This is a genomic window from Microbulbifer sp., assembly GCF_036563125.1.
Taxonomy (GTDB): Bacteria; Pseudomonadota; Gammaproteobacteria; order Pseudomonadales; family Cellvibrionaceae; genus Microbulbifer.
In genome coordinates, this window is record NZ_DATCMV010000135.1 from 1 (window position 1) to 57671 (window position 57671).

General features: G+C 57.1%; 50 protein-coding genes and 1 tRNA gene (1 of these 51 running past the window's edge). 18 read left to right on the forward strand and 33 right to left on the reverse strand.

Annotation, left to right across the window (positions count from 1 at the left end):
• Position 1: 1 nt before the first annotated feature.
• Together VIL80_RS11110 and VIL80_RS11115 are read left to right on the forward strand one after the other, a co-directional pair.
• Positions 2 to 547, forward strand: a complete 546-nt coding sequence (locus tag VIL80_RS11110) for a DUF2058 domain-containing protein (protein ID WP_332036180.1) — start codon at positions 2 to 4, stop codon at positions 545 to 547.
• A gap of 19 nt (positions 548 to 566) precedes the next feature.
• A complete protein-coding gene (locus VIL80_RS11115; RefSeq protein ID WP_332036181.1) occupies positions 567 to 1127 on the forward strand; it encodes a DUF1415 domain-containing protein in 561 nt (186 codons plus the stop codon).
• Positions 1128 to 1180: 53 nt separating this feature from the next.
• Here VIL80_RS11115 and sulP (VIL80_RS11120) read toward each other — a convergent pair whose 3' ends face one another.
• The 3 genes from sulP (VIL80_RS11120) to VIL80_RS11130 are packed head-to-tail and all read right to left on the reverse strand — an operon-like array spanning position 1181 to position 4301.
• Complete coding sequence (gene sulP, locus VIL80_RS11120) at positions 1181 to 2941, reverse strand: SulP family inorganic anion transporter (RefSeq protein WP_332036263.1); 1761 nt, start codon at positions 2939 to 2941, stop codon at positions 1181 to 1183.
• 44 nt (positions 2942 to 2985) lie between these two features.
• Entirely contained in the window at positions 2986 to 3393 is a 408-nt protein-coding gene (locus VIL80_RS11125) for a protein tyrosine phosphatase family protein (RefSeq protein WP_332036182.1), read from the reverse strand.
• A 29-nt stretch (positions 3394 to 3422) separates the two neighbouring features.
• Complete coding sequence (locus tag VIL80_RS11130) at positions 3423 to 4301, reverse strand: MBL fold metallo-hydrolase (protein ID WP_332036183.1); 879 nt, start codon at positions 4299 to 4301, stop codon at positions 3423 to 3425.
• A gap of 104 nt (positions 4302 to 4405) precedes the next feature.
• Between VIL80_RS11130 and VIL80_RS11135 the strand changes: the two genes are divergently transcribed.
• The 5 genes from VIL80_RS11135 (at position 4406) to VIL80_RS11155 (ending at position 9748) form a co-directional block, all read left to right on the forward strand.
• On the forward strand, positions 4406 to 4720 hold the full coding sequence (locus VIL80_RS11135; protein WP_332036184.1) for an ArsR/SmtB family transcription factor: 315 nt from the start codon (positions 4406 to 4408) through the stop codon (positions 4718 to 4720).
• Positions 4721 to 4729: 9 nt separating this feature from the next.
• Positions 4730 to 5164: a YeeE/YedE family protein gene (locus VIL80_RS11140; RefSeq protein ID WP_332036185.1), complete on the forward strand. Its 435-nt coding sequence runs from the start codon at positions 4730 to 4732 to the stop codon at positions 5162 to 5164.
• 3 nt (positions 5165 to 5167) lie between these two features.
• Positions 5168 to 5590, forward strand: a complete 423-nt coding sequence (locus VIL80_RS11145; RefSeq protein ID WP_332036186.1) for a DUF6691 family protein — start codon at positions 5168 to 5170, stop codon at positions 5588 to 5590.
• 100 nt (positions 5591 to 5690) lie between these two features.
• The gene (sulP, locus tag VIL80_RS11150; RefSeq protein WP_332036187.1) at positions 5691 to 7424 is read left to right on the forward strand and encodes a SulP family inorganic anion transporter; all 1734 of its coding nucleotides are present in this window, start codon (positions 5691 to 5693) and stop codon (positions 7422 to 7424) included.
• Positions 7425 to 7489: 65 nt separating this feature from the next.
• Positions 7490 to 9748 carry an ATP-dependent helicase gene (locus VIL80_RS11155; RefSeq protein WP_332036188.1) on the forward strand — a complete coding sequence of 753 codons (2259 nt, stop codon included), beginning with the start codon at positions 7490 to 7492 and terminating at the stop codon, positions 9746 to 9748.
• 30 nt (positions 9749 to 9778) lie between these two features.
• Here the strand turns inward: VIL80_RS11155 and VIL80_RS11160 are convergent, their stop codons facing one another.
• The 7 genes from VIL80_RS11160 to VIL80_RS11190 all read right to left on the reverse strand — a co-directional run bounded on the left by VIL80_RS11160 (position 9779) and on the right by VIL80_RS11190 (position 17486).
• A complete protein-coding gene (locus VIL80_RS11160; protein ID WP_332036189.1) occupies positions 9779 to 10474 on the reverse strand; it encodes a DUF4919 domain-containing protein in 696 nt (231 codons plus the stop codon).
• Entirely contained in the window at positions 10455 to 11726 is a 1272-nt protein-coding gene (locus VIL80_RS11165) for a patatin-like phospholipase family protein (RefSeq protein ID WP_332036190.1), read from the reverse strand. Before VIL80_RS11165 ends, VIL80_RS11160 begins: the two co-directional genes overlap by 20 nt.
• A gap of 187 nt (positions 11727 to 11913) precedes the next feature.
• Entirely contained in the window at positions 11914 to 12918 is a 1005-nt protein-coding gene (locus tag VIL80_RS11170; protein ID WP_332036191.1) for a YhdH/YhfP family quinone oxidoreductase, read from the reverse strand.
• A gap of 41 nt (positions 12919 to 12959) precedes the next feature.
• Positions 12960 to 14159 carry a protease SohB gene (sohB, locus tag VIL80_RS11175; RefSeq protein ID WP_332036192.1) on the reverse strand — a complete coding sequence of 400 codons (1200 nt, stop codon included), beginning with the start codon at positions 14157 to 14159 and terminating at the stop codon, positions 12960 to 12962.
• Between the two features lie 44 nt (positions 14160 to 14203).
• Positions 14204 to 14854, reverse strand: coding sequence for a cation/multidrug efflux pump (locus tag VIL80_RS11180; protein WP_332036193.1), 651 nt, complete (start codon positions 14852 to 14854; stop codon positions 14204 to 14206).
• A 43-nt stretch (positions 14855 to 14897) separates the two neighbouring features.
• Positions 14898 to 15707: an NAD(+) diphosphatase gene (nudC, locus tag VIL80_RS11185; protein WP_332036194.1), complete on the reverse strand. Its 810-nt coding sequence runs from the start codon at positions 15705 to 15707 to the stop codon at positions 14898 to 14900.
• 81 nt (positions 15708 to 15788) lie between these two features.
• Positions 15789 to 17486 carry a FimL-related protein gene (locus VIL80_RS11190; protein ID WP_332036195.1) on the reverse strand — a complete coding sequence of 566 codons (1698 nt, stop codon included), beginning with the start codon at positions 17484 to 17486 and terminating at the stop codon, positions 15789 to 15791.
• 345 nt (positions 17487 to 17831) lie between these two features.
• On the opposite strand from VIL80_RS11190, the gene nhaB reads away from it, so the two are divergent.
• Positions 17832 to 19364, forward strand: coding sequence for a sodium/proton antiporter NhaB (nhaB, locus tag VIL80_RS11195; protein WP_332036196.1), 1533 nt, complete (start codon positions 17832 to 17834; stop codon positions 19362 to 19364).
• 78 nt (positions 19365 to 19442) lie between these two features.
• Here nhaB and dnaQ read toward each other — a convergent pair whose 3' ends face one another.
• From dnaQ to VIL80_RS11210, 3 genes are all read right to left on the reverse strand, one after another.
• Positions 19443 to 20168, reverse strand: a complete 726-nt coding sequence (gene dnaQ / locus VIL80_RS11200; RefSeq protein ID WP_332036197.1) for a DNA polymerase III subunit epsilon — start codon at positions 20166 to 20168, stop codon at positions 19443 to 19445.
• Positions 20169 to 20172: 4 nt separating this feature from the next.
• Complete coding sequence (gene rnhA, locus VIL80_RS11205; protein WP_332036198.1) at positions 20173 to 20610, reverse strand: ribonuclease HI; 438 nt, start codon at positions 20608 to 20610, stop codon at positions 20173 to 20175.
• A gap of 79 nt (positions 20611 to 20689) precedes the next feature.
• Positions 20690 to 21493 (reverse strand): class I SAM-dependent methyltransferase, encoded by an 804-nt coding sequence (locus tag VIL80_RS11210; protein ID WP_332036199.1) that lies wholly within the window; start codon positions 21491 to 21493, stop codon positions 20690 to 20692.
• Between the two features lie 190 nt (positions 21494 to 21683).
• Between VIL80_RS11210 and gloB the strand changes: the two genes are divergently transcribed.
• Together gloB and VIL80_RS11220 are read left to right on the forward strand one after the other, a co-directional pair.
• Positions 21684 to 22442: a hydroxyacylglutathione hydrolase gene (gloB, locus tag VIL80_RS11215; protein WP_332036200.1), complete on the forward strand. Its 759-nt coding sequence runs from the start codon at positions 21684 to 21686 to the stop codon at positions 22440 to 22442.
• A 156-nt stretch (positions 22443 to 22598) separates the two neighbouring features.
• Positions 22599 to 24176 carry a LysM peptidoglycan-binding domain-containing protein gene (locus VIL80_RS11220; RefSeq protein WP_332036201.1) on the forward strand — a complete coding sequence of 526 codons (1578 nt, stop codon included), beginning with the start codon at positions 22599 to 22601 and terminating at the stop codon, positions 24174 to 24176.
• A gap of 88 nt (positions 24177 to 24264) precedes the next feature.
• Here VIL80_RS11220 and VIL80_RS11225 read toward each other — a convergent pair whose 3' ends face one another.
• The 10 genes from VIL80_RS11225 to VIL80_RS11270 form a co-directional block, all read right to left on the reverse strand.
• Positions 24265 to 26154 carry a SurA N-terminal domain-containing protein gene (locus VIL80_RS11225; protein ID WP_332036202.1) on the reverse strand — a complete coding sequence of 630 codons (1890 nt, stop codon included), beginning with the start codon at positions 26152 to 26154 and terminating at the stop codon, positions 24265 to 24267.
• A gap of 234 nt (positions 26155 to 26388) precedes the next feature.
• A complete protein-coding gene (hbs, locus tag VIL80_RS11230) occupies positions 26389 to 26661 on the reverse strand; it encodes a non-specific DNA-binding protein Hbs (RefSeq protein WP_105104404.1) in 273 nt (90 codons plus the stop codon).
• Between the two features lie 511 nt (positions 26662 to 27172).
• Positions 27173 to 29578 (reverse strand): endopeptidase La, encoded by a 2406-nt coding sequence (lon, locus tag VIL80_RS11235; protein ID WP_318953848.1) that lies wholly within the window; start codon positions 29576 to 29578, stop codon positions 27173 to 27175.
• Between the two features lie 345 nt (positions 29579 to 29923).
• The gene (clpX, locus tag VIL80_RS11240) at positions 29924 to 31207 is read right to left on the reverse strand and encodes an ATP-dependent Clp protease ATP-binding subunit ClpX (protein ID WP_332036203.1); all 1284 of its coding nucleotides are present in this window, start codon (positions 31205 to 31207) and stop codon (positions 29924 to 29926) included.
• Between the two features lie 223 nt (positions 31208 to 31430).
• Positions 31431 to 32075: an ATP-dependent Clp endopeptidase proteolytic subunit ClpP gene (gene clpP / locus VIL80_RS11245; RefSeq protein ID WP_332036204.1), complete on the reverse strand. Its 645-nt coding sequence runs from the start codon at positions 32073 to 32075 to the stop codon at positions 31431 to 31433.
• Positions 32076 to 32362: 287 nt separating this feature from the next.
• On the reverse strand, positions 32363 to 33676 hold the full coding sequence (gene tig / locus VIL80_RS11250) for a trigger factor (RefSeq protein ID WP_332036205.1): 1314 nt from the start codon (positions 33674 to 33676) through the stop codon (positions 32363 to 32365).
• Positions 33677 to 33854: 178 nt separating this feature from the next.
• A tRNA-Leu gene (locus tag VIL80_RS11255) sits at positions 33855 to 33939 on the reverse strand.
• Between the two features lie 267 nt (positions 33940 to 34206).
• On the reverse strand, positions 34207 to 35382 hold the full coding sequence (fadA, locus tag VIL80_RS11260; protein WP_332036206.1) for an acetyl-CoA C-acyltransferase FadA: 1176 nt from the start codon (positions 35380 to 35382) through the stop codon (positions 34207 to 34209).
• A gap of 11 nt (positions 35383 to 35393) precedes the next feature.
• Positions 35394 to 37550 (reverse strand): fatty acid oxidation complex subunit alpha FadB, encoded by a 2157-nt coding sequence (fadB, locus tag VIL80_RS11265; protein WP_332036207.1) that lies wholly within the window; start codon positions 37548 to 37550, stop codon positions 35394 to 35396.
• A gap of 403 nt (positions 37551 to 37953) precedes the next feature.
• Entirely contained in the window at positions 37954 to 39813 is a 1860-nt protein-coding gene (locus VIL80_RS11270) for a beta-ketoacyl synthase (protein WP_332036208.1), read from the reverse strand.
• 202 nt (positions 39814 to 40015) lie between these two features.
• Here VIL80_RS11270 and VIL80_RS11275 point away from each other — a divergent pair, with 202 nt between their 5' ends.
• Positions 40016 to 41002 carry a GlxA family transcriptional regulator gene (locus VIL80_RS11275; protein WP_332036209.1) on the forward strand — a complete coding sequence of 329 codons (987 nt, stop codon included), beginning with the start codon at positions 40016 to 40018 and terminating at the stop codon, positions 41000 to 41002.
• Between the two features lie 24 nt (positions 41003 to 41026).
• Here VIL80_RS11275 and VIL80_RS11280 read toward each other — a convergent pair whose 3' ends face one another.
• On the reverse strand, positions 41027 to 41704 hold the full coding sequence (locus VIL80_RS11280) for a class I SAM-dependent methyltransferase (protein WP_332036210.1): 678 nt from the start codon (positions 41702 to 41704) through the stop codon (positions 41027 to 41029).
• A gap of 2 nt (positions 41705 to 41706) precedes the next feature.
• Positions 41707 to 42216: an Hsp20 family protein gene (locus VIL80_RS11285; RefSeq protein WP_332036211.1), complete on the reverse strand. Its 510-nt coding sequence runs from the start codon at positions 42214 to 42216 to the stop codon at positions 41707 to 41709.
• Between the two features lie 246 nt (positions 42217 to 42462).
• On the opposite strand from VIL80_RS11285, the gene thpR reads away from it, so the two are divergent.
• The gene (gene thpR / locus VIL80_RS11290) at positions 42463 to 43071 is read left to right on the forward strand and encodes an RNA 2',3'-cyclic phosphodiesterase (RefSeq protein ID WP_332036212.1); all 609 of its coding nucleotides are present in this window, start codon (positions 42463 to 42465) and stop codon (positions 43069 to 43071) included.
• Positions 43072 to 43162: 91 nt separating this feature from the next.
• Here the strand turns inward: thpR and VIL80_RS11295 are convergent, their stop codons facing one another.
• On the reverse strand, positions 43163 to 44221 hold the full coding sequence (locus tag VIL80_RS11295) for a superantigen-like protein SSL4 (RefSeq protein WP_332036213.1): 1059 nt from the start codon (positions 44219 to 44221) through the stop codon (positions 43163 to 43165).
• 528 nt (positions 44222 to 44749) lie between these two features.
• On the opposite strand from VIL80_RS11295, the gene VIL80_RS11300 reads away from it, so the two are divergent.
• A complete protein-coding gene (locus VIL80_RS11300) occupies positions 44750 to 45109 on the forward strand; it encodes an HPF/RaiA family ribosome-associated protein (RefSeq protein ID WP_332036214.1) in 360 nt (119 codons plus the stop codon).
• 271 nt (positions 45110 to 45380) lie between these two features.
• Here VIL80_RS11300 and gorA read toward each other — a convergent pair whose 3' ends face one another.
• On the reverse strand, positions 45381 to 46742 hold the full coding sequence (gorA, locus tag VIL80_RS11305) for a glutathione-disulfide reductase (RefSeq protein WP_332036215.1): 1362 nt from the start codon (positions 46740 to 46742) through the stop codon (positions 45381 to 45383).
• Between the two features lie 241 nt (positions 46743 to 46983).
• Between gorA and VIL80_RS11310 the strand changes: the two genes are divergently transcribed.
• Positions 46984 to 47529 carry a hypothetical protein gene (locus tag VIL80_RS11310; RefSeq protein ID WP_332036216.1) on the forward strand — a complete coding sequence of 182 codons (546 nt, stop codon included), beginning with the start codon at positions 46984 to 46986 and terminating at the stop codon, positions 47527 to 47529.
• 136 nt (positions 47530 to 47665) lie between these two features.
• On the opposite strand, the gene VIL80_RS11315 is transcribed toward VIL80_RS11310, so the two are convergent.
• From VIL80_RS11315 to VIL80_RS11330, 4 genes are all read right to left on the reverse strand, one after another.
• Positions 47666 to 48895 (reverse strand): TIGR01620 family protein, encoded by a 1230-nt coding sequence (locus VIL80_RS11315; protein WP_332036217.1) that lies wholly within the window; start codon positions 48893 to 48895, stop codon positions 47666 to 47668.
• Positions 48895 to 50334, reverse strand: coding sequence for a YcjX family protein (locus VIL80_RS11320; protein WP_332036218.1), 1440 nt, complete (start codon positions 50332 to 50334; stop codon positions 48895 to 48897). Before VIL80_RS11320 ends, VIL80_RS11315 begins: the two co-directional genes overlap by 1 nt.
• Positions 50335 to 50497: 163 nt before the next feature.
• Positions 50498 to 51274 (reverse strand): GIN domain-containing protein, encoded by a 777-nt coding sequence (locus VIL80_RS11325; RefSeq protein ID WP_332036219.1) that lies wholly within the window; start codon positions 51272 to 51274, stop codon positions 50498 to 50500.
• Between the two features lie 122 nt (positions 51275 to 51396).
• The gene (locus VIL80_RS11330) at positions 51397 to 51816 is read right to left on the reverse strand and encodes an HIT family protein (RefSeq protein ID WP_332036220.1); all 420 of its coding nucleotides are present in this window, start codon (positions 51814 to 51816) and stop codon (positions 51397 to 51399) included.
• A 571-nt stretch (positions 51817 to 52387) separates the two neighbouring features.
• Between VIL80_RS11330 and VIL80_RS11335 the strand changes: the two genes are divergently transcribed.
• The 4 genes from VIL80_RS11335 (at position 52388) to VIL80_RS11350 (ending at position 55153) form a co-directional block, all read left to right on the forward strand.
• Complete coding sequence (locus VIL80_RS11335) at positions 52388 to 52777, forward strand: hypothetical protein (protein ID WP_332036221.1); 390 nt, start codon at positions 52388 to 52390, stop codon at positions 52775 to 52777.
• 228 nt (positions 52778 to 53005) lie between these two features.
• Complete coding sequence (locus tag VIL80_RS11340; protein ID WP_318953828.1) at positions 53006 to 53470, forward strand: FKBP-type peptidyl-prolyl cis-trans isomerase; 465 nt, start codon at positions 53006 to 53008, stop codon at positions 53468 to 53470.
• Positions 53471 to 53625: 155 nt separating this feature from the next.
• Positions 53626 to 54432 carry a tRNA cyclic N6-threonylcarbamoyladenosine(37) synthase TcdA gene (tcdA, locus tag VIL80_RS11345; protein ID WP_332036222.1) on the forward strand — a complete coding sequence of 269 codons (807 nt, stop codon included), beginning with the start codon at positions 53626 to 53628 and terminating at the stop codon, positions 54430 to 54432.
• 16 nt (positions 54433 to 54448) lie between these two features.
• Entirely contained in the window at positions 54449 to 55153 is a 705-nt protein-coding gene (locus VIL80_RS11350; RefSeq protein ID WP_332036223.1) for an alpha/beta fold hydrolase, read from the forward strand.
• Between the two features lie 61 nt (positions 55154 to 55214).
• On the opposite strand, the gene VIL80_RS11355 is transcribed toward VIL80_RS11350, so the two are convergent.
• Positions 55215 to 56882: an aminotransferase class V-fold PLP-dependent enzyme gene (locus tag VIL80_RS11355; protein ID WP_332036224.1), complete on the reverse strand. Its 1668-nt coding sequence runs from the start codon at positions 56880 to 56882 to the stop codon at positions 55215 to 55217.
• Positions 56883 to 56906: 24 nt separating this feature from the next.
• On the reverse strand, positions 56907 to 57671 hold the 3' portion of the coding sequence (locus VIL80_RS11360) for a TatD family hydrolase (RefSeq protein ID WP_332036225.1). 21 nt of this gene lie beyond the right edge of the window; 765 of the gene's 786 nt are visible here — the last part of the coding sequence; its start codon lies beyond the right edge, outside the window; the stop codon is at positions 56907 to 56909.

A 57671-nucleotide genomic window follows, 5' to 3' on the forward strand; every position in this document is an offset into this window, starting at 1 on the left:
CATGGCATCACTACAGGACCAACTGCTGAAAGCAGGCCTGGTAGATGGCAAGAAAGCCAAGCAGATCAGCAAGGAAAAGCGCAAGCAGAATAAAGTGGCCAAGAAGTCAGGCGATGTGCAGGTGGATGAAACCAAGCTCGCCGCCGAACAGGCCCGCGCCGCAAAGATCGCCCGCGACCGCGAGCTGAATGCTCAGCGTGAGGCGGCGGCACAGCAGAAAGCCATTGCCGCCCAGATCAAACAGCTGATCGAGCGCAACAAACAGCCCAAGGGTGCCAACGGCCAGAGCGATATCGCCTACCACTTCACCTTCGACAAGAAAGTGAAAAAACTCTACGTCTCCGCCGCCGTGCAGGACCACCTGATTGCCGGGCGTCTGGTCATTGTTGGCGAGGGTGAACACTTCGAGCTGGTGCCGCGGGTAATCGCCGACAAGATCGCCGAGCGTAATCCGCAGATGGTGGTGCAGCCACCGGAGAAAGCCACGCCGGTGGACGAAGACGACCCCTACGCGGGCTACGAAATCCCCGACGACCTGATGTGGTAATCCCGCGGGCGGTGTTGCAATGACAGATTCTGATCCGGTAATCGCCCAGGTCGAGAAATGGCTGCAGGATGTGGTGGTGGGGCTCAACCTGTGCCCCTTCGCCCGCAAACCGCTGCGTGCGGGGCAAATCCGCTACGTAGTGAGCGATGCCGCCGGTGACAAGAGCAATGAAGTATTGCTGGAAGAACTGCTGCAGGAGTTCCAGGTACTGGATCGTTGCAGCGAAGAAGAAGTGGAAACCACCCTGCTGATTCTGCCCACGCAGCTGCGGGATTTTCACGACTACAACTACTTTCTCGACGATGCCGAATGGCTGTTGCAACGCCAGGGGTACGAGGGGGTTTACCAGATTGCCAGCTTCCACCCTCACTACCAGTTCGCGGGCACCAATCCCGAAGATGCAGAAAACCTGACCAACCGCGCTCCCTACCCCATCCTGCACCTGTTGCGGGAAGCAAGCCTGGAGCGCGGCCTTAAAAATTACCCGGATCCGGAAAGCATCCCCCACAACAATATATTGCGGGTGGAATCGCTGACTGAGGATGAGCTCAAGGCGTTGTTCCCCTACCTGTTTTCCTGACTTCCTGTTTTGCTGGCTTCACCGCCGCTACCAATCCGGTAACAGCGGTGGGATCAGGAATGGGCGCAGCCGGAAAAGTTTTCCCGCAATTCCGTAAACGCCTGGTACTGGGTAAAGAAAATCTTTCCGGAAATTTCCTCAAGGAAGCCACAGCGCTGCAGCGCATCCATCACCGGTCCTTTCACTTCGGAAAGATGTAGACAGATCCCGGCTTCTTTCAGCTGCTCGTTAATGGACTCCAGCGTCTCCAGCGCACTCCAGTCGATCTCATTGATGGCACTGCACATCAGAATCACGTGACGCAACTCCGGCGTGGCCGCCACATCGCGATATATACGCTCTTCCAGGAACGCGGCGTTGGAGAACATCAGGCTCTCGTCTACCCGAATGCTCAGAATCTGCGGCATCGTCAAAACCTGATGGCGCTCGACGTTGCGGAAGTGTTCGGTTCCCTCCACCAGCCCGACCTCGGCAATGTGCGGTTTGGAGGTGCGGTAGAGGAACAATACGATCGACGCCAGTACCCCACAGGTCACTCCGATCTCCACCCCGAACAACAGGGTGACGACGATGGTTACCAGCACCGCAAAGAAATCGCTCGGCGAGTAACGCCAGGTTTTCTTCAGGATGGAAAAATCCACCAGCGAGAGCACCGCAACGATAATTGTCGCCGCCAGTGTCGCCTTCGGCAGGTAGTAGAGAAACGGCGTCAGGAACATGGCCGCAAGCGCGATACCAATGGCAGTGAATACACTCGCCAGCTGTGTTTCCGCGCCGGCATCAAAGTTGACCACGGAGCGAGAGAATCCGCCGGTCACCGGAAATCCACCGGAGATACCCGAAGCGAGGTTGGCACTACCGAGACCAATCAATTCCTGGTTCATATCGATTTTCTGGCGGCGCTTGGCCCCCAGCGTCTTACCCACGGATACGGATTCGACGTAGCCAATGACCGAGATCATCACTGCCGGCAATGCCAGCTGCTCCACCAGAGACCAGCTGAAGTGTGGCCACTGCAACTGCGGCAGGCCACTGGGAATAGCACCGACCAGTTGCACGCCCTTCCCTTCCAGGTCGAGACCCGAAGCCAGCACGATGGTCGCCAGCACCCCCACAACCGGGGCGGCCTTCACGATAAGAGAGGCGGTGTCCTTCGGCAGGGAAAATCGCTGCAACAGTTTCACCGCACCGGAACGTGCCCACACCAGGAACAACACCACCGCCGTACCGAGCGCGAGGGTGATCGGATTCCAGCTCGCCAGATTTTGCGTCATTCCATGCATCAGCTCCGGCAGGCTCTCGCCACTGGCGGAGATACCCAGCAGGTGCTTGAGCTGACTGAAAGCAATCAGAATTCCGGAAGCCGTGATAAAGCCGGAAATAACCGGATGCGACAGGAAGTTGGCGAGAAAACCGAGGCGCAAAACACCGAGCAGCGCGAGAAAACCACCGGATAGCAGTGCCAGCACTGCGGCTGCCAGCAGATAGTCCTCAGTGCCCTGTGCAGCAACCTGTCCCAGTGCCGCCGCGCTCATCAGCGAGGCGACGGCCACCGGACCCACCGACAGCGTCCGACTACTGCCAAATACGGCGTAGGCAATCAGCGGTGCAATGCTCGCATACAGACCGACCTCTGCGGGCAGGCCCGCGAGCAACGCATAGGCGAGCGACTGCGGAATCAGCATTACCGTAACTACCACAGCGGCCAGTAGGTCCCGCCGCAGGGCCCCCCCGGTGTAGGATGGAAGCCATGATGAGATGGGAAGATACCGACGTATCAGCCCTCCCAGCGTTACGCCTGCATTGCCTGTCATCACCCGCTGTCTAGTCGCCACGTCTGTTTACCACCGCTTTTCGATCAATAGGTCACAAGTACACCGGAAATATCGTAACCAGCCTGCTGCGCCGCTGCCTGCAATTCGCCCTTGTCTGCGCCCTGAACACAGCGAGACGCTGCCCACAGGTTGCAGGAGCGATTACCGGTACGACAGAAGGCGTGAATGCGCTTGCCGCTATCCAGCAGTTCGGCAAATGCCTGACTGTGGGCGGGCTGCATCTGACCGCGGGAAAACGGTATCGCAGAAAACGCCATGCCGGCCTCAGCAGCAGCGGACGCAAGCTCTTCAAACGTCGCGAGATTTTCCGATTCATGCTCCGGGCGATTGCAAACCAGCACTTCCACTCCAGCATCGGCCAGCGCTTGAATTGCCCCGGGCGCCAGTTCTTCCGAAACACTTACCTGCGGATCCAGTATTTTGAATTCCATACTCACCTCACACCTAGTTGATCAGGGGTTCAAAGCTTATTGACCGGCACTTTCAGATACACGGTGCCGTTGTCTTCGGCAGGCGGCATCTGGCCCGCACGGATGTTGACCTGAATTGAGGGGATAATCAGGCGCGGCATCGCCAGCGTCGCATCGCGTTCGGTACGCATTTTTACGAACTGATCTTCGCTGATGTCATCTTTCAGGTGGATGTTGCTGCGCTTCTGCTCACCGACCGTGGTCTCGCACAGGTGCGGACGACTGCCATTTGGCGGGTAGTCGTGACACATGAACATGCGGGTCTCTTCCGGCAGCTCCAACAGCCTGCGTACGGAACGGTAGAGGGAACGGGCATCACCGCCGGGGAAGTCGCAGCGCGCACTGCCCACATCCGGCAGAAACAGGGTATCGCCCACAAACAAGGCATCACCGATCAGCCACGCCATATCCGCGGGCGTGTGTCCGGGTACATAGATAACGCGACCTTCGAGATCACCAATATTGAATGTCTCTTCTTCCGAAAACAGGTGATCGAACTGGGAACCATCCACCAGGAATTCTTTTTCCAGGTTGAACACACTGCGGAAGATACCCTGGACCTGGGTAATGTGGTCACCAATGGCGATCTTGCCACCCAGCTGCTCGCGTATGAACGGTGCCGCCGACAGATGATCCGCGTGGGCGTGGGTTTCAAGTACCCACTCGACCGTGAGGTCTTTTTCCCGCACAAAGGCGACGATTTTTTCCGCACCGCCCGTGGACGTGCGCCCGGAAGCCTGATCGAAATCCAGCACAGGGTCGATTACGGCGGCACTGCCACCTTCACGGTCGTAGACAACGTAGCTCCAGGTTTCTGTCATCTCATCCAGAAACGGCTGAACTTGAGGGAAAACTTTGGTCTGGCTCATGGAAAACTTCCCGTAGGCATTAGATCTGCAAACAATATACTTGCTGATATTATATCTTTCAATATATTATTTTCACACAGAGTGATAGACCCACGGATCAGTCCATGCCCGAGACAACCGACATCAGCCTCGACAAGATGCGCGCTTCTGCCGGTGGCGCTTCCCTAATGCTGCGCTCACTGGGAAACCCGGATCGACTGCTGCTGCTTTGCCTGCTTGGCCAGGAAGAGTTGTGCGTCAGCGACCTGGAGGAGCGACTGGATATTCGCCAACCCAGCCTGTCGCAACAGCTGGGCGTACTCCGCCGGGAGGGACTTGTGGCCACCCGCAAGGAGGGCAAACGGGTCTACTATCGGGTAGCTGACCCGAAGGTTCTAACTCTGTTACAAACGCTCTATCAACTTTATTGCGCGGAGTAAGCTGCCACCATGACGATCGACTGGAATGCTTTTACCCCCTTTACCGCCCTCGGTGGTGGTGTGCTTATCGGCCTGGCAAGCGCCTGGCTGATTCTTATGAATGGCAGAATTGCTGGGATCTCCGGGATCCTCGGAGGCCTTTTTGACTGGACCAAGGGCGACCGCGGCTGGCGACTGGCATTCACTCTGGGTTTGCTGGCAGGACCGGCAATCTGGGGTCTGTTCCACGCCCTGCCCAGTATCGAAATTCACGCGAGTACGCCAATGCTGGTCGCTGCCGGGCTAATGGTGGGCGTTGGCACCCGCTACGCGGCCGGCTGCACCAGCGGTCACGGTGTCTGCGGCCTGTCGCGCCTGTCACCGCGCTCTCTCGCCGCCACACTGACATTTATGGGCGGCGGCTTCGCCACCGTGTACGTCATCCGCCACCTGCTGGGAGCCTGATCCATGAGCAAGTACTCGATTTCTGCTTTTATTGCCGGCCTGATTTTCAGTTTTGGATTGCTGCTTTCGGGCATGGCCAACCCGGAAAAGGTTCTGGGCTTTCTCGACCTGTTCGGCGCCTGGGACCCCTCCCTGGCACTGGTGATGGGCGGCGCCATCGCTGTGGGATTACCGCTGTTTACCGTCGCCAAGAAACGCGCGACTTCGGTGCTCGGCACGCCAATTCAGCTACCTGCCAAACGGGATATTGACCGCCGCCTGATTCTCGGCAGCCTGGCGTTCGGCATTGGCTGGGGACTGGCGGGCTTCTGCCCGGGCCCCGGTATCGTTGCTGCGGGCGCGCTAAAGTCCGGTGCGATCGTGTTTGCCCTGTCCATGATTGGCGGCATGTGGGTTTTTCACTTGCTTGAAAAGCGCAAAGCCTGATTCGTTGAGGACGGCCATCCTGTAACTGCGCTGGCGCCCTGTGGGCGCCAGCGGCTATCCTGTTGGAATCCTATTGCCTCCGGTTTCCAATGACGCTGCGATGCGGGTAAACAAACTCATACCCAACTGGCTGAAAAATTATCGCCGCCAGAACCTGCCCGCCGATCTTACCGCCGCCCTGGTATCCGGCATGTTGCTGGTTCCCCAGGGGCTCGCCTATGCCCTGCTCGCAGGCCTCCCGCCACACATCGGCCTGTACGCCAGCCTGCTCCCCCTGATCGCCTACGCCATCTTTGGCAGCAGCAGCGCCATGTCCGTCGGCCCCGCAGCGGTATTGTCGCTGATGACACTTTCTGCGCTGTCATCTCATGCTGCAGTGGGCAGCGCGGAATATGTGTCCGCAGCCATCATACTCACCCTGCTGAGTGGCCTGTTTCTGTTTGTTATGGGGCTACTCAAGCTCGGCACCCTTTCCAACCTGCTCAGCCATCCAGTGATCAGCGGCTTTGTTTCCGGCGCCGCCGCGCTGATCATTGTCGGCCAGCTCCCCGCCCTCCTCGGGATCAAGGCGGATGGCGACACCGCATCCATCAAATTACTGCACGTGATCCAGCATTTGCCCGAGGCACACCTGCCCACCATGCTGTTTGGCGTTGTCACCGCCGCATTGCTCGTCGCCAGCAGGATCTGGCTGCCCATGCTGCTGTTCCGCCTCGGTGCGCCAAAGCAGATCGCGCGACTGGGGGCGAGACTGATGCCGATGTTTCTGGTGCTCTGCGCGATCGCGCTGGTGCACCAGCTGGGGCTGGCAGACAAACTGGATATCGTGGGTGACATCCCCGCAGGCCTGCCGGAGATCACTGTCCCCGACTTTAACTGGAACATGATCTATCGCCTGATGCTGCCGGCGCTGATTATTTCGTTACTCGGCTTTGTCGAAAGCCTGTCCATCGCACAGGCGCTCGCCACGCGCAGAGGGGAACGCCTGAATGCCGATGGCGAGCTGCTGGGGCTCGGGGCTGCCAATATCGCCAGTGCCTTCTCCGGTGGCCTTCCGGTGGCCGGCAGCTTCTCGCGCACGGCAGTCAATGCCGAGGCCGGTGCGGCATCCCCGCTGGCGGGCGTGCTCTCCGCGCTGCTCATGATCCCGATACTGCTGTTTTTCACCGGCGTATTCAGCGAACTGCCACTAACGGTGCTGGCAGCCATTATCATCGTTGCCGCCGCCGGGCTGTTTGACTTCGCCGGCTTCATCCACAATTGGCGCTACGACCGCACCGACGGTCTGGCCATGCTGTTCACCTTCCTGGGCGTATTACTATTCGGCGTAGAGGTAGGGATTGCGCTCGGCATCGGCCTCTCTTTTGCCACATTGATCTGGCGCAGCAGTCGGCCACATATCGCCGTGGTCGGGCGGGTGCCGGGTACCGAACATTTTCGCAACGTGTTGCGCCACGACGTAGAGACGCAGAAGGAGCTGCTGTTCCTGCGTATCGACGAGAGCCTGTTTTTCAGCAACATCAGCGCGGTGGAAGACCGGCTGCTGAGCGAGCTGAAAAGACATCCGGATACACGTCACCTGATACTCATCCTCTCCTCCGTGAGCCGTATCGACGGCACAGCGCTGGAGCGACTTCAGCAGATCAACAAGGATCTGAAGAGTCGCGACATCCACCTGCATCTTTCGGAGGTAAAAGGCCCGGTCCTCGACCGCCTTAGCCGTTCCAAGCTACTGGAACACCTCACGGGAAGGATCTTCCTGTCGTCCTACATCGCAGAGCTCGCCTTGCAAAAAGACAGCGAACAGCCACCCCCTGCCGAAGCCGCCACATAACTGCTGTACCCCCGCGGCACATACTGGCAATATATCCAGTATTTTTCCAGTAGTGCAGAGTTTCCATGTCAGGCGAAGAACCCAACCTCACGGAAGAGCAGCGAGCCATAGCCAATCACCCCGGTGGTCATGCAAAAATCATCGCGGTCGCCGGCTCCGGAAAAACCACCGCACTTCTGCATTACATCCAGAATCGATTGCAGGCGGGTTCGGACCCCCAACGCATGCTGGTACTGATGTACAACCGCAGTGCGCGCGACGACTTCCACAATCGTCTGCAAAAACTTCGCGGCCAGCACCCTATTCCCGCGGTCCAGACCTTCCACAGCCTCGGCTACCGGCTCTACCAGCGCATGATCGCCCGCCGGCATATTTCTCCGGCCAATCTCACCCCGCTGCCGCAATCCGTAATACAGCTGCAAATCTGGAAATCCATTGAGGTCTGCGCCCCACCTGCGGAACTCGAGGATATTCGCGCGCGCAAGCAATCTGAAACCGAGGCCGCGGAATTTTTTATCGATTACGCCAAAACCATACTCTCCGGTGATCTGAGCGCATTCCAGCAGCTCAAGCTCGGCGACGAGTACATGTATTTCCTCAAGGTGTTCCGCCACTTTGAAGACTGGCGACGCAAGCAGAGTGCAGTCACCTATGCCGACCTGATTTACGATCCCGCCATCATTTTCAGCTTGCAACCGGAAATTGCCGAAGAGTATGGCAGTTTTTACCAGGACATCCTGGTCGACGAATATCAGGACATCAACGAAATCCAGCATTTCCTGCTGCGCACGATTTACGGCAAATCCGGCAACGTGATTGCCATCGGCGACCCGGACCAGACCATTTACGAATGGCGCGGCTCGCGCCCCGAGTATCTGCTGCGTTATTTCGACGGTGACTTCCCGCCATCCAATGTGTACCAGCTGAGCCACACATTTCGCTATGGCCACAGCCTGTCGCTCGCCGCCAATCATTTCATTCACAACAACCGCGAGCGCGCGGATATTTTCTGTGTATCCGGCAACCCCCACGCGGACACCCAGCTGCATCAGGTGGCCACCGCAAACGAAGGCAAGTGGCTGGTGGAACACGTGCGCCGTTGCCGGCAACAGGGAAAGTCGCTGCGGGAAATCGCCGTACTGGTACGACTCTGGTCAATGGCCGCCCCACTCGAACTGGCACTACTGGCCAACAACATCCCCTACCGTTCCGGCAACCGCAACACGGTATTGTCGAGAAGAGAACTGCGACCACTGTTCTGGAGCCTGAACATCGCTGCCGGGCGCTTTGCCGAGCAGCCGCCCAAGCGGCGCAGCCAGGGTCTCTATGAATGGCTCACCACTCCACATATCCGCATTCCCCGCGCAACGCTGGAGCCGCTGTGCGACAAGCTAGGCCAGTACGAAAAGGACTGGGGCAAAAAACTGCTCAAGCTTATTCCGGAGTCCCTGAGCCAACCCCAGAGCAAACGACTGCGGCAGCGGGCAGAACTGTTACAGCAGATGGAAAAATGGCGCGGCCAGGGCGGCGAACTGGTGCGCCGGCAACTGGGTGAACTGGACTACCTGGGTGGAATCGGTGAAGACGCGTTCAACCGTCAGCAGGCGGAAGAAAAACAACAGACGATACTGGCGTTCTGCCAATACCTCGATCAACTGCGACTGCCACCAAAGGAAACTCTGGCGCACCTGCAGCAGCTGCAGCAACAGCACCAGAGTGCCGACAACCGGAGTGATGAAGCCCCTGCGGATGCCATCCAGATTACCACCATGCATCAGGCCAAGGGGCTGGAGTGGGACCAGGTCATCATTCCCTCACTCACAGTACACAACATGCCGTACCAGCCGCAGCGGGATTTCTCTACACCGGCTTCCACCGAGAGTGAACGTCGCCTGATGTACGTAGCGATGACACGTGCGAAAAAGCAGCTCTATCTGCTGACACCGGAAGTCACTGCAGACAGTGGACAACAGAAAACCACCAGTGTGGATCCGGACCAGAAACCTTCACTGTTCCTGGACGAGATGCACCTGTCACTCAGCAACCTGTTGGGGGATGTACTGCGGGAAAGGCCGGACAATATTACCACCCAGATTCCCATTACCCGGCTGGCACTGCGTTATCTAGCCGCGTGCGATTACAACCCGGATATCAACGCGCCCCGTGCCGCGCAGCGAAAACCGCAACTGGGAGAGAGCGTACGCCACCAGAAACTGGGCTACGGCCGGGTGATCAAGTGGGAGGATTCGCGGGTGGAAATACTGTTCAGCGATCGCCAGACGCGCCGCTTCGAGTGGGAAAAACTCGCCCAGTTTTTGATGTAACGATAAACCTTCGCAGCATCTGGAGGAGTCTCACTCCTCCTCTTCCCCGCCACTTGCGAACTGCTGGCTCACGTTGAAAAACAGCGGATACTCTTCACCGGACTCCGGATCGCGTACCTGCATCTTGTCGTAGATGCCCTGCTTGTCGTACACGATGGATTGATCGAGTACTTGTAGCCCCTTGAGACGAACGAAGCCGCGCAATTCGGACGTACTGATGGTCTGGAACGCGCTGGCCTGGGTTTTGCCATCGCCACTGTTTTCGATGGAGGTCATCAGGCCCTCCACCATGTAGCGATGCAGGTCTTCGCGGTCAAAATCCCCGGCCTGGCCACTGCAAACCACACCGATCATATGGGCTTCCAAGCTCATATAGTTGTAGTCGAGCACCTTGTCCACGTTGCGCAGGCAAGTATCAAATTCCGCCTGCTCGACGGCGCTGTAGGCCTCCGGCAAACCCGCCAGCTTTACGCCGCCGTAGGGATTGTATTCCGGTGATGCCACGTAGGCACGGCGCAGCCGATCAAAATCCAGGGTAAAACTCAGTTGGTAGGCCTCTTCCAACAGCTGCCGATACTCGCTCTGGCTCTGCTGACGCAAGACGGTGTCGCCCTCAAGCTTACTCTGGCTGCCACAGGCCGCCAGTGTCAGCGACAGGCCCAATCCGAGAGCGCGCACAGAAATCAGTCGCGCTAAAAACGTACGTTCAGGAAGGAGAATTGCCATTGCTTGCTTCCGTAGCGGGTTTGACCCGGATTCCAAAAATATTTTTCGGCTGAGTTTCCACCAGTTGTGTGCGCGGGCGCAGGAACTCGCTTAATTTGTCGCGCTCCCACATTGCGTCCTGGTAACCCAACTCCATCAATTCGTCGATATAGGGTTTCTCAAACAGCAAGTAACTCGCCGCAGACGCCCCGCCACCGGACGTCGTGGCACCGGTGGAGCGAAACAACCAGCGCAGCGCGGGCGGCAGGAAACGCACCTTGCGCCCGGCAATCCGGTCCAGACTCTGGCTCGGTTCGATCACCGCCGATTCCACTGCGCGTAAGGGCGCCAGCTCTGCCAGCGCCTTCTGGTCGACGGATTCCAGTAATAGATTGACCCGTTCCAGATGTTCAAGATCCCCTTCGAGACTGTCGATAAATGCGGCGTTAAAGAGCTGACCGCCAATCTGCGCCAGCGATGGCGAGTGCTTCGCCACCTTGCGCCGCTTGCCCCAGTGCACTGGAGAACGATTGTCGGATACACCGACCACAAATACGCGGCTCGCGCCCAGGTGCAATGCCGGGCTGATCGGCGCCAGCTGACGCACTGCGCCATCGCCGAAATAATCGTCCCCGAGTTTCACCGCCGGAAACAGGGTGGGAATTGCCGCCGATGCCATCAGGTGATCCACCGTTAGCCGGGTCCGTTCGCCACAGCGGCGGAAGCGACGCCACTCTTTCAGCTCATCACTGCCCTGGAAAAAGCTGACGGACTCACCCTGGTGGTAGGACATGGCGTTAACACTAACCGCCCGCAGTCGGCCCTCATCAATATTGCGCTGAATATTGGCAAAGGGAATCACCTCGTTCACCAGCTCCCGCAGCGGATCGTTATCCAATAACGCCAGCGCCTTTTTACGTGCCACACCGTGGGTGAACAGGGAGCGCGTGATGGTGAGGATATTTCCCGCCAGGCTGGTCCAGTTACTGCGATAAATCCGATCGACGGTCAGCCCCATCCACAGATCATAAAGCCGTGCCACCGCCTCCTTGAAGGTACCGGGATGGCTCGCGAGCAACAACGCATTAACAGCACCGGCGGAAGTGCCACAGATGATTTTGAAAGGATTGGGTTCGGCATCTGGCGCGAGTTCCGCCAGTGCTTTCAAAACACCCACCTGATAGGCCGCACGGGCACCGCCTCCGGATAGCACCAGCGCACCGGCATCGTGACCATGATGGGTATATGAAGGGGGCGGGATATGTACCGACAAAGTTTGCTACCAGATCGACAATAAGAGGGACAATTTTTCAGCTTCAAACCGATTCAGGTCAATCTGTCCCGTCTGCACGTTATTCTCACCATTTAGCATAGCAGCTGAGCTTAGCAGTCGAGCCGCACCGGCGGCACATTGACACCGGCAAGATGGGTGCTGGCGCACAGTTCTGACCAAATTAGTATCATCTGGTCATGTCCACGACATAGCGCCCGATACCGTGCCCACGGTGCAGACGCGCAAGGAATTCCGGTGCCTGCTCAAGCGAGATATCTTCCGCAATCTTTTCCAGCTGTTCACCGATATACCAGGGGCCCGCCAACTTTTCCCAAACTTCAGCTTTCTTGCGCAGTGGTAGTTCAACACTGTCGACACCCAGCAGGCTGATTCCACGCAGAATGAACGGGAACACATTGGCCTGAAACTGGGCGCCAGAGGCCATGCCACAGGCGGCAACACCGCCGCCATATTTGAGGCATTTAATGACGTTGAATAGGGTTTCCCCACCCACGCTATCCACGGCCCACGCCCACAGCGGCTTGGCGATGGCCTTGCTGGCAAACGGTGCCAGCGTCTCACGGTCCAGCACCTTCCAGGCCCCGAGCCCGGTGAGAAACTCCGCCGACTCGAGTTTGCCGGTCACCGCCGCAACGCGAAATCCAAGTTTGGCCAGCAGAGCTACGGTAATTGAGCCCACACCACCGGTGGCCCCGGTAACGAGCACCTCTCCATCTTCCGGTTTGGCCCCCGCTTCGAGTAATTTTTCCACACACAGGGCGGCGGTCATTCCGGCAGTACCGAGCACCATCGCCTCCCGCAGCGTGAGCCCCTCCGGCAGTGGTGTGACCCATTCCGCTGGCACCGCAATGCGCTCCGCCAAGCCACCGGCTGTGTTCATACCCAGATCGTAACCGGTCACCAGCACTTTCTGGCCCGGAGTGAAAGTGCCACTGGCGTCCGCAATTACGCTACCGGCGGCGTCGATACCGGGTGTGTGGGGGTATTCGCGGGTAACCGCGCGGTTGCCAAAGGCCGACAGTGCGTCCTTGTAATTCAGCGATGAATGGGACACCGCTATTGTCACCGGGTTTGCCGGCAAATCCTGCATTGGCCGAACAACGATCGCCTGATCGTATTTTCCCGCGGCCACTTCCTCCACCCACATTGCGCGAAAGGTATTGTCAGCCATAGCGCTTCCTTGACACGTTATTGTCATTGCTCAAATGCGCCCTACTGGGCCTGGTGACGCCAGGCCGCGAGACGGGAAAACAGCCGCGCGAGGGCACCCTCGATCCCGGACTGGGCAGCAAAGCCAATTTTCTTGGCGATATTTTGCCGCTCCTTGTATTCCACCTGATACAGGTCCGCATTGCGCGCACGCGACGTGAGATATTCGTCTGACGTTTTGAGCTCGTCCACCAGCGCCAGGTCCAGTGCGCGCTGACCAAACCAAACTTCTCCCGTAGCTACCTTCGCAACATCCAGCTGTGGGCGATACTCGGACACGAAGTGCTGGAACAGCGTGTGGATCTCATCGAGATCGCTTTGGAATTTTTCTTTTCCTTCCGGGGTGTTCTCACCAAACATCGTTACGGTGCGCTTGTACTCACCAGCGGTAAACAGTTCGAAATCCACATCATTCCGCTGCAGCAGGCGATGGAAATTCGGCAGCTGCGCGACTACGCCAATGGAGCCGAGCATGGCAAATGGCGCGGCAAGAATACGGTCCGCCACACAGGCCATCATATAGCCGCCGCTGGCCGCCACCTTGTCTACCACAACAGTCAGTTGCACACCGGCACTGCGCACTCGCGCCAACTGGCTCGCGGCGAGGCCATAGTTCGCCACCATACCGCCAGGACTTTCAAGGCACACCACCACCTCATCCTTGGGCTCCGCCACCTGCAGAATTGCGGTAATTTCCTCGCGCAGATTGGTGAGCGCACTGGCCTTTATATCGCCATCAAAATGCACCACAAACAGTCTTTTACGGGTATCGCTTTCGTCCGTAGAAATTAGCTCAGCGCCCTGGTTTTCAGCGCCGGCTTCGGCATCCGCCTCGGCCTGATCGGGCACCTTGACTTCGCGCGAATCGCTACCCGCGGTTTCGCCGTGCTTTTTCTTGCCCGCCTTGGCCTCGGCTTTCAGTTCTGCCTTGCGTTTTTTTGCCTGCGCCTTTGCCTCGGCCTTCTTGTCTTTTTCCTGCTGCTTTCGGCGGTGGTTGTAATCGGCGTCGTCCATCACCGCTTCGAGCAGGGTTTCTTTCATATCGTCATAGCGGTCATTTAGCCGACTCACAGCGATATGTCCGGGCTGACGGTCTCGATGGTGGGCCCGGTTGGCCACAATAATGCCGAGCACAACCAGCAGAGCCACCACGATGGTGACCACCTTGGCCAGAAACAATCCGTACTCACTGAGAAATTCCACTCAACCCCCAAATTCTGATGGATATTTTTGTACTTACCGGCGAACTAACGCCATTCATTCAGTGCCGACTCAGCCTGCTGATTCAGCGGGCGCGCAAGCAGTCCGGTGTGGCTGATGCGCACTTCATATACCGCGCCATCCTGCATTGGCAGGAAGGTTGCGCTGCCGTAAACGGCATCCACCAGCGCCATACTGTTGTCCATGCGCCGCAGTAGGCTCCACACGTCCACGCCGTGCTCGCTCTCGTCCAGTGCGTGAACCGAACGCTCCTTGCTGCGCTCGTCCTGCAGCGTCAGGTAGCGGCCACTAATGCGGTCCAGGCGATAGGCCGGTTCGATGCCCCAGCGCGCCAGCGCGCCTTTCCACTTCAGCATCCGCGCGTCCAGCTGCCACTGGTCGCCGTAGAGTTCAAACTCCTGGGAGATTCCATCTTCGTCGGCAAACTTGACCATGAAATGCTGATCACCGAGGCGCTCAAAAGACACAGTACCCACACTGTGTTCATTGGCCAGATTGCGGTAGCTATAGACATCCAGTCCAACCAGAACGATCAGCAACGCCCCGGCCAAAAATAGCAAACCAACAGTGCCGCGGAGAAACCCCAGCAGCCAGTTGCCTTTTAGCAGGACCTTGCCGCCCCAGAACACCAGCAGCAACGCGATAAATGCAATAACAAAGGTAATGGCGATATACATTTTTATGGCCTCAGATTTGAGTGGGCGCGACCTGGCTCTGCGCTCACTCCATCCCGATGAATGTTCTTATCAGTTGACCAGACAGGGTTTCCGCCGGCGGTATCGCCTCGGGAACCTGGCCGCGATGAAACCAGCGAGCTTCCATGATTTCTTCCCGATCTGGAGTCAGGATACCGCCGTAAGCTTCCGCCAGATACCCGATCATTAATTGGCCGGGGAATGGCCACGACTGGGTGCCCACATAGCGGATATTGCCCACCTCGAGCCCAACCTCCTCATGCACCTCGCGGGCCACTGCCTGCTCGGCATTTTCCCCCGGTTCGATAAAACCGGCCAGCGCGGTATACAGGGAATGGCGGTGATGGGTGTGGCGCGCCAGCAGGCATTCGTCACCCCGGGTGACCAGCATAATGACACAGGGAGAAATACGCGGATATACCGCGAGATTACAGGAATTACAGACCCGCGCGCGATCCTGCGGATGGTATTCGGTGTGCAATCCACAGCGTCCGCAATACTGGTGATCAAGATCCCAGTTGACCACCTGCATGGCGCGACCGATGAGATAAAACAGCGGCTCGTCCACCACCCCGAGCAGACTGCGCAGGCCGCGCCACTCGCACCCGGGAAGATCAACGCGAATTGGCAAATGGTGAACACCGCAGGGCTTGCCCGCCCACTCACCCAGATAATGGCTGGCCAACTGGGCATCACACGCTCCAGCTTGCCAGAGCGGCAGGGCCTGGTGGAGTGGCCCCTCGCTGGTGCACAGAATTTCGCCATGCGATACGACGATATGCCAGTGGAACAGCGGCTGCGGCAGCACCCGTGCGGCGGGAGTGAAATCTGTCATAGGACTAATTTACAGACCATGTATTGCGAACCTTGAGCCGCTCCCGGAGAAGCGCCCCCAAGACTGCACCAAGGAGCGACCTCAGGCAACCTCGACGGGATAACCCAGGGCTTCCAGGCTCTCTACCGCGAGATCCAGGGATTTCATGTCCGCCTGGCGATGCATTTTCACCTCACCCAGATAGTACTCAAGGCTGATGATCGCGTCCGCGAAGATTTCCAGCGACTGCTCCACCGCCGGTGCGACGGTTTTCTGGTCAATCACGGCATCAACGAAATCCACCAAGCGCTCCATCACGGCCGCCGCGCGGCTGAGACTCAGCACGACCAGACCACCGCGCACACTGTTCAACGTGGTGGAAACATTACGGATATGACCGTGGTCAAACCCTGAATCCGCATAGGCGGCCAGTGCGCGCTTGATCAATGAAAGCCCGGCTTCAGCCTCCTTCAACACCGCGAGTTCCGCCTCTGCCAGCTGGCTGCGCTCCAGCACAATGTCGGCGTGGCCGGATTCATCCAGCTCGATGGTCGCGGTCTGGCGCAGCGCGCGAATGGTACTGTCGACAGCAAGAATCTGGTTGGTCAGCTGCTGCAGTGCATTGTCTGCAGCGCGACCACCGGCCGCGGCACAAGTCTGGTAGGCGCTCAGAGAACCGTTCAGATTCTCGCCAATACGGCGGAAATTGAGCAGAATCAGGGTATTTGCAACTCGGCGCAGGGTTTCTACCAGGCCACCCTCTTCGCCCAAACCACTGACACCAATGACTTCGGCATCATCGAGCATACGACGCACCCCGGAGAGCTCTTCATCCAGCGCATTGGCCACTGCCGCAATGGCAGTGGCACCGGGTCCGCCGAGGCTAGAGCGATCGCGCTCGAGCTCAGGCTCACGGTAAGAAAGCGGACGCACCCCAAAAACCTGCAACAGCTTTTCGCCCTGCCCGGATGGGCCGGCCAAAGCCAACCAGTAAAGGCACTCTTTCACCAATACCGGGGGAGCAGGCTGATCCAGCGCCGCGTCGCCATCGCGGCAGATATTACGCAAGCGACGATCCAGCATACTGAAAACCATTACCCGCTGGCGGTTGACCAGCATCTCGCGGCTGGCCATTGCGCCGATGGCAGCGCCGGCAACGGACCACAACTTGCCATTTGGGCGACCGGCACAAACACTGGCGATACGCTGAATTGCCCGCGCCATCATGGTATAGGCCGGCGCCCGCGGTTTACCCTTCAGCAGCGCCAGCAACCCCACCTGGTACATATGACGGAAACGGCAAACGAAGCTTTTGAGATCCTCCGACATAACCGCAGACGACACGACTCCCGGTACCGTGGCATCGAGCCGACAGCGAAGGAAGTGGCTTTCCGGCACCGGGGCCTGGGCACGGGCAAGACGAAGGTTATTGATATAGGGCACCAAAAGTTCCGGGCGAGCAGTGCCACGGTTCTGAACGAAATCCAGATAACGAGTCAGCACATAGAAGGCGGCACCCACGCCTTCTAGCAATTCCATAGGCGATTGTTGGCGGTCCTGTAACAGATCCGTCATCGCGGTGAGCATTTCCTGAGCCAGTAATTCCGCCGCATTCAGCTGCACCATTTGCAGCACTCCGGAGACTTGGCGCAGCGCCTGGATACACTGCTCCAGTGACTGTTTGTTGCGATGATCAGCGGCGAACTGGTCCAGGTAGCCGGTGGCTCCCTCAATACTCGCGACCAATTCTTCCTTGACCAGACTGATGGATGTCAGGTTGATTTCGCGCAATTCACTCATTGCCAGCACCACTGCAATTGTCTTTATAGTTTTACCGGCCCGGGCGGATGGAGAGGCTCCGCGCTACCAGACACGACACAATTTTCACAAATTGAACTTCCGATCCCGACGGCACCTGCCCTATGGCATAGCGTCGGCCCCCTGATTACAGGGCAATTTATACCAAACCGTACAAGAGTCCACCTTTAAACCTTCAATTTCCACCGAACAATCGACAAAACGCTTCCTCAACCCATCGAACTGGTAAAACCAATTGAATTTTCCTTCGGAAGTGGGTAGGTTTTCGATCGACCTCCCAGCAGTATCGGGACGGGTTCACAGAGATCTAAGGAAGTTGTTAAAAAAATGAACGCTCTCAATGACTCGATGCCCCGGGCTGGCGGTGGACTGAGCCGCGCCTTCAGCGATAATTTTCTCGGCGAGGCACCGGACTGGTACAAGCTGACCATTGCCGTATTTCTGATTATCAATCCAATTCTGCTGCACACCACCTCCCCGTTCATTACCGGTTGGGTGCTGATCGGAGAGTTCATCTTCACCCTGGCGATGGCACTGAAGTGCTACCCACTACAGCCGGGCGGGTTGCTGGCCATTGAGGCGGTCCTGCTGGGCATGACCAGCAGTGACTCTGTGTTTCGTGAAGTCACCGACAATATTCAGGTCATCCTGCTGTTGATGTTCATGGTTGCCGGCATCTACTTCATGAAGAGCCTGCTGCTATATGTGTTTACCAAACTGCTGATTAGTGTGCGCTCAAAAACAACGCTATCGCTGCTTTTCTGTGGTGTATCTGCGGTTCTCTCGGCATTTCTCGACGCATTGACCGTAACCGCGGTCTTGATCAGTGTGGCCGTAGGCTTTTACGCGGTGTACCACAAGGTCGCCTCCAATCGCCAGGCGCAGCAGGATCACGATCACTCCCACGATGATGAAGTGGTCGAATACCACCGCTCAGATCTCGACCAGTTTCGCGCATTCCTGCGCAGCCTCATCATGCACGGCGCCGTGGGCACAGCACTCGGGGGGGTCTGCACCCTGGTGGGAGAGCCACAAAACCTGCTGATTGCGGAAAAGGCTGGCTGGGACTTCGCGCATTTCTTTATCAATATGGCCCCTGTGACCATGCCCGCCTTTGCCGCCGGACTGATCACCTGCATATTGCTGGAGAAAGCAAAAATGTTCGGTTACGGAGCACAATTGCCCACTGCCGTCCGCGAAGTACTGGCAAACTTTGCCAGTGAACAGGAACAGAAACGCACCCAGCGGGATGTTGTAGAGCTCTGGATTCAGGGAATCGTGGCCGTGATTCTGGTGCTGTCACTCGCCTTTCACGTGGCGGAAGTGGGCATCATTGGCCTTATGGTCATTGTCCTGCTGACCGCTTTCAACGGCGTGATCCAGGAAGCGCGTATCGGTCACGCCTTCGAAGAGGCACTGCCATTTACTGCGCTGCTGGTGGTATTTTTTGCCATTGTTGCCGTGATTCACGAGCAACACCTGTTTGAACCCGTTACCCATTTCGTACTGAGCCTGGAACCGGAACAGCAACCGGGCATGCTGTTCCTGGCTAACGGCATTCTTTCCATGATCAGTGACAATGTGTTCGTTGCCACCGTGTACATCAATGAAGTCAAGACAGCACTAACCGCAGGCGACATCACCCGCGAACACTTCGATAAACTGGCCGTCGCAATCAACACCGGCACCAATCTGCCGAGCGTAGCGACCCCCAATGGACAGGCGGCGTTTCTGTTTCTATTGACGTCCGCACTGGCACCGCTGATTCGCCTATCCTACGGTCGCATGGTAATGATGGCCGCACCCTACACCGTAGTACTGACGATAGTTGCATTGGTGTGTGTGGTTTATGCGCTCTAGAGTGAGATCACAGACCACATAAAGACAAAAGGGGCCAATGGCCCCTTTTGTCTTTATGTGGTTTTTTCCTGGCGCGGATCACCAGAAATGCTTGCCCGCGGACTTTTCCAACAACCCGAGAAACTGCTCGTGCGCCCCCAGCTCTTCTGCATTCGCGCGCACCACGGCAAGCGGCGCCCTATCCGCACTCAAGCGACGAATCGCACCGGCATCCAATTGCTGTGTTTGCTTATCTTCCTTCTGGTCACCGCCATTGTCCGCCCCAGCCAGCGCCAGATCCGTCTGGCCGCCGGTCATTATCAGATAAACATCGGCGAGGATTTCGGCATCGAGCAGTGCCCCGTGCAGGTCCCGCTGTGAGTTGTCGACAAAATAGCGCTTACACAACGCGTCCAGGTTGTTTTTCTGCCCCGGGTGCTTCTCCCGCGCCAGCGCCAGTGTATCCAGCACACCGCAGTGCGCAGCCACACTCTGCCAGCGGGGATTACCCAGACGCTTTAGCTCAGCATTGATAAACCCAACGTCGAACGGCGCATTGTGTATCACCAGCTCTGCGCCGTCACAAAACGCCATGAATTCATCGGCAATCTGGGCAAAGACCGGCTTGTCGACGAGAAATTCGTTGGTAATACCGTGCACTTCGATGGCCCCGTCGTCCACCTGACGCTCGGGGTTGATGTACTGATGGTAGTGGCGCCCGGTGAGCTTGCGATTGACCAGCTCTACGCAGCCAATTTCGATAATCCGGTGACCGGACTTGGGATCCAGGCCCGTTGTTTCGGTATCCAGAACGATCTGACGCATGTGATTATCCCCCCAGCTGATCAATTCCGCGGTTCGCAAGCGCGTCCGCACGTTCGTTTCCCGGATCACCGGCATGGCCCTTAACCCAATGCCAGCGCACCTCGTGATGGCCGATCGCGGCATCCAGTTCCTGCCATAGGTCGGCATTTTTCACTGGTTTTTTGTTTGCCGTTTTCCAGCCGTTACGCTTCCAGTTATTGATCCAGCCGGTGATACCCTGGCGCACATACTGGGAATCAGTGTGCAAATCTACCTCGCAGCGCTGGTTAAGCGCACTCAGCGCCTTGATCGCGGCCAGGAGCTCCATACGATTATTGGTGGTGAGGGCTTCCCCTCCGTACAGTTCTTTTTCGGCAGTGCCACTCATCAGCAGTGCGCCCCACCCTCCCGGGCCGGGATTTCCACGGCAGGCGCCATCGGTATATATGGTAACGTGTTTCAAACCGGGCTCTTTTTGTTGGACTCGCTGTTCGGCCCATGGCCGAACTCAAATTCTGGTCTGCGCAGCCGCATATTCGCGGCTAACGCTTTTGGTGACGATCTCTGGCGGCAACCCGAGGACTGCTGGGTACGGCCCGCAAGGCAGGCTTTTTCTCCCCGCGCCAGTCAATTTTGATGGTGCGCATTCGAGCGACTTCTTTGCGCGCGACTATGATGTAAAACCCACCCCACGGCAAGTGGCAGCGGCTCCCCATCCTCTCCATCCACACCGTTCTGGCCAGCAAGTCAGGCTGCTGTAGTGGCAGACGAAAGAAGCCGCGTTCCACAGGTCCAGCCTGTAGATCGAGCAGGTTCATCCAGTCTTCAATCCGTGCCGCACGCAACTGATTACCACGCTGATAGGGACTGGAAGAACGAAAAATCCGCGAAAGACCCAGCAATGAAAAGGGATTAAATCCGATCAACACCATATGACCGCCGGGTATCATCACCCGCGCTGCCTCCCGCAGCACCTGATGGGGATGGGGTGAGAAATCCAGCAGATGATGCAGGATTACCACATCGATAGACTCCGAGGGCAGCGGCAGCTGCTCGAACTCTACCAGCGCCGCGCCACCACCACCCTCGCAAGGACTCAAACGGAACCGGTGATTGATCCTGCTGCACGCCGCGAAATCCACCTGCTTCGCCACGCTGGCCTGCATCAGGTGATAACCGAACAACCCCTCTACCAACGGCTGGGCAAGCGCCAACTGCTGGGTCAGGATTTCCTGCCCCAGCCCCGACTGAAACCATGCACTCAAATCTGGACAGGACTCCGCCAGCGGTGGGAGCACACTATCCCTACGCGAAAACAGGGTTTTTCGATCCGAACTCCACCCCATCTGCCACTCCTTTAACTGTTGGATAATCGTCGGATTTTTTACATTGCTCCCAGACGCCCAACACCGTGCCGCTACGACTGCACTTTGCTGAATCAACAGTCGGCCTGTGTCTGCCGACATGTGTTAACGTTGCCGGAACTGCCTCTATCAAGCATCTCGGGAAACACACCTAGGTTAGCGGGGACCGCCAATGATCACAATCCGCCCGATTCCGGCGTTCAATGACAACTATATCTGGCATCTTCAGTCCGAAGATCAACACTGGGTAGTCGACCCGGGCGATGCAGAGCCGGTATTCAAGGCTCTGGGAAACAACAAACTGGCGGGAATTCTGCTGACGCACCATCATCCGGACCATACCGGTGGCGTTCCAGCCCTGGTTCAAGCGTATCACTGCCCGGTTTATGGACCGGCGACCATTGCTCAGGTTACCCACCCGCTGACCGATGGCGACCAGCTGTCCCTGATGGATCACCAGTGGGATGTACTGGCGGTACCAGGACACACTCTCGACCATATCGCACTGGTACTGCACACCGATGAAGGGCGGCATCTGTTCTGTGGGGACACCCTGTTTGCCGCGGGTTGTGGCCGCCTGTTCGAGGGCACTCCCGAGCAAATGTTCCAGTCCCTTACCCGGCTCGCCAACATGCCTGCGGACACACGGGTCTACTGCGCCCATGAATACACCCTATCCAATCTGAAATTCGCGCTGGCCGCGGAACCGGGGAACCCGGAGCTAGAAGCACGCCAGGTATCCGCGAGCCGGATGCGCGCCGAGAACCGCCCCACCCTACCCTCCACCATCGCTATCGAGCGCGCCACCAACCCGTTTTTGCGCACCGAATCCCCGGTGATACGGGCTCAGGTCAACAGCCGGGGAGCCTCAACAAATGCAACTCCTGTCGAAATTTTCGCCACTTTACGCCGTTGGAAGGACACTTTTTGAGCAAGTTGCATTGACCGGAACCAAAGTCTCTCTTTAGAATCAGACCACTACAAACCTGAGCTCAAGCGTATTACTCGAATATAGAGGCGACAGGCGTCCGCACCGGGCACCGCCATGCTTAGAGCAACAAGATAACGACAAACTGCGGACACCAGAATGGTTTATAAGAAATTAGCCGCTGCGATCCTCGCAGCGACTGTGGGGGCCTGTGCGCAAATAGATTCCGCGCCACAAGCTACAGACACCGCTACCCAAATCGACCCCAACAGCAGCACCGCGAAAGCCGCAAAAGTGCGCAGCATCAGCGAGAACATACTCGACACCTCTGAGGCTGCACTTCCGCCAACGGACATATGGCAGAGACTGCGCCAGGGGTTCACCCTCGACAGACAACTGCAGCGCCCCAAAGTCCGGGAATACGTCAACTACTTCTCCACCAACCAAGGCTACATGGCCAAGGTTACCGAACGCTCCCGCCGCTACATCTTCCACGTCGCGGAACAACTGGAACAGGCCAATATTCCAATGGAATTTGCCCTGTTGCCCATTGTAGAGAGCGCTTACGACCCCTTCGCCTACTCGCACGCCCAGGCTTCCGGTATGTGGCAGTTCATACCGGCAACAGGCCGCTCCTTTGGCCTCAATCAAAACTGGTGGTACGACGGGCGCCGGGATGTGGTTGAATCAACCCGCGCCGCCTCAGAATACTTCAACTATCTGGCAGCCAAGTTTGACGGCGACTGGCTGCTGGTGCTCGCCGCCTACAATGCCGGTGAGGGCACCGTGAGACGGGCCATCGAGCGCAATCAGCGCAACGGCAAAGGCACCAGCTTCTGGGACCTCAAATTACCGCGAGAAACTCGCCGTTACGTTCCGCAACTGCTGGCGCTGGCTGAAATCGTATCCTCTCCCGAGCACTACCAGGTACCGCTGCACGAGGTGGGTAACAGCCCGTACTATACGGCCGTAAACGTCGGCAGCCAGATCGACCTGGCCCAAGCCGCGGAGTTGGCCGGAGTGGAAATTGAGGAGCTGTACCTGCTCAACCCCGGCTATAGCCGCTGGGCGACCGACCCCGATGGCGACCACCGACTGCTGATCCCGAGCGACAAAAGCGCACACTTCCTCGAGGCACTCGACAAGCTGCCGACCGATCAGCGGGTTACCTGGCAGCGCTATCGGGTTGCGCGCGGAGACACCCTTTCCGTGATCGCCCGACGCTATGAAACCACCGTTGCCGCGATACAGCAGACCAACAAGCTGCGCAACAGTGGCATCCGCGCCGGTCAGACCCTGTTGATCCCCAGTGCATCGGGACCCGGTACGCAGTACGCCTACTCCATTGACCAGCGGGTTCAGCGCCGCCAATCCTCCGGAAACGGCCAGAAAACCAACTACACCGTACGCCCGGGAGATACCCTCTGGGGAATTGCCCGCTCCATGAACGTCAAGGTGAGAGAGCTCGCCAGTTGGAACAATATGGCTGCAGGTGACACCCTGCGCCCGGGACAGACTCTGGTCGCCTACAGCGATAGCAGCAACAGCGACACCCAGAGCCGTACTACCCGCAAGGTTTCCTACAAGGTGCGTAGCGGCGACTCCCTCTACCGTATCGCCCGCAAGTTCAGCATTGACATCAGCGATATCGTTCGCTGGAACAAGCTCAGCAAGAACGGTTATCTGCAACCCGGACAGCGTCTGACACTGTTCGTGGACACAACTGCCAGCGGCTGAACCCCAAACCCCAGGCATAAAAAAACCGGCGAATATCGCCGGTTTTTTTATGCCTGGGGTTCAGGGGGCGCCAACCCCCTGACTCTCATTACTCGCCGCCTGAAATTTCTATATCAGCCTTGCTAGCGAGATACTTCTGCACTGCAGCCAACTCAGATTCACCCTGCATGGAAGCCAGCTGCTGCAACAACGCGTCCCGCTGCTCCTTGCTCTGGCGAGAAAGGTCGCCCGGACGTACCGCACGCAATTGTGCAACCACCACATCGCCACTCGCCAGCTTGAAGTGCGCCAGATTCTTGGCACCGGCTTTCGGTGCACCCATTGCAAACACCTGGTCAACCACCTCAGCGCGTGCACCGAAGCCGCCACGGCGGGTGTTGTCACTGGTTTCCAGAGTCAACCCCTCAGCGCTGGCCACATCGGATAGGGCCTTACCGGAGCGCGCCTGCTGTTCGATGGACTCTGCCTTACTCGCCAGCTGCTCACCCGCCTTTTGACGCTTCAGCAATTCGGCGATTTCCACTTTCACTTCGTCCAGCGGTTTCACACCCGCGGGCTTGTGCTCAACGACCTTGAGTACTAGCGAGTGGTTGTCCGAGAGATTGAGTACATCAGAGGTATTGCCATCCTCCATCACCTCGGGAGAGAAGGCAGCCGCGATCACCTTGCCATCTGCGGTAATTCCTGCACCACCCTGACGGGAGAACAATGCGGATTTCTGCACGGATACACCCAGTTCTTCCGCCGGCTCTGCCAGCGATGGCGCGTTGTAGGCAAGATCGCCGAGACGACTTATCGCATCTACAAATTCACGCTCTGCCTCTGCACTGCGCAGACGAGCGGCAATGGCAGCCTGGCGCTCCTCAAACGTCGGCGGCTCGGCATCTGCAACTTCAATCAACTTGATGAAGTGTGTACCGTCGTCGGTTTTCACCGGACCGGAAACCTGGCCAACCTCCAAGTTCGCCAACGCATCTTCGAATGACTCAGGGAACACATCGCCACTGGTAAAGCCCAGGTCACCACCCTCCTCGCGGGAAATGATGTCATCGGAGTACTCTTTTGCCAGCGCCGCGAAATCGCCGCTTTCGTTGAGCTTGCCCTGAACTTCTGCAATTTTCTTCTGCGCCGCTTCGTCATCACCCTCGATCAGGATGTGTGCGGCATGACGACGGATGTTCGCCTGAAAGTTTTTCACTTCCTGATCGTACTGGGCACGCACATCTTCGTCAGCAATATCAATATTGCCGGCGAACAGCTCGGGCGTCAGTTCGATATATTCGATGGCTACCTGCTCGGGACGCTGGAAGTCCTGCTGGTGCTCGTCGTAATACGACTGGATCTCTTCATCAGCGACCTGGATATTCTCCAGGAGCGGTGCAGCAGAAAGAGTCACGTAATCGAAGTCGCGCTCCTCCATGGAAACTGCAACCACCTTTTCGGCACCGGTGCGGGTCGCAAACGCGCTGTCAGAAATACTGCCCGCGAACTGCTGCATGACCATTTCCTGCTCCAGCAGCTGACGGAAACCGGCAGGGCTGTATCCCATGCGACGCAGTCCGTCGCGGAACATCTGCTGATCGAACTGTCCATTCACCTGAAAACCAGGCATCTGTACGATTTCTTTATCAACAGCAACAGTACTCATCACCATGCCACTTTTCAGAGCCGCTTGGCGCATCACCGCAGAACTGACCAACTGCTGCAGTACCGGGCCGCGGAGCTGCTCGTCGGTCAACAGGTCAGCGGGTACACTTTCGCCGTACTGGCTTTCAATCATATTGCGGCGATTCTGGATCGCTCTCAGCAGATCCTGATTGGAAATTTTTTCGCCATTTACTTCGGCCGCCTTGTTGGCCGAATCACCACCGGCGCCGGTGAAAAAATCAATTCCACCGATAACCATAATAAATCCGAACAGCGCTGCAACGATAACGGCAGCCGTTCCTTTCAGGTTGTCACGCATGGACTGAAGCATATTCAGCTCCGAATTTAACTCTTATCTGTACACAATTGGATCACTGTTTATTGTTATTCCAACGAGCGGCTCCCCGGGCAAACAGTACCGAAACGGCTGCCTCCGGAAGATTTATCTTGCTCGCTGAATCCGGCCTAAATCCGTGGATCCAAATGAAAAATTCAATGACTCAGAAACAAAAAAGGCGCATCCAATTGATACGCCTCTTTGAAGCATTGTTTATTACAAGGCTTCTTATTGCACCGCGTCTTTCAAAGCTTTACCAGCTTTGAAGTTCGGGATTTTTGCAGCGGCGATTTCGATGGGGTCGCCGGTGCGCGGGTTGCGGCCAGTGCGCGCAGCGCGCTCTTTGACAGCGAAAGTGCCAAAGCCAACCAGAGCAACCTGATCACCTTTTTTCAGTGCGTCGGTAATGCTTTCTACCATGGCGTCCAGAGCACGGCCAGCAGCTGCCTTCGGAATGTCGGCAGATGCGGCGATGGCTTCAATCAGTTCGGACTTATTCACGCTATATCCCTCTGTTCTTTTCTAGGTCTAGGTTTAGGTTTCTAGGTGTGTATGTTTGGTCTGTTGCTGCCTCTAATTGGTGAGGCGCATTCACGCAATTTTGCAGTCGAATTTTAATCGCCTGCGGCTCCCCCGCAGCGCAACAAGCCACGTTTTATACCAACTGCCTGTTGGTGGGTCAAGGAACCACGCGGCTTTGCGGGGAGTTGGACATTTTTAAATCACACCTGTTCAGGCAATGTCCGCCGAGTTCATTTTTTAGCCTGCACTCGCGCAGGCTGCGTACTCTACGCGACTTCTATCTCCCTGTTCAACGGTTTTTTATCCGAGGCACAAATAAAAGATTGGCGCCAGATAAATAAGGCCGAGATCGATAGAAATCGCCTCCATATCGATGAAATACGACCACCAGTGCCACAGAAAAAGCTCAAAAAACACACACAAAAAGAGGGCCCGAAAGCCCTCCAGGTTTTACTGGCAACGAATCAGATATCCGTCAGGCTGGCGCCACTCAGTGCGTCTGGATTGAGCGCTGGGAGCGCTCTTCTGCCTGCTTCTGCAGCGCTGAATACTCTTCATCACTGAGAGGGCTTGGCATTTTTTCCAGCGCGTATTCGAAGACCTGATCTATCCATTTCACCGGCTTGATCACGAGATCCTGCTGGATGTTGTCTGGAATATCTTTCAGGTCACGCTCATTGTCCGCTGGAATCAATACCGTCTTGATACCCCCACGATGCGCTGCCAACAGCTTCTCTTTGAGCCCTCCAATACGCAGCACTTCGCCACGCAGGGTAATTTCACCAGTCATAGCCACGTCTGCACGCACCGGGATATTGGTCAACACAGAAGCGAGTACCGTGCACATGGCAATACCCGCTGACGGACCATCTTTCGGTGTCGCGCCTTCGGGGACGTGAATATGAATATCGCGGGTTTCATGGAAATCCGGCGCAACGCCCAGCGCCTGGGCACGCGCACGCACCACAGTGAGCGCAGCCTGGATGGACTCCTGCATTACATCGCCAAGAGAACCGGTTTTGATCACGCGGCCCTTGCCAGCGACGGCGGATGCTTCAATGGTAAGCAACTCCCCCCCCACTTCGGTCCATGCAAGCCCGGTTACCTGGCCAATCTTGTTTTCCGCTTCCGCACGACCATAGTCAAACTTGCGCACACCAAGTAATTCTTCCAATTGCTCGGACTTAACCACCACCTTGCTAGTAGTTCCCTTGCGCACATGCTCTGTCACTACTTTGCGGCAGATTTTTGCCATTTCACGATCGAGTCCGCGTACCCCTGCTTCACGGGTGTAATAGCGAACGACATCGCGCACGGCTTCGTCGGTAACTTCCAGCTCTTCCGCTTTAAGCCCGGCCGCATTGCGCTGCTTCGGAATAAGGTAGCGCTGGGCTATGTTCAGCTTTTCATCCTCGGTGTAACCGGGAATACGGATGACCTCCATCCGATCCAGCAGCGGCCCCGGAATATTCATCGAGTTGGAGGTACATACGAACATCACATCCGACAGGTCGTAGTCCACTTCCAGATAGTGGTCATTGAACGACTTGTTCTGCTCTGGATCCAGCACCTCGAGCAGTGCCGAGGCAGGATCACCGCGGTGGTCCATACCCATTTTGTCCACTTCATCAAGCAGGAACAGTGGGTTCTTCACTCCCACCTTGGCAATTTTCTGCACCAGTTTGCCGGGAAGGGAGCCAATATAGGTCCGGCGATGGCCGCGAATTTCCGCCTCATCGCGCACGCCACCCAGCGCCATACGCACATATTTGCGATTGGTTGCGCGGGCGATAGATTCCCCTAGCGAGGTTTTACCCACACCGGGAGGCCCTACCAGACAGAGGATTGGGCCTTTGACTTTCTTGACGCGTTTCTGGACCGCGAGGTACTCGAGAATACGCTCTTTGACCTCTTCCAGACCGTAGTGATCCTTGTTAAGAATCTCCTCTGCCTTGACCAGGTCGTGGCGCACACGACTGGCCTTTTTCCACGGCACACTGAGCATCCAGTCAATATAACTGCGCAGGACCGATGCCTCGGCGGACATCGGCGACATCATTTTTAACTTGCCCAATTCCGCGCGGGTCTTTTTCTCCGCTTCCGCAGACATGCCGGAATCTGCAATCTTTCTTTCCAGCTCTTCGACTTCATTGGGCTCTTCAGTGATTTCGCCCAACTCTTTCTGAATCGCCTTCATCTGTTCGTTCAGGTAATACTCGCGCTGGCTTTTCTCCATCTGCTTTTTCACCCGCCCGCGGATACGCTTTTCGACCTGAATCAGGTCGATCTCCGAATCCATCAGACCCAGCAGATGCTCCAGGCGCTGCTTGACGCTAATGGTCTCCAGCAACTCCTGCTTCTGCGGTAAATCCAACGACATGTGTGCCGCAATCGTATCTGCGAGACGACCAGGTTCGTCGATGCCCGAGAGCGAAGTCATTACCTCGTTGGGCACCTTCTTGCTGACGGTGACATATTGCTCAAACTGCGACATGGCGGAACGCACCAGTGCTTCCGCTTCAGCTTCCGGCAACTCCTCGGATTCAAGCGGCGAAACCGTAGCGCGATAGTGCCCCTCGCCCTCGACGATTTCCTCCACCTTGACCCGGTGCCCTCCCTCTACCAGCACTTTTACCGTGCCATCCGGGAGCTTCAATAGCTGCAATACACTTGCCACTGTCCCCACGCGATATACATCGTCGGCGCCTGGATCATCTTCCGAAGCCTGTCGCTGCGCGACCAGCAACACTTGCTTATCACTGCGCATGGCCTGCTCCAGCGCATCAATGGACTTCTCCCGACCCACAAACAGCGGAATCACCATATGGGGGTAGACCACAACGTCGCGAAGCGGTAACAAGGGGTATTCGTTCAAGTTCTCGGATGGCTGGTCCATATAACTCCTCTCGGCCTAGGGGTGACTTCTGACCACCCCAGTTTGGCGACTTATCCATCACCGGGCAGTGTGACTGTGAATTCCGGTTGAGCGCCAGTCAGAATCCTAAATTGGGGGCGCCCCCCAGAATAACAAGGCCAGCTCGACCAGCGCAGCAAAATAAGTTTAATTCATCACAATCGACACCGGTCGAAGTGACCCGAAATTCCGGACACTCCCCCTTTCATAGCACAGAAATATACTTTGACCGAAAAATAGCAACTAAAACAACACGGAATTTCAGGCACAAAAAAAAGCCCCAAATTGGGGCTTTCTCTGTCTTCAAATAGTGCGCCCGCAGAGGGGTTACTCTTCGGGTGCCGCTTTCTGGGCTTCGGCCTGCTGATAAACCAGCAACGGAGTTGATTCGCCTTTGATCACAGCCTCGTCGATGACTACCTTGGCCACGTTGTCCATGGACGGAATATCGTACATGGTCTCCAACAGCACCGACTCCATGATCGAGCGCAATCCGCGCGCCCCGGTCTTGCGCTCCATCGCTTTGGAGGCTACGGCATCCAGCGCATCGGCACGGAAGTCCAGCTCAACGCCTTCCATTTCAAACAGCTTGGCATACTGCTTGGTCAGCGCGTTACGGGGCTCCGTCAGAATCTGCACCAGCGCCGCGCGATCCAGCTCTTCGAGGGTCGCAGTGACCGGCAGACGACCGACAAACTCGGGGATAAGGCCGTAACGCACCAGATCTTCAGGTTCCAGATCCAGCAGGACTTCACCGAAGTTGCCCTTGCTGTCTTTGGATTTCACTTCGGCAGAGAAACCGATGCCGCCCTTTTCCGAACGATCGCGAATCACCTTGTCGAGGCCTGCAAACGCACCGCCACAGATAAACAGAATGTTTGAGGTGTCCACCTGCAGGAATTCCTGCTGAGGATGCTTTCGACCACCCTGCGGGGGCACAGACGCTACCGTGCCTTCAATCAGCTTCAGCAGCGCCTGCTGCACACCCTCACCGGAAACATCCCGGGTGATGGATGGGTTGTCAGATTTGCGAGAAATCTTGTCAATTTCATCGATGTAAACAATACCCTGCTGGGCCTTCTCTACATCGTAATCGCACTTCTGCAGCAGCTTCTGAATGATGTTTTCTACGTCTTCACCCACATAACCGGCTTCGGTCAGTGTAGTGGCATCCGCAATGGTAAATGGTACGTTCAGCAGTCGCGCGAGGGTTTCCGCGAGCAGGGTTTTACCACTGCCGGTAGGACCAACCAGCAGAATGTTGGACTTACCCAGTTCAACATCTTCCTTGCCCTTCACACTCTTGGTAGTGCGCAAACGCTTATAGTGGTTGTACACCGCAACCGCCAGCACCTTTTTGGCGCGGGTTTGCCCGATCACATACTGATCGAGAATTTCGGTAATTTCCTGGGGAGTAGGCAGACGGGAATCGTCACCATCTACGGCTTCCTGAACCTCTTCACGGATAATATCCGTGCAGAGTTCAACACATTCATCGCAAATGTAAACAGATGGACCCGCGATAAGTTTACGTACTTCCTGCTGGCTTTTGCCACAGAAGGAACAGTAAAGGAGTTTGCCGTTGTCGTCTCCGCTGTTCTTATCAGTCATCTATGTACTCCGTGGTCTGGGCAGCCAGCCGAAATGCGGTGGCAAATAGGGTTCATAACCAAGATGCGGCCTTTTGGCAGGATTTTCAAGTTTTTTATCCTTACCGCAAGTCCCGGCGAATCGCGCCCAAAGGATGTTCTAACACTGCCAAAATCGGTAGGACAGTTCTACGCTGCCCCACCGATCCATAGGCATTTAATATCAACTCAAGTGAAGAGAGGCGTCACTTAAGTGGCATTTGCCGACGGGCAAGTACGTCATCTACCAGACCATACTCTTTGGCTTCATCCGCACTCATGAAATGGTCGCGCTCGGTATCGCGCTCGATATCCGCCAAACTGCGATCCGCATGATGCGCCATCAACTCATTCAGACGCTTGCGAATTTTCAGGATCTCCTGAGCATGTATGTGGATATCTGACGCTTGCCCCTGAGCACCACCACTCGGCTGGTGAATCATCACACGGGAGTTCGGGGTCGCAAAGCGCTTACCCTTGGCACCAGCATTGAGCAAAAATGCGCCCATGCTACAAGCCTGACCAATGCACATGGTGCTGACGTCCGGCTTGATGAACTGCATAGTGTCGTAAATTGACATGCCGGCGGTGACGGAACCACCTGGCGAGTTGATGTACAGATGAATGTCCTTGTCCGGGTTTTCCGCTTCCAGGAACAGCAACTGTGCCACCACCAGGTTGGCCATGTGGTCTTCAACCGGGCCCACCAGAAAAATCACCCGCTCCTTCAGCAGCCGGGAATAAATATCGAAAGAGCGCTCCCCTCTCGCGGTCTGCTCCACCACAATCGGAACCAGACCACTGGCAGCCATAATGTCATTGGATTTAGCGGGGTAATCAAAATAAGCCATGGATACGATGCTTCCTTTTTCGGCGTATTAGGCGGACTGATAGCTTGCCTGCTCAATAAAGGCACAACTTTCAGAAAATCGGGTCAACCTGAGCTTAACTGCTCGGCGACGATAAAGCCAGCTGGGGTGAAAGACAAAGTCGGCGCCCCACGGGAACCAGGGATAGGCATAAAAGGCGATGGAAAGATGCTTGAAGACTCGCAGGCAAAAATCTCAGAAAAGTATTACGTGCGGATAAAGTGCAGAAGAAAAAACGGCCACCTAGAGGTGGCCGTTTTTTCGCAATCTTACGCCTGCTTCTGCGGCTTGATTACGTCGTCGTAAGTGCTTTCCACCTCGCTAACCTTGGCCTTGTCCAGCACAAAATCAACTACCTGATCTTCGAGCACTACAGACTCAACACCAGCCAGCAGCTCGCGGTTGTTGAAGTAGTAGTCAACCACCTCTTCCGGCTGCTGATAGGTAGAAGCCAGTTCTTCAACCTTGGCTTTTACGCGATCGCCATCCACAGCAATCTTGTTCTGCTTAACGATTTCACCTACCACCAGACCCAGAACCACGCGACGCTTGGCCTGATCTTCAAACATGGTGTCCGGCAGCATTCTGGCAGCGTCCTGCGGTTTGATCTGACCACCAAACTGCTGAATCATCTGGCCGCGCAGGGTATTGACTTCGCTTTTTACCAGAGCAGCAGGAATTTCTACCTGGTGCTTGTCAAACAGCTGGTCCATGACCTGAGTCTTGACCTTGTTCAGAGCAGCATTTTTCAGCTCACGCTGCATGTTGCTGCGAACCTCTTCGCGGAACTTCTCTTCACCACCGGCATCCACACCGTAAGCAGCGAAGAATTCGTCGTTCAGTTCAGGCAGCTCCGGCTTCTCGGAGTCGGTTACCTTGATGGTGAACACCGCCTTGGCACCGCGCAGGTTTTCTGCGTGGTACTCTTCCGGGAAGGTTACTTCCACTTCTTTTTCTTCACCGGGCTTCATGCCAATGATGCCGTCTTCGAAACCGGGGATCATGTTGCCAGAGCCCAGCACCAGACGCTGGCCTTCCGCTTTACCACCTTCGAATTCTTCACCGTCTTTACGACCAACGAAGTCGATGGTTACGCGATCACCCTTCTGGGCCTTGCGCTTGGTTTCCTTCCAGCCGGACTGCTGCTTGCGCAGTACGTCGATCATGTTGTCGACATCCGCGTCGGTCACTTCGGCAACCGGGCGTTCGATGGAAACTTCCGCCAGATCGGCCAGAGCAACTTCCGGGTAAACCTCAAAAGTCGCTACGTATTCCAGATTTTCACCGGGAGCGATGCTCTTGGCTTCAATGCTGGGCTGACCGGCCGGCTTGACCTGCTCTTTCTGAACCGCTTCGTAGAAAGAGCGGCTCATTACCTCACCCAGGACTTCCTGACGGACGCCATCACCAAAACGCTGACGCACGACTTTCAGCGGCACTTTGCCCTTGCGGAAACCGTTGATACGAACGGTTTTGGCTGCCTGCTGAAGGCGCTTGTCCACTTCCTTATCAACGACCTCTGCCGGCAAGTTGACCGTTAAGCGACGTTCCAGACCGGAAGTTGTTTCGATGGAAACCTGCATGTTATTCCTCGTGAGACTCTTCTCTTCACAGATGCCGGGCTGAAGGAAACGCATCCCAGCACCAGCGATTAGCGTAGCGCCGATAAACCGGCCGCCAAATACAAACAGTCCGCGCCACCACTCTTTCCCCCTACTGCAGGAAGAACAGCGCTCACGGCACGGACTGTGTAAATCTTGTTGGTGGGGACGGGGAGACTTGAACTCCCACACCTTGCGGCACCAGAACCTAAACCTGGCGTGTCTACCAATTCCACCACGTCCCCAACTTTCCCCTCGCCGCTAACTTCTTGATTTGCATGAGTTTTTGACGAAAAACCCAGCTGGCTCGCAACAAGGGGAGCAGATTGTGCCACAGCGAACACAGGGCTTCAACAGATGCCCGCTACCAGACACTCTTTCAGTCACTTTTGCGACTAATTCGGGCAAACGCACAATGCAGCGGAGCCAAATTGGAACCTCGCAGTATTTTGCGCTCAAGCAAATAAGAGGGGCGCCAAATGGCGCCCCTCTTATTTGGCTTCAAGGGACGATCAGACCCTTTCAACGATGGTGGTGATCCCCTGCCCCAGACCGATACACATGGTCGAAACACCGAGATTGCCACCCTCATTTTGCATGACCGTCAGCAGTGTGCCGGTGATGCGCACACCGGAACAGCCGAAGGGGTGACCCAGCGCGATAGCACCACCGTACAGGTTCACCTTGTCGTCCATAGCGTCGAGCAGGTTGAGATCCTTCAGCACCGGCAATGCCTGAGCCGCAAAGGCCTCGTTCAGCTCGACCTTGTCGATATCTTCAATGGTAAGCCCGGCGCGCTTGAGCGCTTTCTTGGTGGAAGGCACAGGGCCGTATCCCATGATGGACGGATCCACACCCGCAAGCGCCATTTCACGTACTTTCGCGATGGGCGTGAGACCGAGGGCCTGGGCACGCTCGGCAGACATCACCAGCATGACAGACGCACCATCGGTAATCTGCGAGGAAGTTCCCGCGGTCACCTGCCCGTGCTTCGGGTCGAACGCCGGTCTCAGTTGTGCGAGCGCCTCTACCGTGGTTTCCGGACGAATGGTCTGGTCTTTTTCTACCAGCACCGGCACACCGTCATCATCGTGACCTTCGATCGCAATGATTTCGCGGGCGAATTTACCCTCTTCCGTTGCTTTCGCAGCGCACTGGTGTGAGCGCGCACCGAACTCGTCCATCTGTTGGCGCTGGATGCCATGCATCATCGCCAGATATTCCGCGGTCATCCCCATGGAACCCGCGGCCTTTGCCATATAGCGGCCAAGCATCGGGTTCGGGCTCACATGTTCCATCATGTTCAGGTGACCCATATGTTCGACACCGCCGACCACATATACATCACCTACGCCAGCCTGGATATTGGCCGCCGCAGTGTGCAGGGAAGACATGGAAGAACCGCACAGGCGGTTTACGGTCTGCGCCGGAACGGTGTGCGGCAGGCCTGCGCGCAGCACGATCATACGCGCCACGTTGAAGCCCTGCTCATCACGCTGCATTACACAGCCCCAGATCACGTCATCGATTTCTTTCGGGTCAAGTTTGTCGTTGCGCTGCAGGAACTTTCGCAGCAGCTCTGCCGACATGTCATCCGCACGCACGTTGCGGTATACACCGTTCTTGGATCGGCCCATGGCGGTACGCGCATAGTCGACAATTACGGCATCTCTAGGATTCAGACTCATGGAAACTCTCCTTACTTGTCGCCGTAGTAGGTTTTGCCATTGGCAGCCATTTCGCGCATACCTTCGGTGGGCTTGTACAGCTCACCCAGATCGCTGTATTGCTCAGCCATCTTCACGAAGTTATCCAGGCCGATGCTGTCCAGCCAGGCAAAAATACCACCGCGGAAGGGCGGGAAGCCGATACCGTAGATAAGGGCCATATCTGCCTCTGCCGGGGAGTCAACGATACCCTCTTCCAGACAACGAGCCAGCTCGGTCGCCATCGGCACCATCATGCGCGCAACGATCTCATCGTTTTCAAATTCACGACGGTCAGCCACGTGCGGCTTGAGCAGTTCGTAGGTTTCTTCCGAGGCCACTTTTTTCGGACGGCCTTTTTTGTCTTCTTCGTAAACGTAGAAGCCCTTGCCATTTTTCTGGCCGTAGCGACCAGCTTCGTACATAACATCAGAAGCGGCAGTAAAGGTTTTGCCCATACGCTCGGGGAAGCCTTCTGCCATCACTTTTTCCGCATGTACGCCGGTGTCGATACCGACCACATCCATCAGGTAAGCCGGGCCCATCGGCCAGCCCCAGCGCTCCATCACCTTGTCGACCTGCTGGAAGTCAGCGCCATCGCGCACCAGCATGGCGAAACCGGCAAAGTAAGGGAACAGTACGCGGTTCACCAGGAATCCGGGGCAGTCGCGCACAACAATCGCCTTTTTGCCCATTTTGTTGGCATAGGCCACAACTCGAGCAACCGCTTTTTCCGAGGTTTTCTCACCGCGGATCACTTCCACCAGCGGCATTTTGTGTACCGGGTTGAAGAAGTGCATACCGAGGAAATTTTCCGGACGGGAAAGCGGCTCCGCCAGGCTATCGATGGAAATGGTCGAAGTGTTGGAGGCGATCACGGTATCTTCAGAGACCTTGCCCTCAACTTCTTTCAAAACAGCGTGTTTTACCTTCGGGTTTTCCACCACGGCTTCAACCACGACGTCGATATTGTCGAAACCATCGTAGCTCAGGGTCGGTTCGATACGGTTGAGCACTTCGCCCATTTGGTGCGCACTCATGCGACCGCGCTCAACCATTTTGGACAGCAGCTTGTTAGCCTCTTTCAGGCCGAGGTCGATACCAGCCTGGTTGATGTCCTTCATCTTGATCGCGGTGCCTTTGTAGGCGGACTGGTAGGCGATACCACCCCCCATGATGCCCGCGCCCAATACGGCGGCGCGCTCGATTTTCTTGTCGGCTTTCTTTTCCCAGCCCTTGGCAACTTTTCCTACCAGCTGATCTTTCAGGAACAGGCCGACCAGGGATTTTGCGGTTTCGGTCTGCGCACTGGCGATAAACTGCTGCTGCTCGATTTTGAGCGCTTCATCGCGACCCAGCTTGTAACCCTGCTCAATAGAAGTTACTGCATTGACCGGGGAGGGATAGTTGCGCCCCGCCTGCTGGCCCACGAACGCCTTGGTGGTGAAGAACGCCATCAGCGCTTCGGTGTCATTCAGCGGGATTGGGGATTTCTTGACTTCGCGACGCGCCGTGTAATCCAGCTCGCCGGAGATGGCGCGACCGAGCAGTTTCAGCGCTGCGTCTTTCAGCCTTTCTGTCGGCACTACCGCATCAACCGCGTGAGCGGTGAGCGCTGCATCGGGGCGCTGCTCTTTGCCGGCGGCAATCCACTCGGCGGCGACGTCCACACCCACCACGCGCGGCAGGCGAACGGTGCCGCCCCAGCCCGGGATCAGTCCCAACTTCACTTCCGGCAGGCCGACTTTCGCCTGCTCGCCCATCACCCGGAAATCACAACCCAGGCAGACTTCAAAACCGCCACCCAGCGCAAAGCCATTGATCGCGACCGCGGTCGGGAACGGCAGATCTTCCAGGCGATTGATGTTTTCGTTGTTTTTGTTCATCAGGTCGGCGATACCTTCCGCGCCGGCGGAAAACGCACCGCCAAACTCGGTAATATCAGCACCGACGATAAATACACTTTTGCCGCTGGTCAGCAGCAGGCCCTTGATGTCGCCAGCCTTTTCAATCGCATCCAGTGCGTCGGAAAACTCCGCCACGGTAAGACGATTGAACTTGTTGACGGACTCGCCTTCCAGATCGAACTTCAGTTCCGCGATGCCGTTGTCCAGCATCTGCACGGATAGCGCTTTGCCACTAAATAACATTATTGACCTCATTGATTGGTGACCGAAATTTCACCCGGTTGGATGAGCCGGTCCGGGGGTCGGGGTTGTGCAAGACTGAAACCGGACTCAGCGTCCGTCGAGAGTACGACATAACTGCAACCAGCCAATGACGCGCATCCCAATATCAGTCAACGCGAGCAAGTATAGCCAGATTCAAACGTCCGTTTGAATACCATTTCCGCCATATCCACTGTCCTGATTAGTGCGTGAATTGTGGTGAACGGGACATTTAGTTCAAAATATGACCGAATCGTCGCAAGAAGAACCAGCACGCTTTTGGTCGAACGAGTGTCGAAAATTGGAGCGAGCTCCGAAAGGCGTGCCAGAAAATGTATTGAACCCACCAAAACGGCGGGCTCAATACATATCTGGCTTGGCGGATTCAGACCATATCCGCGAAAGGATTTTCCATCGGCAGGGATACTTCACCCGGAATACCGGGCAACTTCATGGAATGACCGTCCAGGGCGATACCCTCCTCATCGATCAGACCTTCACCGAAACGATAAATCGCATCCAAATCGCCGCGACTGGCACGGGCGTCATAGGCTGCCGCACGCTCAACAACCGCTTCGTTGCGCTTGCGATACTCCGTGAGTGCGCGGTCCCCATGCCGTTTAGCCAGCATTTTTTGCGCAATATGCGGCGCAAGAACACTCGCGGTGGCATTGTTACCACCGAAGCCCTTGGAGTTGAGGAACGCCACATCAAGAGATGCCGGATCCCGCTCCACGTGCGCGAGGGAGAGGGACAGGTGCTGGTGATAAACATCATCCGCTACCCGATCGATGGTGGTGATACCCGGGAGAATGCCGCGGTCGAAAATACCCAGACTGGAGATCAGCTGATCACCACTGGCAGCGGCAACGGTGTGTCCGACAAATGCCTTCACCGCGCATACCGGCCAGTCTTGGATGCCGAATGCACCGGCGAGGCGATCAAAAATCGCGGATTCCGTTACCCGGTTCTGCGGTGTACTGGAACCGTGTGCCTGTACGAAGCTGCGCTGGCGCAGACTCTCTTCACCAAGAATCGCACGCACTTCCGACATGGCGCGCGCAACAGTCAGGTAATTACCTGGGCCTGGCGCGGAAATGGATTTTTTGGGACCATCGGCGTTGACGAAAACGTTGGCTACCGCACCGTGAATGGGCGCTCCCAGCTCCAGCGCCAGTTCGTCATCCATCAACACCGCCCACTGGCTGCCTTCCCCAAGGGTAAAACCGCAGTTGTCACCGAAGGGCCGGCTGGCACGGCGAAAATCAATTTCATCACCAAAGATTTTGCGCAGCCCCTCCAGGTTGGCGAGCGCACCCATGGTTGCGTAGCCATCCACGACTTCCGGTACCAGTGGCGCTTCCGCAGCGCCAACCACCGCGACCCGAGCACGACCACAGCGAATATCCTCCACTGCGGCGCGCAGATTATAGAGATAGGTTGCGCAAGCGCCGGCCACCGCACCGGTGGTACCGACACTGCCGAGCACATAGGCATTGACGAAGTCCGCGGGCATGCTGGTCAAACCCAGTGCCAACTGCTTTGAGCTTACACGCCCTCCGCGCAGACGCGATTGCAGTAAGCCGCCATTGCCATTGGGATCCAACTGGCTCATTGCGGAACTGGCATAGACAGAAATTTTGTCCGGACCCGCCTTTGCGGCCACCAGATCCCAATCGATCCCCAATGACTGAATGGCGTCAGAGGCGCCGAGAATCGCGAGCTGCAGACCGCGCGGGTGGAAGCGGGAATTATACTGGTCCCCCGGCTCAAATCCGGTGGGCAACTGCCCGGCGGACGCAACCGAGATTTCGCGGTAGCTGTCGAGCATGACGGAAAGCTCCGCCGTGCGAATTCGTACCCGACCGTTGTCCAGGGGCTCTACACTCCACCCTTCCGGCAGCGGCGATGGCAGCTGGCGGGCAGACATATCAAAGGTGAATCCACCTTCGCTGCGCAACTCCGCTGGCTGGTGAAAGTGACACTGGCGATAATCGTAGTAACGCGACTCCAGCTCTCGCACCAGAGTGCCCTGAAGCACCCGCTGCTCAAGCTCGGCGCTCAGCGGGCCACTGGCAGCCTCGCCGGTGCGCAGCCCCATCAGGGCGGCGAGATCAGACAATATGTCGGTGCGCTCCGCTGCGCCAAGACGGTCCAGCACCATACGCTTGTAGCCACGGTGAAATGAACTGCGACCAGCGGGGTTAAAGCCCCCAAATGCGGTGATTACGGGTAGGCGCTGCATCCTGACCTCCTGCCTGATTCGAACAAACGAGTCGAAACTGCCCCAGCAGATTCGATGGTGGGCCAGTTTAGGTGCTGGCGATTCGGCCTAGTTATGGGCATACTGGCCAGCAAATTTGAGCATCTGGCCAATCCCCACAGGCGCCGCCAAAAGCGCGCCGCCGTTGACCGCACAACGGATGCCCCTTCCCAGAGAGTTACCCATGCCAACTGTCACATTCATGCTCGTCGATCAAATGCTTTCCACCGGCACCATGTTGCCGCTGGAAATGTTGCGGGGAGCCGACAGCCGCGCGCGAGCAGAGGGCGAAAAAAATCCGCTAAAGCTGGTCACAGCCAGTATCGACGGCAAACCGGTCCAGACGAGCTCCGGATTCCAGCTGACGCCAGATGTGGCATTGGTCGATGCGCCAGACAGCGACATCATTTACCTGCCGGCACTGTGGCGAAACCCTCGCCCCGCCCTGCGACGTAGCGGTGCTTTGCTGGACTGGCTGAAACAGCAGGCAGCGCGCGGTGCGGCGATCAGTGCCGTGGGCACCGGCGTGTGCTTTCTCGCGGAAGCCGGACTGCTGGATGGCAAACCCGCCACAACCCACTGGCATTATTTTGAACAGTTCGCCGCGAACTACCCCGACGTCAGGCTCAAGCGGCAATACTTCATCACCCAGGCCGACAAGTTGTTCTGTGCTGCCAGTGTCAACGCGCTGGCGGATGTAACCGTGCATCTGATTCGGCAGCTCTACGGCCCCGCCATTGCCAGCCACGTGGAGCGCAATTTTTCCCACGAAATCCGCCGCCCGTTCGAAGAAATTGCCTATTCCGAGGGCGCAGTACACTTGCACCCGGATGAGGATATCGTGCAGGCGCAGACCTGGCTGAAACAGCACTGCAGCGAAGATGTAAAACTGAGCGAGGTGGCTAAATTTTTCGATATGAGCGTGCGCTCTTTCAACCGCCGCTTCAAACTCGCCACCGGGCAGACGCCACTGCAATACCTGCAGAATGTCCGCGTGGATATGGCGCGGGAACTGCTCCAGTCCACCAATCTTTCCGTCAATGAAATCGCGGAAAAGGTCGGCTATCAGGATATGGGGCACTTCACCGCGCTGTTCAAAAAATTCCTTTCGACCACACCCAGCGAGTATCGCACCACCGTGCGCGCCAAGCTGTTCCGCGTCAACACCTGACCCATCTTTGCTCAAGCGGGAAAATCACTGCTTTTTCAGGAAAATCACATCCGGCGCACAGATCTCCAACTCTGCCTGAAGATACTGCGCCAGCCATTGAAATGTTTGCTCACTGAAAAAAACAATGTGCGTGGGGTCGCGGATATAGTGCCAGTTCGCAAACCGTTCGGGACTGGCCACCAGCTTGGTCATCAATGCCAGCAGACCGCCCGGTTCAATGCGGTGCCACAACATCTGCAACACTCGTAGTGGATCCGCCAGATGCTCAACTACTTCGGTACTGACAATAAAATCAAACTGGCTATGCAGCACCGTGGAATCCGGCTGGTAATACAGATCGTAGGTCGCCATGGCATGGCCCGCCTGCTCCAGCAGGCGCGCCAGTAATGGCGCAGGTCCACAGCCAAAATCCAGGCCACTGGCCGCCGGTGGAAGCCTCTCCAGCAATGGTTCGGCACAGCGATTCAGAAAGCGCTGGTACCCCTCGTCATTCATGCTGTTTTCGTGGAGATCGTAATAGGCTTTTTCGGCGCTGGGGGAGAGATGAAATTCCGGCGGAACGAAAACCAGCGCGCATTCCGCGCACTGGTAATACGCCCGAAGCTTGTCGCGATGATAGAAGTGTGCCGCCGGATGGCGGCACAGTGGACAGGAAGGGACGGCGGATTCAGATCCGCCGCCATTCAGGGGAGAGCCGCTCACATTCAGGCGGCTTGTTCACTCTGAGAACTTCCCCGGGTAGATGTTTCCGAAACATCCACATTCGCGGCCTTTTCCGACTGCAGCAAATTGCCACTGGAAATCTCAATCTTGCGCGGCTTCATCGCCTCGGGAATTTCCCGTACCAGGTCAATATGCAACAGCCCGTTAGCCAGCTGCGCTCCGGTCACTCTAACGTGATCGGCGATCTGGAAACGACGTTCAAAATTGCGCGCGGCAATTCCGCGGTGTAGGAAATTGCGACCACTCTCTTCCGCGGCTTTTTTGCCACTGACGATCAATCGATTCTGTTCCATATGGATATCCAGCTCAGACTGATCGAAGCCCGCAACGGCCATGGAAATTCGGTATGCGTTTTCCCCGGTCAGCTCGATGTTGTAGGGGGGATACGCTGGTTGGTTCTGCTCGGAAGCCGACATGGAATCCAGCACTGAAGCCAGACGATCAAAGCCGATGGCAGAACGGTAAAGCGGGGAGAGATCTAAATTACGCATTATCATATCCTCAATTCAGAGCAATATTTGTAGCTATTCATGGACCCATCAATTGGATCATTCATGTAAGCTGTGAAAAACGTCTGTACCACTGATACCAGACAATCAAATCCGCGTATCGCTAACAATACTCACAAGTATTCACGAAGTAGCGGACATCCCGGGAGGCACCTCTGTCGAGCCTGCCGCCCTTAATCTCAGATATGCGGCCATCCTCCCCGGCTTCAAGGGTGCCAAACAAAAAAGATGCAAATTTTTAAAACCAATAAAATCACGGACGTGATTCCCTCAGGCAATGACCAGCCGTTGCGCCTGTTTATTGGAATAGCACCGGACCGTGCTACGCAGCGGTTTCTAGACGCCACGTGCGAGCATCTCGAACGACAGGGTTTACCGCGCAGCTCCCGTTGGGTCAGCAGCGCCAATCGCCATCTCACCCTGGCCTTTCTCGGCGAAACAAACGCCGAACACCTGCACACGATTGAACATTGCCTGCGGCAAATCGCCTCTGTCGCGCCCCCCTGCCACGGGGAGATTGTCAGCACTCACCCCTTCCCTAAAATTCGCGCAAAACTACTGGCGGCAGAGCTGCTGCCCAACCCGCAACTCACCGAGTTGCAGCAACAGTGCTGCACCCTGATGCGAGCAATCGGCAAGCAGCCCGAGCGCAAGACCTTTCGCCCACACTTCACACTGGCGAGAAGCCGGTCCGGTTTTACGCTACCGCAACCTCTCGCCACCGCCTTCACTTGCAGGCTGGACAATCTCACCCTGTACCATAGCCTGCTCGCTCCCGGCGGTAGCCAGTACCGTCCGCTGCTATCACTACACCTCGAGGGTCAGCCACAGGAGTAACTGGAGCCCACAGGCACAAAAACCGGCACAAACAAAAAAGCCCGCAAAGCGGGCTTTTTTGGGGGCTTGTTCTACAGTAAATTTCGACTGGTTAGTCGAGCTGCGACAAAACGTACTCCGGGTACATCACCAGCCGCGGACGGGACAGCCTGCGCGCATCAAAAATAAACACGTAGCGCACCCCCTCATCTTCTGCAGGGATGGTGCGGCGGAACCGCCAGGAGTTGATTTTATATGTCTGGCGACCGGCACTCACCGGTGCTACCAGGCGGTACTGATTTCGTCCCAGGAACTCGAAATCAATGGCCTCGCCACCAGACGGGCGCAGAGACAGGTTGCGGAAGGTCTGCCTGCCACTGTCGTCTTCATCTTCAAGCTCACTTAAAACCTTTTCGAGCCGCTCCTGCTCACTGCGCGCAAAGGCAAGCAACTCGGGGTCTATCTCACGCTGCACGACTGCCGGCGCCTGCGGCTCGGCGACCATCGGGGTGGGCTCTGGCGATTCCAGCTGCGGCGCTGCCGGTGTCAGCGACGCCACGCTGGGTGCGGCAATTTCCGGCTTGCCCACCGGCACTGCCGGCTCGACGGCCTTGCGCTCGCTCGCCGCTTTCGCTTGCGCCCTACTCTGGTTCTCCGCCTGCACCAGCATGGCCTTCACCAGCTTGTCGACGAGCGCCTGCTGCTGGGCCAGGCGCACTTTGTTGTCCGCAACAGATGCCTGCGAAGACTTCATACGCGTTTCGAGATCACCAAAGGTGGTTTGGATGAACTCTACCCTGCGGTTGCGACTGTCGACGCCACGCTCCGCCATGGAGTGCGCATGGCGCGCCTTGTTGAGGGCGCGCTCGGTATCAGTGCTGGGGGTCTGCTTGTGCTCACGCTCCGCCGCCTTGAGCTCTTTCAACGTTTGTTCGTAATGCGTACGGGCCTGACCCAGGGACTCCTGCGCACGCTTCAACTTGTAGTCGTAGCCGAGCATTTCATTCTCTACATCTTCCAGCTCTACCAGCCGGTTTTCCAGAGATTGCTCCATGCGTGCAAGTTTGTTTTGCTCAACGGTCAGTGAAGACTCCCCCTGCACCGTTGCGCACCATCCCATTACCCCCACAAAGCCCGCAAAAATCAGCGAGCAACCACGGTTTACCGCCATAGTCAAAAGTCCGTTGTTTGAATTTTTACTTCAGGATACGCAGAGGCGCGCGTGCGCTTATCGCGGAAAGTGTCCGGACTTGCATCGGGAAGCGGATAACACCCTGCAAAACCGGCACACTAAATGCCCCATACGAGGCGTGACAATGTACCCCAGACAAATATACGCAGCAATGACCGTGCCAACGGGATTGCTTGACACGCAGTGACTTGTGCCGCAAATCACGACTTTTCAGGTGACTGAAAAAGTTCCTGCGGACTAACAAATATTTGTGACATTTTATTGATTCGAGAGCTTGATTTTTTTTCTGAGAATCGCATTATGACCTACAGGGAGATAATCCTGATCCGGCATGAAAACCGGCCCGAGCGCAAAACACCCTAGGTTGCCAACCTGGCAACAATCGAACTGCGATCTCCGGTGACCCGATTTTCACGCTGAACAGACTCCCTACAGGGCGCCCTACCTTCTTTCAGCAAACCGCGTATGCGGCCTGCATAGGTCCTTTATAACCGGAGGTATGTGCCCATGAAATCAGCGCCTTACGATAACATTGTGTTCCGCGATATCGACAAGTCAGCCGCCCTGGCAGACACCGTATCCAAAAAACTGCACAAGCTGGAACGTTATTGTGGCGACATCATACGAAGCCGTGTGGTCCTTGAAGCCCCCCATCATCACAAGCACAAAGGAAAGCAGTACCGAGCTTCCGTTGAGCTTGCCCTGAGCGGTAACCCCGTCACCATTACCAACGAAAGCGATTCTATTCATCGCGCGGTCAATGGTGCCTTTGACTCCGCGGAGCGCTGCCTGAAAGAACGCGGAGACCGCCGTAAAACCCGCCGACACCAGATATCGGTATCGGCGCCAGATATCGAGACCGACTAATTTTGCCGCCAATCGCGGTATCGTGACCAACCGAATATGGCAACCCGAGGGGGAACTAAAAATTTACCTGTTGCGCCTCTAACTGATGGAGACGGGCTAAAGGGCAGCCGCCAAGCAGCCTGTCGCTGAGGAAGAAGAAGCGCCGGCATTCACTCACTGCCCGACATGGGCAAGGAGCGTAAAAAATGAAAAAGCTGTGCCGGATTGGTTTCCGGCACAGCTTTTATATATATCCGACATGCGCTGAAAACTCGGCGCCCCCCAACCGATATTACTCCGGCACTGCCGTTCGCATAGTGACAAACTCCTCTGCAGCAGTAGGATGGATGCCGATGGTCTGATCGAATACTGCCTTGGTTGCGCCGGCTTTCATTGCCACAGCCATGCCCTGAATGATTTCACCCGCATCAGCCCCCACCATATGCACGCCAATCACCCTGTCGCTTTCCTTGTCGACAATCAGCTTCATCAACGTACGCTCGTCTCGCCCACTCACCGAGTGACGCATGGCGCGGAAGTCTGATTTATAAATGACAACCGAGATGCCCGCCTGACGAGCCTCCTCCTCGGTCAGCCCCACGGTGCCGATATTTGGCTGACAGAACACCGCCGTCGGAATGTTGTTGTAATCGATTTCCGCCGTTTTCCCGCTCTGCCAGTGCTTGACCAGTGCCATGGCCTCCGCAAGCGCAACCGGGGTGAGCTCCGGGCCGCCGGTGACATCCCCCAGTGCGTAAATGGAAGTTACGCTGCTGCGAAAATTGTCGTCCACCCCAATAGTGCCGTCTTTGTGGACTACCACCCCCAACTTGTCGAGCCCCAACCCCCGGGTATTGGGGTGGCGTCCAGTGGCGTAGAGCACCGCATCCACCTCCAAAACATCGCCGTCGCTACCGGTCACCCGCAGGGCTCCGCCTTCGAGTTTTTCTATGGACTGCACCTGGTGGTTAAAATGGAGGCAGACATCCTTTTTAACCATTTCATCACGGACGAATGTACGCACATCATTGTCGAAACCGCGCAAAAACAATTCCCGGCGATATGACAAGTGGGTTTCCGCGCCAAGGCCAGCGAAAATACCCGCAAACTCCACGGCAATATAACCACCGCCAACTACCAGCATCCGGCGCGGGAACACCTCCAGGGAAAAAATTTCATTCGAGGTGATGGCGTATTCACTACCCGGAAAATCCGGCACAAACGGCCAGCCGCCTGTGGCTACCAGGATGCGTTCTGCGGTATAGCTGTCTTCCCCCACATTTACCTGTTGTCGCCCGGTCAGGCGCGCCCTGCCATCGATAATATGTACGCCGGCATTGGCAAGCAGATTGCGATATATGCCATTGAGGCGGGTGACCTCTTTCGCATTATTATCCCGCAGAGTCGCCCACACGAAGCGCGCATCTTTTTGACCTTCCCAACCGTAGGCTTCCGCATCTTCGAACGCTTCCCGATAGGCACTGGCGTAAACGAACAGTTTTTTCGGAACACAACCCACGTTGACACAGGTGCCGCCCATGTAGCGGTCTTCCGCCACTGCCACGCGCATTCCAGCAGCCGCAGCCATGCGGGCAGCGCGTACACCACCGGAACCTGCACCAATCACAAAAAGGTCAAAATCAAACTCAGACAAAACTTACTCCTTTCACTCTACTCATGCCGCCATCTGTACTTGCTACACGGTTGCCGATCCACACTATTGTCAGGTTAAACACACCTGATCAGTACAGGGAAACGCGCACTAGTCCACAATTGGCACATAAGCGACAAATCATACTTAAAACTCGTTGACATAAGACTGGCGTTTCGATATTCATGTGACGCTTATCACAATAACAAGCCTGATAGCTAAAACAACAGTAGGGCATTCAACAATGAACACGCCAGACGCCACCAAGACACTGTCATTTTTTCACTCCACTCTCACCCGCAAGCTGATACCGCTGTTCGCCACAGTGGTTGCCTGTTTTTTCACGGCGGTCAAAGCCAATGCGGCCAGCTCTCACCCGGCATATCTCGACAATGCCTATTGCGAAAGCGTGGTCGAACAGTTCGTGGATTCAGGTATGCGTAGCCTGGGGAAATACATCAATGAAAACTTCAAACCCGAGTACAAGGGCGGCATCCGCAACACCATCAACTTTCTGAATCAACGCGCGGAATGGCTGGGAGAGTGTGACTCTTACCTGAAAGACACCGCAGACAGTCGTGTTTTTTACGATGAGAAAAACACCAAAGACATTTTTGAAGCAATAGACGCGCTGGCCAAAGAGCTGCAACTGGTTCGCGAAGGGGTTGAATATCCCGATGCGGCAGGCAACAACAATCCTCGCCCGTTCGTAAAAAGCCGCTTTGATACCCTGGCGAAACTGGTTGACCAGCACCACACCCGGATGCTGATGAAAAAGCAGTTCCGCTAATAGCGCTCAATAACCTCACCTGATGGGACCGCGCAAACCGGGTACTCCGGCTTCGCGGTCCTTTTTCCATCCACGCTTTCCTACACCCATTCCCTGCAGACCGATTGGCCTATCGCCAGTTTGTCTTCTATCGCCATTATTGATCGCGAGTGCGGCGTGGCGATGTACTCTCCTGAACACCTTCCTGAATAATCCTGTCCGCGTCGCCGATCGTGGATGCTGTGTCGGGCCAATTATTGCGGTCGCGCCCCAACAATCGCTCTTTCAGACTGACAGCAATCCGCTTGGTGAGCGCCCCCAGCCGTGGGCGCTGCTTTTCGGAGAAGGGAATCGGGCGACAGCTGTGGACGGCGGCAAGCCCAATTCTCGCCATAAACAGGCTGGCACCCATGCCCTGCCCCAGTCGTGCAGACACAGTGCTCAACATACTGTCGCCCACCAGTTCCGGCCAGAGCTCACTTACCGCATATTCACTGGCACCGCTGTAGGCAATCAACGCCAGCACCTTCTTGAACAATCGCCAGCGTACGACCACCGACGGTCGCACTCCGTATATCTGGGCGACGTCGTCAATCATGCGCATCGATTGCCGCAGAGCGACCAGTACATCCAGCGTAGTGAAGGGACTTAACCCCACCAGCGCACCGGTGGTTGTGGCGTGGCGGACAATGCGCCGCAGCGCCTCCTGATCCAGCGCCTCAAAAAAATTCAGCTCAAGGTGCCGTAACAGTTCGCTGTTGTCATAGTAGTCCGGCATCTCGTCCTGCACCCGGGCGAGCAGCGCTCCCTGCGGCTTGCCAGCGAACAGTTCGCTCAGCTGCTGGTTGAGCGGCTCGACCGCGTCTGTGGCACGACTGTCTCGCACCTGTGCCGCGAGCTCCTGGGTTTTCTGCAGCTTGCGCAGCGGCCGGCCCGCGCGGAAATACTCCCACACCGCACTCACCATGGTGAGCACCAGCGCGCCGATCACTACTCCGGCCAACAACCCTAGGGTCCAGTGCATGTCTGCGGCCCAGTAAAAAAACTGCCGCAGCTCCCAGAACACCGCACCAAATGTGAGCGCCAGAGCCGCAAGCAGCGCAGGCTTCCACAGCCGTAAACGAAACACCGGCAGGCGCAGTTCGGAAAACGAGATCTTGTCCGGCAGCGACTCGCCTGTGGTAATGGAACGCGGCAACGGCGCTGGTTCATCCGCGAGGGCTTCCACCCGGGTACTGGCGCGTCCCCGTGTCGAGGGCTCTTCCGCTTCGAGGTTTTCAATACGGGTCTGGCGTCGCGGCCTGGTCGCCAAAGACGGCTCATCACTTCCACCGCGTTTGGCGCTCGCATTTTCGTCACCGGAAAAGTTTTTACCTGAGCCAGCCATCAGACCTTATCTCCCAGCAACAGATTCAACAGTGCATCCATGCGGATATGTGGCATGTAACCTTCGCGCCCAATTCCCATGGGCGGCCGCAGCTGCGGCGGCAAACCACCCTTGTAGTGCTGCCACTCTCCATCCTGTGGCAAGTGCGCGAGGATTTCCGCATTTTCGAACCCGAGATAACTTCCATCCATGGCGTGGCCCACCAGCAAACGGCGGCCGTCACGGACACTTTCGTTGGAGCAGCGCACCGCGGCAATAGCCTCACAGAACAGCGGCAGGCCGCGATGGCGGGCACCGGAAAAAACCTGCTGCAACTGCTGGCCAAGCAGCTGGCGTAGCGAGTCGTGATCCGCCGCCAGCACCTGGTCGACCTTGGTGGCCGCGAACACCAAACGATCGATACGCGGGCGCCAGAGTTTGCGCAACAGCCCATTGCTGCCGTAACTGAAGGTATCGGCGATTTGCCCGAAAGCCTTGCGCATATCTTCGAGTGCTTCTTCGCCGGCAAACAGGGTGCTGATCAGATCCACCAGCACCAGCTGGCGATCCAGATGACGGAAGTGGCTGTCGACAAATGGTGTCACCCGCTCTTCCACGTATTGCCGATAGCGAGCTTCCAACACCTTGTACACACTGTCCTCAGGCAGTGCATCCAGGTCAGCCTGGCTGCGGTGGCCAATTCCGGGCAAGGGGAAAAAACCGTACTCCTCGTTGTCGAGAAGTGCCCTTCCCGGCTGCAGATAACTGAGCTTGCGGGCGCTGCGGCAGTCGCGCAGGAACTGCCGGTAGTTCTGCCACAGGCTGTCGATCTGTCGCGTATCCGCAGTGGTATCCGGCGCAAGCCCATGTAACTGTGACAACAGCGCCGGCGCCAACCCGGCCCGCGGCTCCTGTTCCAGCAGATCTCGCTGGTGACGGCACCAGGTGGTGAAATCCATTCGCAACAGCGGCAGGTCCATCAGCCACTCGCCGGGATAATCGCGGAACTCGAGGATGACTTTTTGCCGGTAATTGCGCCCGAGGCGACGCCCCTGGAGGTGGACGTGTAGCTCGAGAGCCGAAAGATCACGGGTGGATTCCGGCCAGCGCGGCGGGTTGGTGGTCAGGGCCCTCAGGCACTGCTCGTATTCAAACAGGGGCAGCCCCGTGTCCATCGCCGGGTGCAGTTCAGCCCCCTGCAAACGCCCATTCAATGCGGGGGAAAAGCCGGGTAACTGCGCGCGGTCGGGATGACTGAGCTGGTAGATGAGACTGGTAATCAGAGTGGATTTTCCGGCACCGCTGAGGCCGGTGATGCCAATACAGATACGCCGGTCGAGCAGCCGCTCTGCGGCCCAGTGGGACTTCTCCATGGCCTCTTTGCGCAACTGTCGAAACTGTCGTTTGAAGGCGCGCAATCGGCCTTTTGCCCCCCCGGGCTGATCGTCAGCAGAACCCATGAAAACTCCTTTTGCACGCGTGTAACGCCGCGGAACCTGCAACACCAAAGCACAGAGATGGAGGCCCGCATGACCGTTTCAACCCTTGAAGTCTATATGTTCCCACACAAAGCAAAAGCGCGGCCGTGGCCGCGCTTTGGGATGCTATGGGGAATAGAGCGAATCACTCCACCAGGGCAATGTCGCCAGATCCCATCACCGAGAAGGACTCATTGGCCGGGCGCTTCAACACAATATCACCAGACCCCATGATCGCGCCGCCGGCATTGGTAGCACTCAGGCCCCTGCCCATGAAATCGCCACTGCCCATCACCGTGACATTCAGATTCGCCACCTTGCCGCCGATAGCCATATCACCTGAACCCTTGATCTGGGCAGAGAAGTCCTCGCCGATAAAGTTGTCCATGCGGATGTCGCCAGAGCCGGTGATCCCCGCGGAGCCGTGCACTGCCAGCACCGTGCCCAGAATCAGGTCGCCGGAACCAGTAACGCCAGTGCTGAGCGCCTCCGCCGCCACTTTATCCACCTTGATCATACCGGAACCGGTTACACGCAGTTCGAGCTTCTCACTCTCCAGGGTGTCCGCCTGGGCATCCCCGGAGCCGGTCACACGAATGGCATTGACCACGGGCAGGGTGACACGAAACTCGATTTCCGGCTCGGTGCTGACGGTAACCACACCGAACAGGCTCTTGCTGTCGGCCTCCACCCACAGGGACAGGTTACCGTCCCCATCTACTTCGGCACGGGCATAGGGCAGATATTTTTCCTCGCCGTGCGCCGTTACGGAAAAGGTATTCCCCTGCACTACCTTGAGGTCAGAACTACCTTTGAGCGCGATGGCAGAGAAGCTGTCCAACGGGAAGGTTTTACTGGAATCCTGTGCCTGCACTGCGCTGGTACCCAGCACCAGTAGCAGCAGAGCGGAAAAAATCGACATTCTGGAAATCATGAGCCGGTAACCTGTTTTCTGTTGATTGCCACTGAGACGCAGCCACCCAGTCATCTGGATGCAGGGGTGGGCAAATTTTCTCGCGTGGACACCCCACCGCCCTTCCCTTGTCACTCCGCGCTGTCGCGGTAGCCCAGCTCCACTAGCGCTGCACGCAGTTTCGCCGCCTCCGCCGCCAGCACTTCCGGCTCCGCAGGCTGCTGCAAGGCAAAATCCAGTTCGGCAATTCCGTCAATTGGCACCAGGTGGTAGTGGGTGTGGGGCACTTCCAGTCCCGCCACCATTACGCCCACACGCTTCGGCGAATAGACCTTCTTCTGTGCCTTGGCCACCTTACCGGCCACATCCAAAAGGTGCGCGCTGATCTCGGCGGGCACGTCGTCCCAGTGGTCCACTTCCGCAATCGGAATGACCAGGCAGTGGCCCGGCTTGACCGGCGCAATGGTCATGATCGCCACGGCGACGTCATCACGCCACACAAAGTGCCCCGGCAGTTCGCCGTTGATGATTCGGGTGAAAATACTAGCCATCTTGTGCCTCGTTCTGTTATCCAAAGACTGCTACAGCAGCCCGAAAGCGACTAAAAATTGAACCAAACGTAACAGCGCTCGCTGGAGACAGGAGTTACGTCCTGCGCAGCAGAAATTACTGGAGACCGGGAAGTCTAACAGTGCCACTTTCACCGGCGCCACCCGCACAGTGCGTTAGTGACCCTTTAGGGCTAGACCGAAGCCAGCGAGAAGCAAAGAGGCCCGTCAAAAACCGCCGCCGGAGGCAATATACGCCAGGGTTTTGCACCTAATTAAACCTCGCAGTACAACCCGTGGAAGGCTGTGACAATTTCGTGGCATTTCGTTGGCAGGGGTATCCCCATCCCGTAATCTTGCCGCCCATATCGCGACAGGCAGTCCCAGCCCCTCTCCGGAAGCCGCAAAACGGCGGAAAAATCTACCGGGAGAGTGTCGGCAAAGCGTATCGACAAACCGAGGCCATTCGGACACCGCCGCGACACACTGATTACCGTCTCACAGGGGGAATCCACCAATGCCGAGCGCCGAGCCCACGTTATTGCCCATCCAAACGCCCCTCCCCAGGGGGGCCGTGACTACCGCGCCTAAGGCACAAAGCTGTCCGCAGGGGCTGCTTGCGCGCCTGGGCGGCCGCCAGTTTCTCAACCAGACCGTGGCCGAGTTTTATCAGGCCATTGGCAAATACATGGCGCCTGAAGATTCTGCAGATCACCACAAGCAACAGAGCCGACAGGCCCAGTTTCTGGGCCATGCGCTGGCCGGGGAACCGGAACCTACCTACAGCGCGCGCGCCAGCTTCCTCGCCCGGGGCCTTAACCCGGCGCTATTTGAAGCCATGCTCGAATATCTCGAGGCGCGGTTCCTCGAGCTGGGCTTTTCCTCGGCAATATGTGACCAATTGGTACGCACCACCAGCGAACTTCTGGGGCGCGGTGAAGAACCCCTCTCGATCGCCTGCTGACCTACCCCATCCCCTCCGGCACAGCCCCGCAACCGGGGCACTGCCTCTTCTGCCTTTATACTTCAACACTCCTTTCCCGAGGCGCAACCGCGGTGCAGGCCGCCGCTCAGTTGCGAGTGCCGGGTCCGCCCAATACAATGCACGCTCATTCAGCCTTATACCCCCGTTTGCTTTCCTTCCGTAAGCGGTAAGCGCTACAACTCACTCTCAAGACACAAGAGATTGCCAATGAAAATTGCTAACCACAGCGTGGTGGAGATCAACTACACCCTGAAAGACGCCGAAGGTACCGTGATCGACACTTCCGAAGGTGGCCAACCGCTGAAATACCTCCAGGGCGTGGGCAACATTATTTCCGGGCTGGAAAAGGAAATGCTGGATAAGAGCGCCGGCGACAAATTCACCGTGGTGGTTGCGCCGGAAGACGGCTACGGCCCGCAGAACCCGGAACTGATCCAGACCCTGCCGAAAGACGCATTTGGCGGAGTTGAAGAGCTGCAGGTCGGTATGGCGTTCCGCGCCCAGAGCACCGAAGGTCACCCGATCGAAGTGGAAATCATCGACATCGATGGCGACCAGGTCACCATCAACGGCAACCACCCGCTGGCCGGCGTGGAACTGCACTTCGACATCGAAGTGGTTTCCGTGCGCGAAGCGACGCCGTCAGAGATCGACCACGGCCACGTGCACTAAGGCGCGATCCGGTTACCGCGGGGCGCACTCTGTGCCCCGCACCTTACTCTTCCACGTACCATGCCCAAGCGACCGTAGAGCCAGCTCGAATCCAACGACGAAATCTACCGGTACGCTCTCCAGTGAAATCTCCCGCAAAACAGCCCGGATAAACCATGTCTCTCAGTGACTCCTACCTGCAACGGTTTGGCGGCATCGCCCGACTCTACGGCACAACCGCACTCGAGGCACTGCACGCGGCCCATGTGGTGGTTATCGGTATCGGCGGCGTCGGCAGCTGGACCGCGGAAGCACTGGCGCGCAGCGGCATCGGCAAAATCACGCTGATCGACCTGGACGATATCTGCATCACCAACACCAATCGCCAGATCCATGCACTGGTGGACACCATCGGTGAGATCAAGGTGGAAGTGATGGCAGAGCGGCTGCGGGCCATCAACCCGGAAATTGAAGTCCACACCCACGAGGACTTTATCGCCAGCGACAATTTTGCCGAGCTGCTCAACCCGGAAAATACCCCCATTGATGTGGTGGTGGATGCATTTGATAACGCCCGGGTCAAGGCCGCCCTGATCGCCTACTGCAAGGCGCGAAAGATCCGCCTGATTACTGTGGGCTCCGCCGGAGGCAAAACCAACCCCGCTGCGATCGACTGCACCGACCTCGGACGCACGGTAAGCGACCCGATGCTGGCGAAAGTGCGACAACACCTGTATCGCTTCCACAATTTCCAGAAGTCCAGCAAGCGTCAGTTCGGTATCGATGCGATCTACTCCACCGAACCCATGGTGTACCCGCAGCCGGACGGCCAGGTGTGCCAGCAAAAAAGCGGTATGCAGAACGGTGTCAAACTGGATTGCAGCGGCGGTTTCGGTGCTGCCACCATGGTAACCGGCACGTTCGGCTTCGTGGCGGCGAGCAAAGCAATAGAGCGGATTCTGAAACAGCGCCAGAAGAATTGATCGAACGGAGATCGATGTGAACAGCCGCCCCTGCTCGGTAGTATTGATACCCGGTTTTATGCTGGACGAGACTCTGTGGGACGAGTTCAGTAGCGAGCTTCCCGAAGACTGGGCGGTGTATACCGGTGCGCTCACCGGGGCACAAAGCATAGCTGGGATCGCGCGGCATATCGCCGAGCGCTCACCACAGCGCTTCCTGCTGATCGGATTCTCGCTGGGCGGATACGTGGCCAGACAACTGGCGGCGGACTTCCCGGAAAGGGTCGAAGCACTGGCAATCGTCGCCAGCTCCCTGCGCGAGGACACACCTCAGCAAATGAAGTTGAAGCAACAGGCGGTAAACGCACTGTCCGCGGCCAGATTCAAAGGGTTGAGCAACAGCACAATCGCGAATTCGCTGCACCCCCGTCGCGCCGCAGACGCCGACCTGATCGCCCGCATTAAACACATGGGAAACCGCCTGGGGTACCACGCCCTGGCGACGCAGTCCGCACTGGACAGATCCGGGGTTCCGACAGAGTCGATACGCTGCCCGACCCTGGTGGTGGCGAGTACTGACGATGCACTGCGTTCGCTGCAAGAGGCACAGGAACTGGTGGATGCGATTCCCAACGCGTCGCTAGAAATTATTGATGACAGCGGTCACATGATTCCGCTGGAACAACCGCGGGCACTGGCGGCCACGATAATCCACTGGCTGCAAGTGCAGGGAATTCACTGAGGGGAATTGCCGGCAAATCCCCGAAAGCACGTGCCCTTACATCAATCGACTCCTGGCGCCATCATTGTTGTTGCATTAATAAAAAGGCTCGCTCCAACAGCGCTCGAAAGCCGTTGGCCCGGGACTCACTCAATTGCTGCTCCAGTCCCAGCTCTGCAAACAGGGATTCCAGATCCGCACGTACCACCGCACCACTTTCCTGCCCATCCAACCGCAGTAGCAGCAGCGCACCCAGCCCCCTGACGATGCGGCTGTCGCTGTCGAGCGCAAATCGGTGCAGACCATTTTCGCAACGGTGCACCAGCCAGGCACTGGACTCACAACCCCGCACCAGATTTTCGTCGCGGCGGATCGAATCCTTGCGGGACACCGATTTGGCCCACCCCATCAGGGTGCGGTAGCGGTCCTGCCAATTGCGCTGGGCGCGCAGCGCCCCGATATCCAGTGCGCCCAGGTCATCCCCCTGCCAATCCGCGCTCTCGGTGCCGGTGTGTGCCTCTCTCTGCACTTCCACGTCATCGTCCAGGTGCGCAAAAAAATCCGCGACCGCGGCGACAAATTTCTCCACATCGTCACGGGTATTGTAGGCGGCCACCGACGCGCGCAGCGTGGCACTGTGGCCAGTCGCGCGCACCAATGGCTGGGCACAGTGGTGGCCGACGCGCACTGCGATGTCGCGCGCGTCCAGCCACTGCATCAGATCAATCGCCGCACAGCGCGGATGGGTGAAAGCGACAATACCCAGATTGTTGTCCGCTGTACTCAGCAGGTCCAGCTCTGGAATCTGCCCCAAACGATCGTGTATATAGTGCAGCAGCTGCTGCTCATGCCGCGCCATGCCCGCCCTATCCTGCTGCCCGAGAAATTCCAGGCAGGCGCCGAGCCCGGCGATGGCCGCGAGCGACGAGGTACCAGCTTCAAATTTATGCGGCAGATCCGCAAAATGGTTGGAGTAGAGATCGACATCCGCAATCATCTCGCCACCGCCCTGCCACGGCGGCATGGCCCGCAACAGGCGCTCACGACCGTATAGCAAACCGACGCCGGTCGGGCCGTAAAATTTGTGTGCTGAGCACACAAAAAAATCGCAGCCGATAGCCTGCACATCCACGTGCTCGTGCGCCGCCAACTGGGCGCCATCCACAATCCAGTGAATATTTTTATCCGCGAGCGCGGCGTGCACAGCTTTCAGGTCGGAGCGAAAACCAAGCGCATTTGAGCCTGCGGTAGTCGACACAATTCTGGTGCGCGGCGTAAGTACTTCAGCGACACGATCAAAGTGCGGCACTCCCCGGGTGTCCGGCACATAACGCAGTTCCAGCTGGTAGCGCTCTGCCATCATCTGCCAGGGCACGAGATTGGCGTGGTGCTCTGCTGTAGTTAAGACAATCTGGTCACCGGGCTGCAATTGCGAGCACAAGCTGTAGGCCAACAGGTTCAGGCCCTCGGTAGCACCGCGGGTAAATACAATCTCTTTCGGGCTGGCAGCGCCGAGAAACACAACGGCGCGGGCCCGCACTTGCTCCACCATGTCGGTGGCGCGACGGGCCAGACGATGGCTGGACCTGTGGGTATTGGCGTTGCTGTGGCGATAAAAATCCGCGATAGCATCGATCACGCATGCGGGCTTTTGTGTGGTGGCGGCATTATCCAGATACACCAGTTCGCCGTTCTCGCTCTGGGCAAACAGCGGAAACTGTTTTTTGAATGACTCGACGGAAAAACTCATAACCAGGTATTCACCACTGGGCATTCACAGATTGAACAGTGCGCGGGTATTTTTTTCGGTTTGCGCGATGACTTGCTGCACGTCAATTCCGCGCAACGCCGCAAGGGTTTCCGCTACCGCCGGCAGATACTCCGGACTGTTGCGTTCACCCTGATGACCAGCGTGCGGCATATCCGGGGCATCGGATTCGAGCAACAGGGATTCCAGCGGTACCGAGGCCAGGGTATCGCGGGTTTTGCTGGCGCGCGGATAAGTAATGGTGCCGCCGACCCCGAGCATAAATCCCAGCCGGCGATACTCCTCGGCAATTTCGCGGCTTCCACTAAAGGCGTGGATCACCCCACCTTTTTGCGGGCGCATTTTTTTCAGTATGCGGATCACTTCGCTGTGAGCGCGCACGCAGTGAACGATTACCGGCAATTCCAGGTTTTGCGCTGCGCGCAGCTGCGACGAGAACACCGCGAGCTGTGCTTCCATGGGTGTGTAGATGTTGGCATCCAGTCCACATTCGCCCACCGCGACGCAGCGGTTGGCACCGGCCCGCTCGCGGGTAACTCGCTCTTCCACGGCGCGCTGCAGCTGCGCGGGTTCGATGGCGAGTTCCGCAATCCACCAGGGGTGCACCCCCACCGCGCCGTACCAGCCGGGCTGTGTGTTAACCAGCGCAAACAGCTGGCGCCATTGGGGAATACTGATACCGGGAATGATCACGCCCTGAATATCCAGCGCGATACAGCGCTGCCATACCTGTTGGCGATCGGCGGCGAAGGCGTCGAAGTCTAAATGGCA

What these genes read in the sequence shown, in the direction of transcription:
- VIL80_RS11110 (WP_332036180.1), top strand. Translation starts at nt 2, where the DNA reads ATGGCATCACTACAGGACCAACTGCTGAAAGCAGGCCTGGTAGATGGC.
- VIL80_RS11115 (WP_332036181.1), top strand. Translation starts at nt 567, where the DNA reads ATGACAGATTCTGATCCGGTAATCGCCCAGGTCGAGAAATGGCTGCAG.
- sulP (WP_332036263.1), bottom strand. Translation starts at nt 2,941, where the DNA reads ATGACAGGCAATGCAGGCGTAACGCTGGGAGGGCTGATACGTCGGTAT.
- VIL80_RS11125 (WP_332036182.1), bottom strand. Translation starts at nt 3,393, where the DNA reads ATGGAATTCAAAATACTGGATCCGCAGGTAAGTGTTTCGGAAGAACTG.
- VIL80_RS11130 (WP_332036183.1), bottom strand. Translation starts at nt 4,301, where the DNA reads ATGAGCCAGACCAAAGTTTTCCCTCAAGTTCAGCCGTTTCTGGATGAG.
- VIL80_RS11135 (WP_332036184.1), top strand. Translation starts at nt 4,406, where the DNA reads ATGCCCGAGACAACCGACATCAGCCTCGACAAGATGCGCGCTTCTGCC.
- VIL80_RS11140 (WP_332036185.1), top strand. Translation starts at nt 4,730, where the DNA reads ATGACGATCGACTGGAATGCTTTTACCCCCTTTACCGCCCTCGGTGGT.
- VIL80_RS11145 (WP_332036186.1), top strand. Translation starts at nt 5,168, where the DNA reads ATGAGCAAGTACTCGATTTCTGCTTTTATTGCCGGCCTGATTTTCAGT.
- sulP (WP_332036187.1), top strand. Translation starts at nt 5,691, where the DNA reads ATGCGGGTAAACAAACTCATACCCAACTGGCTGAAAAATTATCGCCGC.
- VIL80_RS11155 (WP_332036188.1), top strand. Translation starts at nt 7,490, where the DNA reads ATGTCAGGCGAAGAACCCAACCTCACGGAAGAGCAGCGAGCCATAGCC.
- VIL80_RS11160 (WP_332036189.1), bottom strand. Translation starts at nt 10,474, where the DNA reads ATGGCAATTCTCCTTCCTGAACGTACGTTTTTAGCGCGACTGATTTCT.
- VIL80_RS11170 (WP_332036191.1), bottom strand. Translation starts at nt 12,918, where the DNA reads ATGGCTGACAATACCTTTCGCGCAATGTGGGTGGAGGAAGTGGCCGCG.
- VIL80_RS11180 (WP_332036193.1), bottom strand. Translation starts at nt 14,854, where the DNA reads ATGTATATCGCCATTACCTTTGTTATTGCATTTATCGCGTTGCTGCTG.
- nudC (WP_332036194.1), bottom strand. Translation starts at nt 15,707, where the DNA reads ATGACAGATTTCACTCCCGCCGCACGGGTGCTGCCGCAGCCGCTGTTC.
- VIL80_RS11190 (WP_332036195.1), bottom strand. Translation starts at nt 17,486, where the DNA reads ATGAGTGAATTGCGCGAAATCAACCTGACATCCATCAGTCTGGTCAAG.
- nhaB (WP_332036196.1), top strand. Translation starts at nt 17,832, where the DNA reads ATGAACGCTCTCAATGACTCGATGCCCCGGGCTGGCGGTGGACTGAGC.
- dnaQ (WP_332036197.1), bottom strand. Translation starts at nt 20,168, where the DNA reads ATGCGTCAGATCGTTCTGGATACCGAAACAACGGGCCTGGATCCCAAG.
- VIL80_RS11210 (WP_332036199.1), bottom strand. Translation starts at nt 21,493, where the DNA reads ATGGGGTGGAGTTCGGATCGAAAAACCCTGTTTTCGCGTAGGGATAGT.
- gloB (WP_332036200.1), top strand. Translation starts at nt 21,684, where the DNA reads ATGATCACAATCCGCCCGATTCCGGCGTTCAATGACAACTATATCTGG.
- VIL80_RS11220 (WP_332036201.1), top strand. Translation starts at nt 22,599, where the DNA reads ATGGTTTATAAGAAATTAGCCGCTGCGATCCTCGCAGCGACTGTGGGG.
- VIL80_RS11225 (WP_332036202.1), bottom strand. Translation starts at nt 26,154, where the DNA reads ATGCTTCAGTCCATGCGTGACAACCTGAAAGGAACGGCTGCCGTTATC.
- lon (WP_318953848.1), bottom strand. Translation starts at nt 29,578, where the DNA reads ATGGACCAGCCATCCGAGAACTTGAACGAATACCCCTTGTTACCGCTT.
- clpX (WP_332036203.1), bottom strand. Translation starts at nt 31,207, where the DNA reads ATGACTGATAAGAACAGCGGAGACGACAACGGCAAACTCCTTTACTGT.
- clpP (WP_332036204.1), bottom strand. Translation starts at nt 32,075, where the DNA reads ATGGCTTATTTTGATTACCCCGCTAAATCCAATGACATTATGGCTGCC.
- tig (WP_332036205.1), bottom strand. Translation starts at nt 33,676, where the DNA reads ATGCAGGTTTCCATCGAAACAACTTCCGGTCTGGAACGTCGCTTAACG.
- fadA (WP_332036206.1), bottom strand. Translation starts at nt 35,382, where the DNA reads ATGAGTCTGAATCCTAGAGATGCCGTAATTGTCGACTATGCGCGTACC.
- fadB (WP_332036207.1), bottom strand. Translation starts at nt 37,550, where the DNA reads ATGTTATTTAGTGGCAAAGCGCTATCCGTGCAGATGCTGGACAACGGC.
- VIL80_RS11270 (WP_332036208.1), bottom strand. Translation starts at nt 39,813, where the DNA reads ATGCAGCGCCTACCCGTAATCACCGCATTTGGGGGCTTTAACCCCGCT.
- VIL80_RS11275 (WP_332036209.1), top strand. Translation starts at nt 40,016, where the DNA reads ATGCCAACTGTCACATTCATGCTCGTCGATCAAATGCTTTCCACCGGC.
- VIL80_RS11285 (WP_332036211.1), bottom strand. Translation starts at nt 42,216, where the DNA reads ATGCGTAATTTAGATCTCTCCCCGCTTTACCGTTCTGCCATCGGCTTT.
- thpR (WP_332036212.1), top strand. Translation starts at nt 42,463, where the DNA reads ATGCAAATTTTTAAAACCAATAAAATCACGGACGTGATTCCCTCAGGC.
- VIL80_RS11295 (WP_332036213.1), bottom strand. Translation starts at nt 44,221, where the DNA reads ATGGCGGTAAACCGTGGTTGCTCGCTGATTTTTGCGGGCTTTGTGGGG.
- VIL80_RS11300 (WP_332036214.1), top strand. Translation starts at nt 44,750, where the DNA reads ATGAAATCAGCGCCTTACGATAACATTGTGTTCCGCGATATCGACAAG.
- VIL80_RS11310 (WP_332036216.1), top strand. Translation starts at nt 46,984, where the DNA reads ATGAACACGCCAGACGCCACCAAGACACTGTCATTTTTTCACTCCACT.
- VIL80_RS11315 (WP_332036217.1), bottom strand. Translation starts at nt 48,895, where the DNA reads ATGGCTGGCTCAGGTAAAAACTTTTCCGGTGACGAAAATGCGAGCGCC.
- VIL80_RS11320 (WP_332036218.1), bottom strand. Translation starts at nt 50,334, where the DNA reads ATGGGTTCTGCTGACGATCAGCCCGGGGGGGCAAAAGGCCGATTGCGC.
- VIL80_RS11325 (WP_332036219.1), bottom strand. Translation starts at nt 51,274, where the DNA reads ATGTCGATTTTTTCCGCTCTGCTGCTACTGGTGCTGGGTACCAGCGCA.
- VIL80_RS11330 (WP_332036220.1), bottom strand. Translation starts at nt 51,816, where the DNA reads ATGGCTAGTATTTTCACCCGAATCATCAACGGCGAACTGCCGGGGCAC.
- VIL80_RS11340 (WP_318953828.1), top strand. Translation starts at nt 53,006, where the DNA reads ATGAAAATTGCTAACCACAGCGTGGTGGAGATCAACTACACCCTGAAA.
- tcdA (WP_332036222.1), top strand. Translation starts at nt 53,626, where the DNA reads ATGTCTCTCAGTGACTCCTACCTGCAACGGTTTGGCGGCATCGCCCGA.
- VIL80_RS11355 (WP_332036224.1), bottom strand. Translation starts at nt 56,882, where the DNA reads ATGAGTTTTTCCGTCGAGTCATTCAAAAAACAGTTTCCGCTGTTTGCC.